Genomic DNA, 54,402 nt, shown 5'->3' with positions numbered 1-54,402 from the left:
CCAGCGGGTTTCGCTCAGGGCTCGGGTGTAGGCCCGATACTGCACGTTGTTCGGATCCGTGCACTGGACGTCCGGGTCCGCGTCCGGCGGGAGCGGATCGTTGGGGTTCCGGCAGTAGGGGTTCACCGCCGCGTAGAGGGCCCCCTCCGCGGCAGCGTCGTGGATGGCCAGCCAGGCCACGAAGGCCCGCCCCAGATCGATCAGCCCCATGGCCAGCAGCAGCAACACCGTCAGGCTGAGCGCCAGCTCCACCAGCCCCTGTCCCCGCCGCATCCCTTCCCTCCTACCGGATCAGTTTCATCCGCGGCCGCCCCAGCGGGCCCAGGCCCTGCTGAGCGATAATGGAAATATTGCTGCCCGAGAGATCGATCCGCCAGGCCAGGATGGCCCCCGCGTCGGTCACGATGTTGCCCGCGCTGGACATACGGACCAGCCCGACGGGCGCGTAGATCAAGCCGTTCCAGTAAATATTGGGGGAACTGACCTGGATCACCGGCGTGGAGGCATCCTTCACGGGACTGAAGAACAGAAGGCTCTTCGCCGTGTAAGCATACAACGGCGAACAGTCAGGGAGGCCATCCCCGTCGATATCCGGACAGTTTTTCATGTCTACGTTAATCCGCCCAGTCGCGGCCACGGTGATGGTGATCGGCGTGGTCCAACCGCTGGGGATCTTCACCGTCACATTTCCGTTCACAAAATAAAGCGCTTCGTTCACCAGGCGGTAAGTGCTGAGGGTGTTCGGGCCACAGAAGCCCTCCGTAGGCGTGTAGGGAGCCGTCGGGTCCAGGGTCACTCCCTGGGCGGAGGAGGGCTGCAGACAGAATTTCCGCCCGGCATCCTGCCAGTAGGTCCCTCCCGGCTGGAACTGGTTGATGGTATACAACGGCTCGAGGATGATCGGCGAGGCTCCTTCACATCCCAGCCCGGCGTCGTTCAGGCCATACGCCTCTCCCCCATATTCGCACACCCCGTTCTCCAGCACCACGTGAGGGGCTTTGCTGGGATCTGCGTTTGTGAGGTTCAGGCCGGCATTCGAGTGAATCCCCCCGTTGATGTAGATGTCGCTCCCGCTCAGGTTCAGGGCGTTTTGATAACAAGGCCCGTTCGTGTTTTCATTCTTGCACAGGGCGGTCAGGGCGTATTCGCCCGAGCTCCAGCCCGGGAAATAGATCGCAGTGGCCTGAGCGCGCACCTCCAGCCAGGCGTGGCCGATCACTGCCGCCAGGAAGGATCGGAAGGGATTCCGAACTACCACCACTACCCCCCGGGCGTTCGAAGGGACCGCGCCAGCCGGGATCGGGATCTGCACGGTATCAGAGATGTAGTAGGAAGCCTGAACGTTTGGGTTCTGCGCATCCCCCGGCTGTCCGCCGGCGTCCGGGATCCCCTGGGCCTCGACGATCTGATGGATCGCCTGCAAGATCGCCGATTCATCGCCAGCGCCGTGCTGGGCCAGCCACAACGCCCGCGTCCCGGCCAGCGCCCCTGCGTCCGCGGCGTTCTGGGCCCGCCGTCGCTGGGCATAAGCCTGGTTGCCATCGACGGCCAGGGCCGCCAGCCCGATCAGGGCCGTCAGCATCAACGCCACCAGCACCAGCGTTTGACCGGAGCGTCCTTGCCCCATGGATCCCCTCCCTCCCTAATTTATGGGCTCGGCAGCTGGCTCGGGCCGAAATACACCCCGTCCGGCGGGAACAGGGTCCGCCCGGCCCGATACCGGATCGTCACCTGAGGCAGCAGGGCCTGGATCATCGGCGTCACCGGCGAGACGGTCACCCGAGCATCGATCACCACCCGGTCCTCCCGCTTCAGCACGAACTTCTTGTCGACCGAAGCGCACTCCACCGCCGGCTGGAATTGTCCGGTGTCGTAGCGGAAGGATTCGAAATACACAAAGTAAGTGCTCTGCGGGACCAGCGCCTGCTTGGGGGTCAGCACCAGCGTGGCCTTCAGGCGATCCAGCAGGGCCTCATAACAAAAGCTGCTCCACTGGGCTTTGGTCATGCTGCTCGTAGGTGCCTGGACGATGGCATACCGCAGGGCCTCCCGCACGCCCCCACCCAGCTCCGCATAGATCAGCAGGATCCGCCCGAAATCCGCGATGGCCATCGCCAGAAACAGCAACAAGGGCAACGCCAGGGCGAACTCCACCAACCCCTGCCCCCTTCGCCGCATCATGCCCTCCGGGATCCTTCCGCGGTTCTTCTCTCATTCACTATACCGCACATCATCCTTATTCGGATACGGTCCTACCGTTTTCATACACTGGTTTATAATTTATAACCGCCTGATGCGGTGTGATTTATTTTTTGCACAACTTGATTAGGGGATCCGCGCGGGAGTCTCGGGCTACGGAGGCGAGACCTCCGGCGTTCCGCTTCTCCGATGTCCCCTGGGGCTTTCCGGTTTTCCGGGTGGGGTAGCCTCCGGCCCCGGGACGTGTGAGGCCACTGTGAGCAGCCGCCTAATACACGCACCGGAGCCGATCGAAGCGGAAGCCCCTGGATCGACCCGTGACGAAAAAACCGGAAAGCCTGATGTGGTCCGCCGTTTCCTCCTTAGGGGATAGAATGGGGAAGACAAGACGCGTCCTCGGAGGGGGATCCCAGATGGCTAAGAAGAAAACCCGGAAGCCGGGGCGCGCAGTGCCCCGCCCGTGGTTGTTCCGCGGGCTGGGGATCGCCTTTCTTCTTCTCCTTGCCGGCAGCCTGCTGTGGTGGATCGGGGCGCAGAGCCGCACATATGCGGCCTTTCAGGAGGCCGCGCGACGCGGCCAGCCCGCGCTGAGCCGGGTGGAGATCTTCCCGGAGGAAGGCCGAGTGCACCTTGCACCCGGCGAGCGGGCTCCCTACCGGACGGATCCTCCGACCTCCGGCCCCCACAGCCCGGAATCGGTCCCCCTGGTTTCTACACCACGGAACAGCCTCCCGAGCGCCTGGTCCACTCCTTAGAACATGGCCTCGTGGTGATCTACTACGACGATCCAGGGCCGGAGGCGCTCCAGACGCTCCGGGCGTGGGCGCGCATGTTCAACGGCCCTTGGGATGGGATCGTGGTCGTCCCCCGGCCCGGGCTCGGGCGGGCGGTGATCCTGACCGCCTGGACCCGCATGCTGCGTTTGGAGTCCTGGGATCCGGAGGCCACTGCGGCCTTCGTCGATGCCTTCCGCGGCCGCGGCCCGGAACGTCCGGTGCGATAAGCGGCTCAGCGAGGCCTCAGGGTGGGGAGGAAGGCGAGGGCCATGGCCGTGGTGGAAGCGAGCATGGCGATGGCCGCCCCCACCCCGCCCCAGCGGGGGATCAGGATCAGGTTCAGGCTCAAGTTCACGGCGGCTCCCAGGGCGAAGACGACCAGAAGCCTTCCCGAGCGCCCTGCGCTGATCCAGACCGTTGATCCCAGGCCGGAAAGGAAGGCCGGGATCCAGGACAGCCCTAGCCACCGCAACATCGGGACGGCCGGAAGATAGCGGGGGCCGAAGGGAAGCCGGATCAGCGGCTCTGCCAGAAGGGCCATCCCGATCGCCATGCTCAGCGGAAGCGCCAGGTAGGCGCCGAGGAGGCGACGGGCCCGATGGGCCGGGGTCTCCTCCCGGGCCAGCCGGGGGAGCAGCGCCACGGCGAGGGCGTTGCTGAGCAACAGACCAGCCTCATAAAAGCGATACGCCAAGCTGTAAAAGCCCGCCTCCACAGACCCCCGCAGGCTCAGGAGCAACAGGCTGTCCGCCCGCGCGTAGAGGGATCCCAGGATCCCGAAGGCCAGCATCTGGAGCCCCTCTTTGAGCGCCTCAGGCATCCACCGTCTCCCGGCGGCCGGCCAGAGCGGCGGCCCCACCCGCCGAGCGGCCATCCAGAGTCCCAAGCTGTCCAGGGCCATCGCCCCCGCGAAGCCGAGCCACAACGCCGTCCATCCCCATCGCGCCGCCAAGGTCATGCCGGTGAGCCCCACCGTGCGGGTGAGGAACACCACCGCGGCCGCGCGGTCCAGCCGACCAACCGCCGCCAAGCGGGCGCCCTGCAGCGGGATGATCAGCATCAGGAACAGCAGCGGGGTCAGTGCCGGCAGTTCCTGCTGGATCGCCGGGGGCGCCACCGCCCCCCACGCCGCCAGCCCGGCCAGCCCCCACAGGCCCGCGATCCAGAGCCCCCGCAGGATCACATACGTCCTCACCCGGGGGGCATCGCCGCGGCTCAGATCCCGAATGATGAGCATCGAGAGGCCGGACTCGCCGCTCTCATGGCCGAAGCGCAACCAGCTCTGAAGGGCGCTGAACCGCCCGAAATCGGCTGGGCCCAGCCAATGCGCCAGCAGGAGGGTCTGAAAGAACCCCAGGAACCGCGACCAGCCGAGGGCCATCCCCCAGAGGGCGGACTGAACAGCCAGCCGCTCCCGCCATCGGGCATATCCGCCTATCCGTCGCAATGTCATTAACTCGATGCGCGCTCGCAGACTCATTTGCCGGATGTCCTCAGAGATCGGCCCCAGGATACCACGAGCCTCGCAGTCGGTCGACCGGCAGTCCCCGATTGTTCCTCTTGAGCAGCTCCCGGTATACTGAGTAACAATCCACGCACATCCTGAGCCGGAGGCCTTCTTCCTCAATGCGAGCACACTTCCTTTCGCATCCCGCGGAAATCCCCTCCGAGCTGCCCTCTGAGGGCTGGCGGGAGATCTCCCTTCCCCATCAGTGGACCCTGGAGGGCATCGAGGCGGAGGTGGGCTGGTATCGACTGGAGCTGCTGGCGGCGACAGGTCCCCGTCGCTGGGCCCGCCTGTATGCGGATTACTTCGGCCGCGCGTGGGCGGATGAACAGTTCCTCGGCGCCCACGAGGGATACTTCGAGCCCTGGCTCCTGGAGCTCCCCCGGGAGCCTCACACCCTCTGGCTCCGCGTGGCGGCCCCGAAGGAGCCTTACGGCACCGTGTGGCCCCGCCTGAAGCGGCAAATCAAGGGGATCTTCGGCCAGCACGACTGCCGCCCCGGCGGGGCCACCGCCCGGGGGCAGGAGCGGGGAACCGGTGGGCTGTGGGGGGGAATCACGATCTTCGAGACCGGGCCGGTGGCGCTGCTCCATCTCACCCATCAAACCTTCCGCCGCCCCCAGGGCTGGCGCCTCCGGATCCAGCTTACCCTGGACGCCCTCGCCGCTGGCCGTGCGGAGCTCACCTTCACCCTCCAGCCGGAGAACTTCGAGGGCTCCTCCTTCACGACCACACGGATGCTGGACCTGGAGGCCGGACGGCAGACGATCTCCCTCATCTGGGATCTCCCGGAACTCCCACGCTGGGAAATCTGGGAGCGGGGCTTTCCCCATCTCTACCGGCTGGAGGCCGCTCTGGGGGATCAACGGGTGACAGCGCCCATCGGCTTCCGAACCCTCGGACAGGAGGGCGCGTGGCTGCTCCTGAACGACCGCCGGGTGTTCCTGCGGGGCACCAACATCATCCCCACCCAGTGGCTGGCCGCCTACACCTCTGAGGACGCTGCACGCGATGTCCACCTGCTGCGAGCCGCGAACCTCAACGCTGTGCGGGTACACGCCCATCTCACCCATCCCGCTTTCTACGAGGCCTGCGATCGGGAGGGGATCCTGGTCTGGCAGGACTTCGCCCTGCAGTGGGGCTATGCCGACGATGAGGCGTTCGCCCAGGAGGCCGTCCGCCAGGCCCAGGCGATGGTGACACACTTCGGGGCGCATCCCTCGATCTTTTTGTGGTGCGCCCACAACGAGCCCACCCACAACCGGTATACCCTGGCGCCCTTGGTGGCGGCGGCCATCCGGGCCGCGGATCCCACCCGACCGGTGAAAGAGGCCTCGGATTTCCGGGAGCACGCGTATCCCGGATGGTATTGGGGCCACATGCGGGACTTCCAGGCGTTGCCCGGCGCGCCGCTGCCCTCGGAGTTCGGGGCGCAGGCACTGCCCCGGGCGGAGCTCCTCCGACGGGTCCTCGGCCCCGACGCCTGGCCGCCGAAATGGGAGACGTGGGTGTATCACAACTTCCAGCCGGAGCAGACCTTCCGCGTGGCAGGGGTGGAGATGGGGGAGCGCCTGGAGGCCTTCGTGGAGAACAGCCAGCGCTATCAGGCCCGCCTCATCGAATTTGCGATCCACACGTATCGGCGGGCCAAAGGACAGATCACCGGCTACTTTCACTTTATGTTCGTCGAGCCGTGGGAAGGGATCACCTGGGCCGTGCTGGATGTGGAACGCGTCCCTAAGCAAGGCTATTTCGCCCTGCAGCAGGCCTCCAGCCCGGTCCTGGTCTCCATCGTCCCGTATGTGGAGCGAGCGGGGGTAGGCCAGCCGCCCCTGCGGGAGGTCTGGGTGATCTCGGACCTGGACCGGCCGCTTTCCCTGCGGGTCTCCCTCCGCCTGGAGGGACCGATGGCCTTCCCCCTGGGGGAGATGACCGTGACCCTGGCGCCCCACGAGGTCCGTCGGGTGTTCGAGGTGATGGAGCTCTTCGAAGCCCCGCTGGACCAGCGGGAGGCCCTGGACACAGCGAGCGCCCTCCTCCGGCAGCTGCCACCCGGACGCTATTCGGTCATCGCGGAGGCCTGGGAGGGGGAGCACCTCTGGTCCCGCCACGTCGTCGAGATGGAATACCTGGAACCCATCGGGCCGCAGGAAGAAGGGTTCTGGTGAACGGATCCTTGCCTCCGGATCCGGAGCGAGGGAAGCGATGGGGAAACGAGGGCGACCGGAGATCTCTTTACGCGGAAAAGGACGGGCGCTGTTCGCCGGCCTCGCTGAGTGGGTGGAGCCGGTGGAGTCATCCCCACCGCCGGAGATGCCGGTCCAGCAGTCTCCCGCCGAACCTTCCGCAGCCCCTCCGGTCTCGGAAGCGCCGCCGGCCTCGGACGTGGAAGCCGGGGCCTCCGGGTCCGGGGAGCGGGATCCCCAGGAAAGCCTTCCCTCCCCAACCCCCGCAGGGGATCGAGACGGAGACGGCTTCCGTTTCCTGGCGATGGAAGCAGCGCGGGCGGCGGCCGTGAGGGCCTCGCCGCTTCCCGAGGCCGCTCCCCCCTCCTGGCGCTGGGAGGCCCCTCCTCCGGCTTCGGAGGGGATTCAGATCGACCCGGAGGGGCCGATGCGGGCGCTGCGCATCCCGGGCCTGCTGGAGCCCGAGGCCGTAGGCCCCATCGCGCCTGCTTTCGAGACATCTATGGAGACCTCTGAAGAAGGAGAGGCATCGATGGGACCTGTGCCCACACCCTCCCCTGAGCGGCTCTCCGCTCCCCGCCCTCGTTCCGTGGACGAAGCCCAACTTCGCCAGCTCCATGGACGGATCGATGAGCTCTACCGGCGCATCGCCGGCGGGGCGATCCCGGACCCGGGCGCCGCGGAGCAAGCGCTCAGCTGGCTGAAACAGGCCCGCGAGGCGCTCCTGAAGCCCGACGGCTACGATGAGGCAGAATACTATTACAGCCTCGCCCTGACCCGATACGCCATCGCCCGCCGGCTCTGGCGCTGGTCATACACCTACGGGCTCTTCGTGTTCCTCTGGGGGCTGGCCTGGCTGGGGGCGTATCTCTATGCGCTCACGGCCGGGCGGGGCTACAGCGCCTGGGTGGTCCCTCCCGGCTATGAGGGGATCTGGGAGCCGATCATGTGGGGCGGCCTGGGCGGGGTCTGCGGGATCTTCTACAGCCTTTACTGGCACGTGGCCATCCGGCGGGACTTCGATCGCCAGTATGTGATGTGGTATCTCGTCCAGCCGATCCTGGGGAGTATGATCGGGATGATCATCTTCATGATCATCACCGTGGGGTTCTTCACCATCCAGGGGACCCCCGCGCCGGCCAATCCGCTTTTCATGTATCTGATCGCCTTCATCGCCGGCTTCCGACAACGCTTCTTCCTGGAGCTCATCGACCGCATCGTTCAGACCTTCACCCCCAACCCGAGGAGCGGGAACTCCTAAGCGAGGAGGGATGGAGGATGCCTCCGCGGCTCGCCTTCGTCTTCCCCGGCCAGGGCTCCCAGTATGTCGGGATGGGCCGGGCGCTGTATGAGCGCTATCCCGAAGCCCGGGCGATCTTCGAGGAAGCCGATCGCCGGCTGGGATACGCCCTCTCCCGGCTCTGCTTCGAGGGGCCGGAGGAGCAGCTAAACGACACGTTCTACACCCAGCCGGCGCTGCTCACCGTCTCCATCGCCGCTTACGAGACATGGCGAACCCGGGGCGGGCTCCCCCCCGATTGGGTGGCCGGCCACAGCCTGGGGGAGTTCTCGGCGCTGGTGGCCGCCGGGGCCCTCGCGTTCCCCGACGCCTTGCGGCTGGTGCAGGAGCGCGGACGATGGATGAAATGGGCCGGCGAGCAGCAACCGGGGGCGATGGCGGCGGTGCTGGGCCTGGAACGGGCGGCCCTGGAGGAGATCTGCGCGGAAGCCCACCGCGAGACCGGCGAGGCTGTGGTGGTCGCCAACGACAACTGCCCGGGGCAGCTGGTGATCTCCGGGGGCCAGCGGGCCATCGCCCGGGCCGGCGAGCTCGCCCGGGCCCGGGGCGCCCGTCGGGTGATCCCCCTGGCCGTCAGCATCGCGGCGCACTCCCCCCTGATGGCCCCCGCCGTGGAACCCTTCCGGTCGGTGCTGGAGACCATCCCCTTCTCGCCGCCCCGCGTCCCGGTGATCGGGAACGTGGAGGCCCGCCCCCTCGATGGCCATCCCGACGCCCTGCGGGCGGAGCTGGCCCGCCAGCTCATCGCCCCCGTCCGCTGGACGGAGAGCGTGCGCTATATGGTGGAGCAAGGGGCGGAGATCTTCATCGAGTTCGGCCCCCGGGATGTGCTGAGCGGCCTGATCCGCCGCATCGCCCCGCATGTGCGCACCCTCCGGGTGGAGGATCCGGAGACGCTGACGCAGGCCCTGCAGGCCCTCGGTTGAATCAGCGCTCCAGGACCCAGGGGTCGATGGCCCGCTCATAGGAGAGGATCTCGTCCTCGCGGAAGAACAGCCCGATCTCAAAGGCGGCGGTCTCCGGCCCGTCGGAGCCGTGGACCAGATTGCGCCCGATGGTGAGGCCGAAGTCCGCCCGGATGGTCCCCGGCTCCGCCTTCGCCGGGTCGGTGGCCCCCATCGTCTTGCGCACCACCTCGATGGCCTGGGGCCCCTCCACCACCATCGCCACCACCGGCCCCGAGGTGATGTAACGGATCAGCCCCTCATAGAACGGCTTGCCCTGATGGACCGCGTAATGCCGCGCGGCCAGCTCAGGGGTGATCCGCATCATCTTCAGCGCCACGATCTTCAATCCGCGGCGTTCCAGACGGGAGATGATCTCCCCGATCAACCCCCGCTGCACCCCATCCGGCTTGATGAGCACCAGCGTCCGCTCCATGAACCGCCTCCATTGCGCAGGGTTTCGAAAGTGGTCTGGCAAACCGTTGATCAGGGCGAAGTCCAACAGGCCTCCAGCACCCCGATTCCCTGAAAGGCCAGCTCGACCCGCCAGAGGCCCTCCCCGGCCCGCTCGGTTGGACACGGCCTCCCGTTCCATCGGATCTCCGGCACATCCCCCTCATCCGGGATCCCCAGCCAGACGAACCCTCGCGCGCGGGCTTCCCGGCGGAGCACCCAGCGCCCCCAGGAGGCTTCCTCCTCCCCCTCCACGACCTCCGCACCCGGCGGGATTCGAAGGGTGGAGCCCACCCACTGCGGACCGGGTCGGATCGGCCGCAGAAGCCAGAGGGCCGCTCCATGCGGCGGCAGGTCCACCGGGAGGTTCCCCCTCAGCCGCTGGGCCCGGCCGGACCAGCGCTCAAAGCCCCAGGCCGACTCCGGCAGGCCGAGGTCGCTCAAAGGCAGCGCCGCCCGCCAGGGCCGATCCTCCGGATTCAGGAGACCCACCCACACCGCCGGAGCGCCGCAAAGGGTTCCCGCCCGGCGCATCACCCGGGGGAACTCCCGTTCGAAAAGATCCCGCACCTCGGGCCGCTCCCCCGTGGGGGGAAGCAACGCCGCCCAGAGCGCTCGCCGCTCCTCCGGAAGCTCCGCCACCGGGTCGCTGACCAGGACCATCCCCCCGCTCAAGGCAACGGCGGTGAGCATCAGGCGGACCTCATCCTCCGTGAGGGAGGTGGCATGGACGCGCAGCAGCAGACAGTCGGGATCGTTCCACCACCATCGGCGATGCATCCAGGAGCGGGTGAGGGTGTTCCGGATGGCGTTCCGCGCCGCCGGAAGGCTGCGCTCGGCCCGAAAGGGACGGCGCAGGCCGAACATGCGGGGCTCCCAGTGGGGCGCCACATCCGGGCCGATTCGCATGCCGTCCACCAGGCCGATGGCGGGGCCTAAGGGACAGCCACATCCGAGCAAGAAAGCGGACTCCCCGGCCGCCTCGCGGATGGCCCGGAGCCCCCGGCGGAGGGCCTGCGCCCGGGTGGCCTTCGGATCATAACGGCGACCGGGGAGCGCTGCCGCATAAAGGAAATCGAGCTTCAGGTAAGGGAAGCCCCAGCGATGGACCACCGTGCGGATCAGATCCCGAAGCCATTCCTCCACGCCGGGATGAGTGGGATCCAGGGCCCGGAGCCAGCGATACCAGTTGAAGCCGGCGGAGACCGGACGGCCCCGCGCATCCCGCAACAGCCAGTCGGGATGCATCCGGACGACCCCCGCCTCTGGCCATGCCAGGAAGGGCGCGAGCCACAGGCCCGGCGTGAAGCCTGCCTCCCGGATCTCCTGGGCCAGCGGGGCCACCCCCTCGGGGAAACGAGGACTGAACCGGGTCCATTCCCCCACCGCCGTCTGGAAGCCATCGTCGATCTGGATCAGCTCCACAGGGAGGACTTCCCGCCATGCCGCCAGCGCCTGCAGGTTCGAACGGATATCGGCATCGCGCACGCGCGTGTAGTAGAAATACCAGGAGCACCAGCCGGAAGGAGCGTGCGGCGGGATCCGGGGCTGCATCGCTCGGGCGACCGCCTCCGCATAGTCCCCGAACGGATCGGGATCGGATACCTCACGGATCTCTACCCAGACCCACTCGGAGGGGATCTCCTCCTCCGGGGCGACAGAGATCCCATCCAGCTCCGCATACACGTGCAGCTGGGGCATCCCGCGCGTGTCCAGCTCGATCTTGACGAACTGATCCGCCGTGGTGATCTGGCCGACGATCAGCGCCCGCTCCCCCACGATCAGGGCGGCGACCAGATCGCTGCGTCGCACACCCGGGGGTCCGGGAGGGGTCGCCACATCGAAGGTCATAGGGGCGCCCAGGGGCCCGAAAAGGGTCCCGGCGTCCCGGCCTTCCACCGGGGTGGTTCCGGCGAAGCTCCATGAGTGAAACCCATTCCGGTAGAATCGCCAGCGGGAAAGCGGCAGAGGAGCCGCCACCGGCCCGGTCAGCACCGCCGCCCGGCGCAGGGCGATGGAGGAAGCCGCGCGCCGGCGCAGGAGCAGTCGGACAGCCGTCGCCGCCCTGTAGCGGCGCAAGAGACGGATCGCCTCCCAACCGGGCGCCTGGAAGACCTGTCGGAGCTCCTCGCCGGATCCGTGGAGATCGGAGAAGGGGAAGCGCTGTTCCTCCACCAGACGCCAGGCGGTCGACGGCCAGGTCTGACCGTCGACCGCCTCGAGGGCGATCCCCGCGGTCCACCGCAGGCCGGAGGGGTCCAGGAAGGTGAACATCAACGAATAGGCCTCCGGGGACGGGGATTCAGATTATGGGATCAGCAGGATCTTCCCCACCGTCTGGCGGGAGGCCAAGCGGCGGTGGGCCTCCGCCGCCTGCTCCAGCGGGAAGGTGGAGTCGATGAAGACCTTCAGTTGGCCGGTGGCCACCAGATGGAGCACCTCCCCGGCCCGCCAGAGCAGCTCCTCGCGGGTCAGCAGGTAGTGCCACATCGAGGGGCGGGTGAGGAACAGGGAGCCTTTCTGGTTCAGGATCTGAGGATCGATGGGAGGAACCGGCCCGCTGGATTGACCGAAGAGCACCATGTAGCCGCGGGGACGCAGGCAGTTCAGGCTCTTCTCGAAGGTGTCCTTCCCCACGGAGTCGTAGACCACATCGACGCCGCGGCCGTCGGTGAGGCGCTTGACCTCCGCTTCAAAGTCCTGCTCGGTGTAGAGGATCACCGCGTCCGCCCCCAGGTCGCGGACGACCTCGGCCTTGGCAGGGGAGGAGACCGTGGCGATCACCCGGGCGCCCCGGCGCTTCGCCATCTGCACCAGCAGCGTCCCGACGCCCCCAGCGGCCGCGTGGATGAGACAGGTCTCGCCGGGCTTCAGGGGATACGTGCTGACGCTGAGATACTGCGCAGTGATGCCCTGGAGGAGGACCGCCGCCGCTTGCGGGAAATCGATGGCGGGGGGTAGCTTCACCAGACGATCCGCGGGCACCACATTGTATTCCGCGTAGGAGCCGGAGACCCCGGCATATGCCACCCGATCTCCTTCCCGGAACTCCGTCACCCCAGGGCCGACGGCGACCACCTCGCCCGCCCCCTCCTGCCCGGGGATGAAGGGGAGCGAGATCCGGTAAAGGCCGGTCCGATGATAAGTGTCGATGAAGTTCACCCCGATGGCTCGGAGGCGGACCAGGACCTGGCCGGGGCCGGGGGTGGGGATAGGGATCTCATCCACCTGAAGGACTTCGGGGCCGCCGAACTGATGGATCCGAACCGCGCGCATCGTCTCCTGCCTCCGCGTGAGGATGAACCGCCTCGGTGGGCGCCTTTGCAGGCCCGCCGGGGAAAGCACGCTCCGAACGGCCTTTGAGCACACCGGCCACGGGAGCGGATGGGAATCGAACCCACCCCGGGCCGCGCCGCGGCCCGACACCGGTTTTGAAGACCGGGGGCCTCACCAGAGGCCAACCGCCCCCAGAGAGGGATTATAGCGATTTTCCGCTTCCATAGAGAGAGGGGCGAAACAAGATCGGGGCAGGGTTCTCCTGCCCCGATCGGTGCCCTGGGCCGGAATACCGATGAACGGCGACGGCTTATTGCGGCTTGGCCGGCGGCACGTTGGTCTTGATCGTGCCGTCCTGCAGCCCCTTCTCGATCTCCGCCAGCTTCTGGCGGACCTCCTGGGGGACCTGGCTCTCCAGGTCGTGGAAGGGCGCCAGGCGCACTGGGCCGATCACGTTGCCGCCCTGCCACTTCCCCTCATAGGCGGCCTTGATCAGGTTGAAGGTCCCCTCGGTGAGGTCCTTCATGGCGCTGGTGAGCAGGACGCTGCGGGCCTCCGGCACCGTGTAATACTGATCAACGTCCACGCCGATGGCCAGGCACTTCTTGGTCTCCGCGCAGGCGATGAGGGCCCCGTTGCCCGTCTTGCCGCCCGCCCCGAAGATCACATCCACGCCCTTGTCCACCAGGGAGAGGGCGGTGGACTTGCCCCACTCGGGGTCGGTGAAGGTCTTATCCAGCCCCACGTCGTTGTGGTAGACCACCAGGACCTCGACGTCGGGGCGGACGTATTTGGCGCCGGCGCGGTAGCCCTCGCCGAATCGCCACACCGGCGGGACGGCGTCGGTGCCCAGGACGGCGCCGATCTTGCCGGTCTTGCTCATCAGGGCAGCCAGGGCGCCGGCCATGAAGCCCGCCTTGTCCTCCTCAAAGATCAGCCCAGCGACGTTGGGGATGGTGCTCTCCTGGAACTGATCGACGCCGATGAACTTAACGTTGGGATACTTCTGAGCCGCCTCGCGGGTGGCCTCCCCGAGGGCGAAGCCCACGGTGACGATGACGTCATAGCCGGCGTCCGCGAACTGGGCGATGTTCTTCATGTAATCGTTGGGATCCTGGGTCTCGATGTATTTGGCCTCCACGCCCAGCTCCTTGACCGCCTTCTGCACACCCTCCCAGGTGCCCTGGTTGAAGGACTTGTCGTCGATCTTGCCCACATCGGTCACCAGGCCCACCCGGAAGGGCTTCTTCGCAGGCTCCGCGGCCTGGGTAGGCGCGGCAGGCTGGGTGGGGGCAGGCGTCGCGGGTTGAGCACACGCCGCCAGCAGCAGGGTGAAAACCAGGGCGGTCAGGGCCCAGATTCGGATCCGTTTCGGCATTGTGACCTCCTCTCCTCCGTGACTTTCGGGACGAACGGCCAGGGCACACCCCGGATTATAACGGGCCTCTCCCGGTCCGACAAGGCCCCGCTCCGCATCCCATACCTTGGCCTTTCGGCCTCAGGAATGGCCTCCGGCCCGAAAGGCGGGGCCGGGATCCACCGGGCGTGAGCGAGTCGCCGGACGCCGTCGCCCGACAGCGAAGCCATCTCTCCATCCCCTCTCCGAACGCTTCGCCCCTTTTCGATCGCCCATATGATCCCAAAGTCCCCAAGCTTGTGATTTTCCGCACTAAAGGTTGTGACAGAAGACACAACCCCGGAGCGGGATCTCCGGTTATCCTGTTAACCGGATAACCGGAGAGGAGTGGGGGATGCAGCGGCCGACCCGGCAGGAGATTTATCAGCTTCACGCGGAGATCTGCGCGGGCCTGGCGGATCCCACCCGGATCCTAATCCTTTACGAGCTGGCGGAAGGCCCGCAAACGGGCACGGCCTTAGCCCGGACCCTGGGGCTTCCCCAGTCCACTGTCGCCCGCCATCTCCGGGTCCTGGCCTCGAAGGGGCTGGTGATCGCCACCCGCCGGGGCGGCGTCGTGGAATACGCCCTGGCGGATCACCGGGTGATCCAAGCCCTGGATCTGATGCGGGCGGTCATGCTGGATCGCATCCACCTCTACCAGCACATCGCTCAGTCCTGAAAGGAGGCCCCGATGGCTCTGGAGCAGATCGCGGAAGTTCCGGCCGCGGAGGCAGAGCGCGCTGTCCAGAACCGCCTCTCGATGGTGGTTTTCAGTGGCGATATGGATCGCCTGATGGCAGCCTTCATCATCGCCACCGGCGCTGCGGCCTCCGGCATGAACGTGACGATGTTCTTCACCTTCTGGGGGCTGCAGGCCATCAAGAAGCCCAGCCCCACCGGGCGCAGCCTCTTCGGGCGCATGCTCGGCGTCTTCCTCCGGGACATCCAGGGGGTCGGCCCCAGCAAGATGAACTTCGGCGGCCTGGGCCGCTGGATGTTCAAGAAGATGATGAAGGCCCACAACGTGACCCCGCTGCCCGAGCTGCGTCGCCTCGCGGCGGAGCTGGGCGTCCGCATGCTGGCCTGCCAGATGAGCATGGAGGTCATGGAGATCCGACGCGAGGATCTCATCGATGAGGTCCAGGACGTGGTGGGCGTGGCCACCTTCCTGGAGGAAGCGTCCCGCTCGAAGATCACCCTGTTCATCTGATCCGATCTGCCAAGGAGGTGCCCGATGGAGCTCAAGCCGGATCTCACCCTGGATCTCAAAGGGCTGCTGTGCCCCATGCCGGTGGTCAAGATCAACCAGGCGATCAAGAACGTCCCCGTCGGCGGCCTCATCGAGGCCTACGCCACCGATCCGGGGGTCATGGCCGACATCCCGGCGTGGTGCCGGAGCACCGGTAACGAGCTGGTCACGATTGAGAAGCAGGACAAGGTGATCCGCTTTGTGGTGCGGAGGTTGAAATGAGCACGGCAGCGCTGTGGGGCGGGATCGTCCTCATCGCCCTGGCCCTGTGCGGGGTGGGCCTGGGATGGCGACTCCGGCGGCTGCTGGCCCATCCCTCCCGTCCGGATCGGGCGCCCCCGCGCGGCGCCGCGTGGCGGGGCGTTCTCTACGCGTTCACCTGGGGCATGATGCCGTGGGCGAAGGAGAGCACCCGCCGCCACTTCCTCCCCTATGTGCGGGGAGTGCTCTTCCACATCGGTATCTTCGCCACCTTCGCCTCCCTGATCGTCAGCCCATGGCGTCATGCCCTCCCCTCGACGCTGGCCCATGTGGGCCTGGGGCTCACCCTGATGGGCACCCTGGGAGGGTTGATCGGCGTCCTGATGCGGATCCTCGATGAACGGCTCCGGGCCCTGAGCCATCCCGACGACTATGCGGCGGTGGTCCTGGTGACGGCATGGCAGGCCGCGGGGACGGCCTTCTGGGCCGATCCGCGGGCGCTCCCCTTCTTCTACGGACTCTCCGCCCTGACCCTGGTCGCGATCCCGCTCACAAAGATCCGGCACTGCCTGTATTTCTTCTTCTCGCGCTTCTTCTTCGGGCGGTTCTACGGCCGACGGGCCGTGCTGGGTTAGGAGGCGGGGAGATCCGATGCGAAACCACCTCTTTCCCATCGATGGGAGGAACCAGATGAGCGAGCTCGTGCAGCAGGCAATGGCCGCTTTTGAGAAATCCCTGGACCGGCGGTTGCTGGCGGCCCTGGAGGTCTGCGCGCGGTGTGGGATCTGTGCGGAATCCTGTCACGTGTTCGCCGCCGAGCCGGACTTCCGCAATACCCCTGCCGCCAAGGCGGAGGCGGTCCGCCGGTTTTACCGGCGCCATCATGATCCCATCGGCCGTCTCTTCCCCTGGTGGGTGGGGGCGAAAGACCTCACCGAGGCAGACCTGGATGAGCTGGCGGAGCTCGCCTTCGGCTCCTGCACCCTCTGCCGTCGATGCACGATGAACTGCCCGATGGGGGTGGACACCGCCCTGATCATGCGGTCCGCCCGGGCGATGCTGACCGCCGCCGGGAAAGCCCCCGAGATGCTGGTGCAGCTGGCCGACGCCGCCATCGCCCGGGAGGAGAACCTGGAACTCTTCCGGGAATTCTACATCGACCAGATCCGGGAGCTGGAGCGGGAGCTTCAAGAGCAGACTGGGGACCCCGCCGCTCGCATCCCGGTGGAGAAGGAGGGAGCGGAGATCCTCTACGTGGCCCTCTCCGGCGCCCACACCATCCTGCCCGCGGCCATCCTCTTCCACGCGGTGGGGGCTGACTGGACCTTGAGCATGTTCGAGGCGGCCAATTACGGCTACTTCCTGGCCGACCTGCAGCGGGCGAAGGCCATCGCCCGGCGGATCGTGGAGGAGGCCCGACGCCTGAAGGTGAAGGAGATCGTCCTGGCAGAGTGCGGGCACGCTTACACAGTCCTGCGCTGGGAAGCCCCGAACTGGTTCGAGGACTTCCCCTTCCGCGTGCGCAGCATCATCGAGGTCGCCGCGGAGTGGATCGAGCAGGGCCGCCTGCCCCTGGACCCCTCGGCGAACCCGGAGCCGGTCACCTACCACGACTCCTGCAACCTGGGCCGCAACGGAGGGCTCCTGGAGGAGCCACGGCGGATCCTGCGGGCGGTGGTTCAGGACTTCCGGGAGATGAACCCGAACCGGGCGGAGAACTTCTGCTGCGGCGGCGGGGCGGGTCTGGTCGCCGTTCCGGAATGGTATGAGAAGCGCATGCGGGCCGGGCGCCGCAAGGTCGAGCAGATCCGGGAAACCGGGGCCCGCATCGTCGTCGCCTCGTGCGACAACTGCCGCCTGCAGCTCGGGGATCTGAACGATTACTATCAGCTGGGCGTCCGGGTCAGCGGGCTGATGGACCTCGTGGTCCACGCCTACCTGGCCGCCCGCCGGGGTTCCCCCACACGGCCCGCCCCGATCCCCACTCCGGCTCAAGTCTCCGTTTCATAATCGGCAGACACATGCCGGGCGGAGGCCCCAGATCCCTCCGCCCGGCTAATGCCCCGGCTATTCACGATGCAAACCCGTCCTGATCTTCTCAAAGAGCTCCCACCTATCTTTATATTCAACCAAATCTATCGGATATATTGCATAATGAGTTGATTGGGGAGTGCGTGGCCTGATTCCACCAAGCCTCCTGGCAACATCATCGCTGTATTTCATGTATATTATATCTCTCAGTTCTTCCCAAGTTAATATAAAAAACATATCTTCTCAGTAAACCTCGCCACGTCGAACCAGAACACAAATTAAATTAGGATATGGTGGATCTTTTGGCGATTTTAAGATCTGACGATTCCCATCAAATTGGACATCAACAAAATTCCGAACATCGAATTGCCAGGAAGAATTTTGTTTTATTGTTTTAACTTGAACAGGGATAAAAGATCCGTCTTCGTCCATCGCCATAATGTCTATATGCGGAAGATTTCCGGCAAACGGTGTAGCACTGAATCCACGACGACAAAGCTCGGCGGTAACCAGATACTCACCGAACCGATGAATCGCATACTGTCCCCATGATTTAGATTTAATTTTGGGCATTTTTGCCTCCAATTTGTTAAGTTATTACGAATCCACTTTGTGCAATCGCAGGATGACTCCTCCCATGATGATGCCCACCCAGAGGGCGATCAGGCCCTCAGCGGCCCCGATCCCCCAGTAGGACATGGCGGCGACCCCCGTCCCGTTCACCAGCGCGTGGAGGAGGACGGCTGCCGCCCAACCCGCCCGGCGCGCTCGACGGACGCCATCCCAGATCACGAAAGCGAGCCCGACGTGCAGCAGGATAGCCATCCCGCGCTCCAGGACCCCCACCCATACCCAGCCGGGCGGCGTGGCCCAGTAGGCGGCGACGGTCGCCTCCATCCCCAGAGGGATGGGGATCAAGCCCTCTCGCATCAGGAGCATCCCCATCAGGGTCGCCCACCCGACCAGACCGAGAGCCAACGCTTCCGTCCCGCCATGGGCCAATCCCAACACCACCGCATCGGCCGGCCCCAGGATCTGTCCATGTCGGGCCTGACGGCGTTGGGCCCAGCGCATCCCCCACCAGCGGGCGGTCTCCTCGAACAGGCCTGCGGACAGGCTGAGGACGACCACGTTGAACACGAAAGGATCCCGGGGTGGCGGAAGCACGCTCTGCCGGAAAAGGGCGGTCAGCCCGGCCAAAAGTGGCAGTCGCACCGCCTGGGCCCCCAAGAAGGTCAACGCCCCCACCCCCAGCCAGGCCGCCGGTCGGCCCCAGCGCCCTTTTGCCCAGAGGGCCAGGGCCGGTCCTCCGAAGGCCATGACCAGCCATCCCAGCATCCGCAGGACATCTCCCATGATCCCTCGCATCCCGGTTTGTCAAATCTACGGTTTTACTTTAAAAATATTTTGAACCCGATGAGGGCAAACTCCCCGGAAGCGGGCGATCCGCTTCGTCAACCCGGAGGGGGAGACGCCGCGGAGCCGCTGGAAAGGAGGCGCGGCGATGTCGTATCGGGTCCTGATTGTGGACGATCATCCCCTGTTCCGCAAAGGCGTCCGGGACACCCTGGCCCTGGAACCGGGCTTTCAGGTGGTCGGGGAAGCGGCGGACGGCCAGGCCGCTCTGGAGATGATCTTGCGTCTGGCCCCTCACCTGGTGCTGATGGACGTGCATCTCCCGATCCGGAACGGCCTGGACGTGATCCGGCAGGCCCGTGCCCATCGATTCGAAGGCGCCATCCTGGTCCTCACCGCCTATGACAGCGAGGAGCAAATGCGATATGCCGTTCGCATCGGCGCCAACGGGTATTGCTCCAAAGACACCCCTCCTGAGCAACTCCTTCAGAACATCCGTCACGTGCTCTCCGGCCGCTACGTCCTGGGATCCCGGGTGCTGACCGCCCCCGAGGTTCGACAGATCATCGGCGAAGCGGAGGCGGAAGAGGACCTCAGCCTCTCCCCTCGGGAGCGGGAGATCCTGCAATATGTCGCCCTGGGCTACAGCAACAAGGCCATCGCCGAGCGGCTGGGGATCAGCCAGCAGACGGTGAAGAACCACATGACGTCCATTTTGCGTAAACTGGATCTGAGCGATCGCACCCAGGCCGCCATCCTGGCCGTGCGCCGCGGATGGGTCCGCCTGCCTGAAGAGCCCATCTCTCCGGAGGAGAAATCGTGAGCGAGCCGACATCCCCGCTCCAGGATCTGCTGGCCTACTGCCGCGAGGAGCAGGAAGCCGCGCGACGGCAGCTCGCAGAGGTGCAGGCGCTCATCCGACAGACTTCCGCGGACGTGGAGCGGCTGGCCCAGCGCAGCCTCCAGCTGACGAATCAGATCAAGCAGATGGAAAGCCGCGCGGGGAGCACCCCGCCTGAGGAGATCATTGAAAGCTACCAGTCCGCCATGGACATTCAAAAGCGTCTGTGGCTGATGCGGGGCCAGCTGGAGAAGTTCCAGAGCCTGGAAGCCCACCTCCGTCGGTATGTGGAGGCTCTCGACCGCATCCTCTCAACCCTCGCCGCGCTGGAAGCGGAGAGCGCCTCCGCCCGCCCGAGCGTGGAGCCGACCCTGATCGTGCGGCTCTTCGAGGCCCAGGAGCAGGAGCGCCAGCGTCTGGTCCGCCAGCTGCACGATGGCCCTGCCCAGGCCCTGACCAACCTGGTGTTGCAGGCCGAGATCTGCGAGCGGCTCTTCCAGCGGGATCCGGAGCGCGCCCGGGCCGAGCTGGCCGCTTTGAAGAACACCGTCGCCGAGACCTTCCAGCGGATGCGGGAGTTCCTCTTCGATATCCGCCCCATGAGCCTTGACGATCTGGGGGTGGTCCCCACCGTGCGACGCTATGTGGAGACCCTGAAAGAGAAAGTGAAGTTCTCCCTCCAGCTCCAGATCAGCGGCGAGGAGCGTCGGCTGGCAGCCCATCAGGAGGCCGCGCTCTTCCGGATCGTCCAGGAGCTGCTCACCAACGTTCGCCTGCATGCCCAGGCCTCCCAGGCCACGGTGCGGCTGGCCTTCACCCCGCAGGGGGTGCGCCTGGAGGTGGAGGACAACGGGGTGGGGTTCGACGTGGAGGAGGCCATGGCCCAGGCGCCTCAGCGCAAGACCATCGGCTTGACCTCCATCCGCCAGTGGGTGGAAATGCTGGGCGGGCAGCTCTCCATCACCAGCACCCCCGGCCGGGGGACGCGGGTGGCCGTGTTCCTCCCGAACCCGTGAGGGGCGCACCTTACGAGTCGAATGGATTCGACCCGCTGAGGCCTCCGGCCGACGGTCAGCCTGCATGCCGAATGAATTCGGCCTCCAGAGGCTCCGCCCAACGGTCGGCCTGCGCCGACCGAAAAGGGGGGGGCGCAAAGAGGCCCGAGGCGCTACAAGCGAAAGCGCCCTCCGATCCGGCGGGCGAGCCGGAGGCTTGCGGTGCGGAACATCCGGGAGCGGAAGAGGGCTCCGCTGAGCCCGGCCCCCAGCAGCGCCCCCGCGACCACATCCAGAGGATAATGCACCCCGCCATAAACCCGGGCCAGGCTGATCCCGGCCGCCAGCCCCATCGCCACCCACCCGACCCGACGATTCCCCGTCTTCAAGGAGACTGCGATGGCCCAGGCCACCATCGCCGCATTGCTGGGGAACGAGGAATCCGAGGGATGATAGAAAAGCAGATGCACCTCATGGTCCGTGAAGGGGCGAGGACGGAAATACACCGCGTTCATCGCCTCTAAGAGGGCGCCGCTGAGGGGAACGGCGAGGACGGCCCGCAGAACGGCCGCCTGCTGCACCGGATCGCCACTCCACCACATCCACCAGGCCAGCATGGCCAGAGCCGTGGGCACCGCATAGTCGTTGATCAGCAAGCGGGCCAGCCCGTCCAACCAGGGAACCCGGCCGGCATAGGCGTTCAACGCGAAGAAGAGCGGCACATCCCAGCGCCAGAGGATCAGCAACAGCGCAAGGAGCCCGCCCCACCGAAGCGGCCGAAGCCCAGCACTCCTCCCCTCAGCCCCCGGCTCCGGCCCCTCGCCCCGTGAAGGATCCGGATCAGAGATCCCCCCACCGGAGGCGCGTCGGGAGCCGGTCAGGGCCTGCAGCGCCCGGAAGGTTCCCCATGCCCCCAGCATGGCCAGCCCGCTCATCGCCGCCAACTCCGTGCCCGCCGGCCCTGGCGTCCAGATCTCCGGAACGCCGGCGAAGAAGCCGATCCCGCTGGTTAGCAGGAGGAGAACCCCTACGCCCTGGAGTTCCCACGAGGCGCGGCCTCGGCCCCGGCGGAGAAGGAGGACCCCCAGGGCGGCCGCCCATGACGCCCCCAGGTAACCCGCCACCAGATACCAAGCCAGATACGACCGCACGCTCCTCCCCCTCAGGGAACCGGTTGAGCCGGATTATAATGGTATTCTGCGAACGATTCGTGTGGTATCTCTCAATGGCAGACAGACGATCCCACCGAGAGGCGATCCCATGCATTTGGACGCCGCGCTCCACTACGACCGGCTGACGGAGGTCCCGGACCTGGCTCGCGCTGCGGAGGCCATGGGCTTCGACGGGATCTGGACCCATGAGACCCGCCACGATCCGTTCCTGCCGCTGGCCTTGGCCGCGGAACACACCCGGCGCATCCATCTGGGGACTGGCGTGGCCATCGCCTTCGCCCGCAGCCCGACGGTCATTGCCTATACAGCCTGGGATCTGGCGGCCATGGCGCCCGGCCGGATCTTCCTCGGGCTGGGCACCCAAGTGAAAGCACACATCGAGCGCCGCTTCGGGATGACCTGGGATCCCCCTGTCCCCAAGCTTCGGGAGACCGTGGAGGCGATCCGGGCAGTGTGGGCGTGCTGGCAGAACGGGGAACGGTTGAACTACCGGGGCCGCTTCTTCAAGCTCACCCTGATGTCCCCTTTCTTCAACCCCGGCCCCATCCCGGATCCGCGGATCCCCATCCTCCTGGCGGGGGTGAACCCGCCGCTGGCCCGCCTGGCCGGCGAGGTGGGCGACGGCTTCTTCGTCCATCCCTTCCATACCCCTCGCTACCTCCGGGAGGTCCTGATCCCGGCCATTGAGGCCGGCGCACGCAAAGCCGGCCGGCGGCCCGAAGAGATCCTCCGGGTGGGCAGCGTCTTCGTCATCACCGGCCGGGATGAGGCGGAGATGCAGCAAGCCCGGGAGCTCGTCCGCGCCCAGGTCGCCTTCTACGGCTCCACGCCCTCCTACCGCCGGGTCTGGGCCCTCCACGGCTGGGAAGCCATCGGGGAGCAACTCTCCGCCCTGGCCGCTCGAGGGCGCTGGGAGGAGATGCCGGCGCAGGTCCCCGATGAGGTCCTGGAGGCGTTCGCCCTGACCGCCCCGCCCGAAGGGGTCTGGGAACGCCTGAAAGCCACTTACGAAGGCCTGCTGGATCGGGTGATCCTGTATCAACCCTTCCGGCTGCAGGATCGGGCGCTATGGGAGAGGATCCTGAGCGGGCGACGGTAAGCCCGGAGATCTCTGCGGACGTCTCTCCTCGCACCTCCCTGCTGCTTCGGCTGCTGGAGGAGCGAAGCCCGGCGGCCCGGGTGCTGCGGGCGCGCCCGCCTGTCGACCGGCCGGTGGAAGAGACCGTCCGCTTTCCCTTCCTGGCTATCGTCGGCCAGACCGAGATGAAGCTGGCGCTGGTCCTGGCCCTGATCAACCCGGCCATCGGAGGGGTGCTGCTGATGGGCGCCCGGGGCACCGGGAAGACCACGGCGGTGCGGGGCTTGCTGGATCTCCTCCCGCCGGTGGAGCGCTCCCTCTGCCCTTACGGCTGCGAGCCGGAGGCCGCCTATACCCTGGGCTTTCATATGATCTGCAAGGATTGCGCCCGCAAGCTGGGCTTAGGAGAGCCCATCACCGCGCCGGATCGCATGCGGCTGGTCGAGCTCCCTCTGAATGCCCGCCTGGAGGACGTGATCGGGGGGCTGGATGAACAGGCGGCGATGGAGGGGAAGGTGCGGATCCGGCGCGGCCTCCTGGCCCAGGCGGATCAGAACGTGCTCTACGTGGACGAGGTGAACCTTCTGGATCCGGAGATCGCCAACGCCATCCTGGATGCCGCCGCCCTGGGCCGATACACGGTCCGACGGGGACCCCTGGCGGCCACCTACCGCGCCCGCCTGATCCTCATCGCCTCGATGAACCCGGAGGAGGGGCCGTTGCGCCCTCAGATCCACGATCGCTTCGGACTGCGAGTGGTGGTCCGTGGCTTGACGGACCCGCGGGAGCGGCTGGAGGTGTATCGCCGGGTGCGCCTGTTCCGGACGAATCCCTACGCCCTGGTGGCCCAGTGGGCTCAGGAGACCGCGGCGGCCGCGGCGGAGATCGCGGAAGCCCGCCAGCGACTGCCCCGGGTGGCCATCCCGCCAGAGCTGGAGCAGGAAGCCATGGGCTGGATCCACCGGCTGGGCATCGAATCCAGTCGCGCGGAGGTCGCCTTGTTGGAGGCCGCCCGGGCCTACGCCGCCGCCGACGGCCGGGAAACGGTCACCCGGGAGGACCTGCAGGCGGTGGCGCCGATGGCCCTCCGCCAACGTCGCAGCGCTTTCATCGCCGCCTTCATCGCCCAGCAGGAAAAGGAAGACGAAGAGATCCGGGCGGTGATCCAGGATCGCGCGCGCCCGCCCCGACGGCGCCGTCGAGCATGAGCGTGGACGCCATGCGGATCGAGACGTTCGTCGTCGAAACCGCCGATCGCCTCGATCGGGTCATCGCCGCGCGCTGTCCGGAGCTCTCCCGCTCGGCGGCCCAGCGCCTGATCGAGGCCGGCCATGTGCAGGTGAACGGGACGCCCATCCAGCGGCCCGCCCACCGCGTCCGCCCTGGCGATCGGATCATCGTGCACATCCCGCCCCCGGAGCCGATGGATCTCACCCCGGAGCCCATCCCGCTGGACATCCTCTATGAGGATGCCGACGTCCTAGTGATCCACAAACCGGCCGGGATGGTCGTGCATCCCGGGGCAGGGCATGCCTCCGGCACCCTGATCCACGCCGTCCTGGCTCATTGTCCGGATCTGAAGGGGGTCGGAGGGGTGCTGCGGCCGGGCCTGGTGCACCGCCTGGACAAGGAGACCTCCGGGGTGCTGCTCATCGCCAAGCATGAGCCGGCCTATCGCTTCCTGCAGGCGCAGTTCAAAGCCCGCACCGTGCGGAAAGTTTACGACGCCCTGGTGATCGGGCATCCGCCCCCGGAGGGGCTCATCGAGGCGCCCATCGCCCGCGATCCCCGCCACCGCCAGCGCATGGCCGTGGTCCCCACCGGGCGGCCGGCCCGCACCCGCTATCGAGTGGTCCGAACCTACGAGGGGCGCTGGGGGCGCTACGCCCTCCTGGAGGTCTATCCGGAGACCGGGCGGACCCATCAGATCCGCGTGCACCTGGCCTATGTAGGCTACCCGGTGGTAGGGGATCCGGTCTACGGGCGGCGGACCGCCCTCCCCTGCCCGCGCCTGTTCCTGCACGCCCGCTCCATCACGGTGCGCCTCCCCTCCCGGCCGGAGCCGGTGACCTTCGAAGCTCCCCTGCCTGCGGATCTGACCGGGGTCCTGGAGCTCCTGGAGAACGCTCAGGCTTCCGCAGAGGAGTCGGGAGGGAGGAGTGCCCTTCCCGCTCACTCATCGAAAACCACCACGCTCTCCTCGTAAACCCGGATCTCCCGCGCGGCCAGCTTGCGCCGGAACCAGTCGGCCAGCCACGCGTTCTTCTCCTCCAGCGAGAGGGGGGCGGCCATGATCTCGAGGGGGATGAACACGCGCAGGGCCCGGTAGGGGATGATGTGGCGGGTGATGCCGGCGGGGAGCCGGGCCCCGTTGCGGGCCAGCTCGATGATCTCGGCCGGCTCGTAACGAGGGAAGACCACCACGGCGATCACCTGATCATAGTAAGGCAGGATCTGCTCCAGCTGATCCGTGGCAGTCCGATAGAACCGAAAGCGGGATTTATAGGCGTCCACCAGGAGGTTAAGCAGCGCTGTCCGGCGGTAGAGATCCCCCTCCGCCCGCACCAGATAGATCTCCCCGCGCGGGCAGCTGAGATAGGCCAGGGCCTGGCGGCGGGCCAGCTCCGCGCGGGCGTGCAGACGCTCCGAGGGCTCCAGCGTGATCCCTCCGATCCCCCGGACCGCATCGAAGAACGCCTTAGGATCCTCTCCGCTTACCACATGGGTCCACGCCTCCACCACGAGGCGGGGATCCTCGTAATCCACGACCTGGACCACCAGATGGGGGAGCCCCAGGCGACGGGCGGCCTCTACCCGGTTGGCGCCGTCCAGCACCACGTAGCGGGGCTCGCCCGGGATGGGGGCCACCACCGGAGGGTTCTTCAGAACGCCCTCCGTGCGGAGGCGCTGGACCAGCGGCTCGGTCCGCACCTGATCCGCCTGTTCGTGGGGGATCAGATCGGCCACCGACACGAACCGCAACACCGGCATCCGCTCGGCCCCATGCAGGGCTCCCATCTTCCTTTTTTTCAACTATGGAACGCTCTCGAACGAAAAGGAGGTTGGGGCAGGACGGTTCCGCCCATCCCCCAACCCCCTGAGGTCTCCCCGACGCCCGGTTAATTTGTGGACATCGACTCCAGCGGCGGGACGGGGCGTCCGCGAGCCCGGGCCTCCTCCAGCGCCCGCTTCAGGGCGTAAGCCATCACGGTGAGCTCCTCCTCTCCCTCTACGGGTTCGGGCGGCGGAGCCGGGCGGGAGGGCACCGTCTTGCGCACCGGCACCCCCGGCTCCACCTCCTTCACCGGGAGCAGCCCGCGCAAGCTCAGCCGGATCTGCTTCTTCTCCGGATCCACCAGGATGATGCGGGCCTCGATCTCCTGGCCCTCCTGAAGGACCTCCGCGGGGTCTTTCAGGTTGCGGACCCCGAACTCGCTGATGTGGATCAGGGCATCCCGCTCCGCGCCGATGTCCACGAAGGCCCCGAACTTCTCCACCCGGGTCACCTTCCCCCGGATCAGCTCCCCCACTTTCAGGTCCTCCCACCTCACCGAGGGCGGCGGGATCATCGTCAGGCGCAGGCGGCGCTCGCGACGGCTGGCGCTCACCACCCACACCCGGACCTCATCGCCGGGATGGAACAGCCCGGTCGGATCCACCCGCCCCTCCTTTCGGATCTGGGAGGCGGGGACGAAGCCCTCCACCGGCGCGTCGATGTCCACGAACAACCCATCGGGTTCCACCCGGGTGACCCGCCCGGTGAACTCCCGCCCGGGCCGGAGTTGCCCCCAGCCGTAAGACGCCGGGCGGATCAACGTCAAGCTGAGCAGGCCTTTCTTCCGGTTCACCTGCTTCACCCAGGCGATCACCCGATCTCCGGGCTTCAACACATCGGAAACCCGTAAAATCGGTTGAGGGGCCAGCTGGGAGATATGGATAAAGCCAGGGATCTCGGAGCCGATATCGACGAAAGCGCCGGCGGGGGTTACAGCGGTGACGAGGCCTTCCACTTGCATTTTCGGACGCAGAGATCGAAGGGGAACTCGGACGGAGCCTTCGGTCTCCTCCTGCTGCTCCACGATCACAGGGCTCGTCTCCATGGCCGCTCGCTCCCTCCTTACCAGGATGAGCCGGAATCAGTTCTTGCTTTCACAATTCTACGTCGAAGCCCCCTCCTGTGCAAACTCGCGCTCCGGAAGGATGGGTCCATGCGGCCGAGCCGGACAAAATTGGGACCCACCCCTCCGGAACCTCGGGGGAAGATGCTTTCGTCCTGTTCACCCCCTGTTCCCAGGCCCATGCAATCCATTGCAGGGACCATCGCCCCGGGGGGCGCTCTGCCTCGGCCCGGCCGGCGGGCTGATGATACAATGGTGAGGAGAGATCCGGTCGATCGAGCGGCCCGATGATCGGGATCAGCTGCGGCAGGCTGACGGATCTTCCGGCCCTGCGGGAGTTTGCGGAAGCGCATGGCCTGGGCCTGGAGCTCCAGGAGTTCGCCCTCCCGGAGGTCCTGGATGGCGAGTGGAGGGACCTGCTCCGGCGTTACCGCCAGGCCCTGAGCGGGTTCACCGGACCGATCTCCCTCCACGGCCCCTTCGTGGATCTCTTCAGCGGCAGCGTGGACCCCCGCATCGCCGCCGTCACGATGGAGCGCTACCGCCACTCCCTGGCCATCGCCGCGGAGCTGGGGGCCTGGCTGGTGAACTTCCACCTCAACTACAACCCGTTGGTGGACGAGCCTTCTTACCGTCCGCGCTGGCTGGAGCGGCAGGTTGCCTTCTGGACCGAGCTGGCCTTCGAGGCCCAGGAGGCCGGCATCCGCATCGCGCTGGAGAACATGTGGGAGCCCGATCCCTTCCTGCAAGTCGAAGTCATCCAGCAGGTGAACCATTTCGGCGTCGGAGCCTGCCTGGACATCGGCCACGCTTATCTCTATTCGCGGGTGCCGATCCAGGCCTGGATCAACGTGCTGGAGCCGGTGCTGATCTACGCTCACCTTCACAACACCAGCGGATCCCAGGACCGGCACCTTCCGCTGACCCAGGGGGTCATCCCGGTGGAGCCGGTGCTCAGCCGGCTGGCCCGCTGTCTGAACCGCCCGATGCTGATCCTGGAGATGCCCGGCCTAGCGGAGATCCGGGAGAGCCTGCCGCTCCTTCAACGGATCCTGCAGCGGGTGACGTCGCTGGGATGATCGCGCGCGGGACTCTTCTGGCGGCTTTCGCCCATCCCGACGATGAGTCCTTCGGGCCGGCAGGGACGCTGGCCCTTTACGCGTCCCGGGGGTATGCGGTGCATTTGATCTGCGCTACCCGAGGGGAGGCAGGCACCCCGGACCCCCGCATCGGCCCGGTGGAGGACCTGGGCGCGCTGCGGGAGGAGGAGCTGCGCTGCGCCGCCCGGATCCTGGGCCTCCAGGGCCTGCACCTGCTCGGCTACCGGGATTCCGGCATGCCCGGATCTCCTGATGCGGAGCACCCGCAGGCCTTCATCCGCGCCCCCCTGGAGGAGGTCGTCGGCCGACTGGTTGCCCTCATCCGGGAGCTCCGCCCGGATGTGGTGGTGACCTTCGATCCTTACGGCGGCTATGGGCACCCGGACCATATCCACATGCATCGGGCGATGGTGGAGGCATTCCATCGGGCGGGCGATCCGACGGCTTTCCCGGAGCACTTCGCGCGTGGACTTCGACCGCATCGCCCGGCCCGCCTGTATTACACCACCTTCCACCTGGGCCCGCTTCGGTTGCTGCTTACCCTCCTGCGGCTCCTGGGTTATGATCCGCAACGCTTCGGGCGCAACCGGGACATCGATTTAGAGGCCGCCCTCCGGGCGGCCCTCCCGGTGACCACGCGGATCGACATCCGCGCGGTGCTGGATCGCAAGGAGCAGGCCATGGCCTGCCACCGCAGCCAGGGCGGGGGATGGATGCGGTCCTTCCGCCTTCCCCGGTTCCTCCGGCGTCGCCTGTGGGGGTTTGAAACCTTCCATCGGGCCATCCCCCCTTTCCGACCGGGGGAGCCGATTGAGCGAGAGCTGTTCCCGGAGCAGGCGTCATCTTCCCCAGCCTTGTTCACGCGATCGCGCCCCCGATGAACACGGGGGGCGGCGAACGCCTGTGGAGCTTGTCCCGGCTTCCCACGCCTTCAAGATCGACGCGGAACAGGAGCATCCTGGGATGCAACCATCCGGCGGAGAGACGAAGGTTCTCTGGGTGGTGTTTGAAGGGGCCGGCCCGGACGCCCACCTGCTTCGGGTCCTCCAGCGTCACGGGTTTAGAGCCGAGACGCTGGCGGTTGAAGATCTGCTCGCCGCCCTCCGGGCGCGGCGCTCGGCGGATTCATGGCCGTGGGCCCCGCCGGATCTCATCCTCCTGGACCGACCGAGCCCCTCCTATGGAATGGAACTCTATCAGCGTCTGCGACGGCGGATGAAGGCGCCGGTTCTGCTGATCGTGGAGCGCGAGACCGCCCCGCTGTGGGGCCGTCAGGACGATGGGATCCTGATCGCGCCGTTCTCCTCCCGGCGCCTGCTTCACCGGGTTCGGGCGATGCTGATGGAACACCCCATGGAGAATGAGGGGATCATCGAGGTCGGGCCCTTCCGGCTGAACACCGTGCGCCGGGTGTTGCAGCGCGGGGACGCGATTTACTGTCTGACCCCCAAGCAGTGCCGCTTGCTCGCCATCCTCATGCGACGGGTCGGCCAGGTGGTTCCGCGCCGGGATCTGATGCGCTGGGTCTGGGGGACCGAAAGCCCATCCAGCAGCCGGACCCTGGATGTGCACATCCGATGGCTCCGCCGCATCCTCGAAGAAGACCCGGCCCACCCTCGCTATCTGGAGACCGTCCGCCAGCTAGGTTACCGGTTCCGGGTGCCCTAAGGGGCATCCGAAGGAAGGGCCTGGGGGATCGCGAGATAGAACGTGCTCCCATGGCCCAGCCGGCTCTCCACCCAGACCCGTCCGCCGTGCCATTCGGCGATCGATTTCACCAGGGCCAGCCCCAGGCCGCTTCCTTTCACGTGGGCCGTCTCCTGCCGACGCGCCCGGTAGAACTTCTCGAAGATGCGCGCCTGATCCCCCGGGGCGATGCCGATCCCCGTGTCCCGCACCCAGATCACCGCCTCCCCGCCGGCTTCGGCGAGCCCGATGGTGATCGTCCCCCCCTCCGGCGTATACTTGATGGCGTTGTCCACCAGGTTCGCGATCGCCCGTCGCAGCCACGCCGGATCTCCATGGACGACCCCGGGGGCCTTCACCTCCATAGTCATGCGGAGCCCCCGCGCCATCGCCTGGGGTTGGAATTCATGGAACACGTCCCGGATCAGATCTCCCAGGCGGCAGATCCCGCGCTGGCCGATCCCCTCCTCGATCCGCCGCAGGTCCATCAGGTCCTCGATCATGCGGGTCATCTGATCGATGCCGCCCATGATCTTCTCCACATACTCCTGCTGGCGGGAGGTCAGCGGGCCGGCCATGCCGAGCATGGTGACGAAGCCCCGCATATACGTGAGGGGCGAACGCAGATCATGGGAGATAGCGGCGATCAGGTCGGACTTCAGGCGATCCAGCGCCTTGAACGGCGTGATGTCCCGGAGGAACAGAAGCCGCCCGATCTCCCGTCCGTCCCGCAGCCGCAGGTCATAGCGGCCCGCCCACAGCACGCGGCCGTCCGCCCGGTGAAGCTCCCGGCTCCGCACCTGGCCGGGCGGGACCCCCTCCTGGAGCAGGGCGAGCAGCTCGGCGTCCCGGAGCAACGCCGCGAGCGGCTGGCCCAGGGCCCTGGAGGCATGCGTCCCCAGGAAGCGCTCGGCGGCCGGGTTGAGATCGAGCAGGTTCCCCCGCGCGTCCACCAGCATTAAGGGATCCGGGCTGCACTCCAGGACGGCCCGGAGTCGCTCCCGCTCGGCCGTGATGGCCTCATACAGACGGGCCCGGGCGATGAACACCGCCGCCTGGCTCAGGATCAGACGGATCAGCTGTCGCTCCGAGGAACCGGCCCGATGGGAGGAAGGAAACGCCAACCACGCTGCCCCCACTCGCTCCTCGCCGAGATGGATGGGGAAAACTCCCAGGACGCGAGGGGCGCGCTCCGACCGGAGAGCAGGAGCGAGATCGTCCGGGCGGACCCCAGGGCCGATCCACACGGGCTCGGTGTGTGCATCCACCTGCTCCCAGCATGCATGATCCAGAGGCTCCGGCGGCACCTCCCCGGCGGCGGTGAACACCCGCAGGGAGCCACCCGGGCCGGGGAGCAGGAGCCGGACGAGGTTCGCCGCAGTGGCGCGCTCCAGGGCGCGGGCCACCTCCGGAAGGCCCCGGGCCAGGTCCTCCACCTCCATCAGCCGCCTGTTGAGCTCCAGAAGCAAAGAGAGATCGGCCATGCGAGCCCGCAGGCCGTGCCGGGCGCGCTCCATCGCTTCCGCCAGCTGCCCGATCTCATCCGGCCCGTCGCTCAGGATGGGAGCCTCCAGATCTCCGCCGGCCATGCGCCCGGCCGCCCTCGCCAGCCGCTCCAGCCGCCGGGCGAGAAGGCGGCTCACGATGCCGAAAAGGAGCGCGCCGATGAGGGAGAACCCCAGCAGGATCCCCCCGGCGGGAAGCGCCCGCTCCGCCGCCCGCCGGATGAGGGCGGCCCGGGGATACCGGATCACCGCCCACCAATCGGTGCCCGGAAGCCGCCGGAGGAGCACCTCCTCCACAGTCCCGGAGGGAGAAATGATGGGCTGCACCAGCGTCCCAGCAGGGAGCGCCGCGGGGAGCGGGAACAGATCCAGAAGGGCCTCCGCCTCGGGATGCATGAGAATCCGCCCCTCCCGATCCACCACGAACCCCTGGCCGGCCGGCGCGATTTCCGAGAGCGAGGCCAAGACCTCCCGGAGGGCCGGATGCTGGGCCACCCGCACGCGGCCGATCAGGAAGCCGCGCGCAGGCTCCCCCGCCAGCGGGGCCACGAACGAGAGGCCGGCCTGCCCGTCCGGCAGGCGATGCACTTCCGTGTGCACCACCGATCGGGCAAGACGGGCCTGGGCCATGGCCGCCCGCTCCGGCACCAAAAGCCCTCGCAACCGCTCCTCGGCCGGATACGCCGCCTGCACCTCTCCTGTCTCATCCACCCACAACACCGCCTGATAGATCGGCCCCGTCTGGACGAAGCGCTGGAGGGTCAATGCTACCGTGACAGGCATCGCATCCGGAGGAATGCCCAGGGCCGCCAGATCCATCAGCAGGGTGTCGCCCGTGTGGAGGAAATACATCAACTGTTCCGTGGCCCGCCGGACCCCGCGGTCCAGCGCCCGGGTTCGCTCTTCATAGGCCTGCCGAATCGCCAGGGCGACCACCCCTCCGAAGAGGGCGAGGATCAGGACGCTCATCCAGAGGCCGAAGAAGACGAGAAAGCGAGTCTGGATGCGATGGGTGTAAACCGGCCAGTGCGGAGGCTGGCGGGTTCGGAAGCGCTCCGGCCACCGTGCATGCAACACCTGAGCGATACCTCCGCAGATCAGCGCGCTGACCCCGGAGGGAAGAGCCACCGTGGCCGTAAGGGTCCAGATTCCATCCAGGGCCTCGGGCCAGGAGGGATAGAACGCTCCCCATGAGATCGCCTGGAAGAGCCCCCATCCCGCCCAGCCGATCCCGGCCGCGACCAGCGGCTGCCGGAGGATGCGGAAGGGGCGCCCCACATCGTTCTGGAACAGCAACGCGCTGATGAGGGCGGCATCCAGAGCCACGATCCACGGGAGGTGCAGGAAACGTCCGTCCTGTAGGAACCCTGCCGCGGCCCCGGCCAGCAAACCGATTAGCCCCACCGCGCCGGGGCCCAGCTGTCCTCCCCAGATGAGGTAAGGAAGCCAGAGGAAAAGGGGGAACCCCACCCGGAAGGGGAGGCCGGAGAAGCGCTCCCATGAGAGCACCGGCGTCAGCGCGGTGAGAAAGGCCAACAGCGCGAACCCCGCCAGTGAGGAGGGGTCCACCCGGCGCAGCCCGCGCAGATCCTGCGCTCTCCGCCCCCACAGCGCGAAGAGGACCAGGAAGCCGATGGCCGTCCATCCCCATCCCCATGCGGATCCTGGCCCCACGAGGTTCCCAGGGAGGACCCCGAAGCTCATCCGCATCGCGCTGTCTCCTACCTGCGGCCTGGCAGCTTCACCTTCGCTATGTTACTCCATAAATCAGATCCCCGGCGAATCCCTCCGCATCCCGAAGCGCGTCCTTCGACAGCCATCCCTTCGCTCCGTATAATCAAACCAGAGGAGGCGACCATGGATCCCCGGATCGTGTTCCAGGCCCTCCAACCCTACCGCCATCGGGGGCCCCTCGTGGTGGCCATCGAGCCGGACCCCATCCCGGAGCGCCTGGGCTGGTGGGAGGAAGCCGCCGGGCCCCTCGCCCAGGTCGGGGCGGCCCTCTTCGTGTGGACTCCCGCCGGGGGCCCGACCGGGCTGGCGGCGCTGGCCCCGGAGGGCCCCGCCATATGGATCCTGGACGCCTATCTGGAACCCCGGGCGCGTCTGAGCGCATGGACTCTGGAGGCCCCGCTGCTTCAGCGGGTGATCACATGGATCGAGGGGATCCAGCACGAATGCCCGGAGTGAGGGGCCCCAGAGTGGCCCGGGGGGCCGGAGATCGCAACGGAATGATCCGGAGGCAAGGAGGGGATCTCATGCGGATCGTTGTGGGAAGCGATGAGCGCACCCATCTGACGGATGTGGTCCTGGAGGAGCTGCGCCGCCGTGGGTTTGAGGTGGAGCCGGTGGGCCCGCTGGCCGGCGAGAAGCGCTCCTGGTCGGAGGTGGCCCGCATCGTGGCGGAGAAGGTGGCCCGGGGCGAGGCCGACGAGGGCATCCTGTTCTGCTGGACCGGCACCGGCGTGAGCATCGCCGCCAACAAGGTGCCCGGGATCCGCGCGGCGCTGTGCGACGACGCCGAGACCGCGCGGGGGGCACGCCTCTGGAACAACGCCAACATCCTGTGCATGAGCCTCCGGCGGGCCTCCGAAGCCGTCGCCAAAGAGATCCTGGAGGCCTGGTTCAGCACCCGCTATATCCCCAACCCGGAGGACGACGCCTGTCTGGCCCAGGTCGCGGAGATCGAGCGGACCTATCTCCGGGAGCCGGCCCCGGCCTCCGGCCGCCCTTGAGCGCCCCGCGCACGAAGGAGCCCCAATGGACATCGAGACCCGATGGCGATGGCTGACCCAGGCCGCGCGCTGGGAGCCCGCCGAGGAGACCGGCCCGAGCGGGCGGACGCCGGAACCTGTGATGGATTGCATCTACGAGGCCCGGGCCTCCGGGCGCCCGGTCCGCCTGCTGAAGATCCTGCTGACCTCCGCGTGCGAGCGGGATTGCTTCTATTGCCCCTTCCGCGCCGGCCGCTCCTTCCGCCGCGCCACCTTCCGGCCCGACGAGCTCGCCCGCCTCTTCGCGGAGATGCACCGGCGCGGGTTGGTGGACGGCCTGTTCCTGAGCTCGGGGATCATCGGCGGAGGTGTTCGCACACAGGATCGTCTGCTGGCCACGGTGGAGCTGCTCCGCCGGCGCTATGGCTACCGGGGTTACATTCACCTGAAGCTGATGCCGGGGGCCGAGCCGGATCAGATCCGGGAGGCCATGCGATGGGCGGACCGGGTCTCCATCAACCTGGAGGCGCCCAACCCCGAGCGACTGGCCCGCCTGGCCCCTCACAAGGCCTTCGCCGCCGAGCTGGAGGCGGCGCTGACGACCGCCGGGCGGATCCGCCGGGAGGAGATACCGGCCGGAACCTGGTCCGGACGCTGGCCTTCGCTGACTACTCAGTTCGTGGTGGGCGCCGCTGGGGAGAGCGATCGGGAGCTGCTGGAGACCGTGGCCCGGCTGCATCGGGAGATCGGCCTGGCCCGGGCCTACTTCTCCCCCTTCCATCCTGTGCCAGACACCCCGCTCGAGGGTCTTCCGCCCGCTCCACCGCAACGGGCCCAGCGCCTCTATCAGGCGGAATGGCTCCTGCGGATGTATGGGTTCCGGCTGGAGGAACTGCCCTTCGATGAGCAGGGGAACCTGCCTCTGGACGAAGACCCTAAGCTGGCGTGGGCCCGGCGGGCCCTCCGGGAACGTCCGGTGGAGATCCTGCGGGCCTCATATGAGGAGCTGATCCGCGTGCCGGGGATCGGGCCGAAGGCCGCACGGGCCATCCTCCGCGCCCGACGGGAAGGCCACCTGAGCCAGCCGGAGCACTTGAGCGCCCTGGGCGTCTCCCTCCGTCGGGCCGCGCCGTTCCTCCTCCTCCACGGACGCCGGCTGCCGCATCCCCTTCCACTCCCTCTCCCCTGAAAGCCGCCCCGTCCCTCACGGGTCCGAACAATCCCGCATCCGGCCGCAGTTGGGACAACGCAGCTTGCAGTGGATCTCCACCATCGGGGAGCCGCAGATCTCACACCGATCGTCCTTCAGGGACAAAGGGATCCCCTCTGGATCTTCGCAGGCGGCCGCGAAAACTTCATCGGAAGCCACAGGCCCCTCCCTCGCGCTGAACAAAAAAGGCCGCCACGACGGCGGCCCTGCTCCCCGGGGAGGACTCGAACCTCCAACCCGCCGGTTAACAGCCGGCTGCTCTGCCTGTTGAGCTACCGGGGAAGGTCACTAAAATTATAAAAAGCCTCCGCCGGACCGTCAAGGATGAGTGGGCCGGCGGATATCCAGCAACGGGAATGAGAGGTGGAAGGCCGCTTCCGCAGTCCCTGTTGCATCCTCACGGCGGAGCACCCGGGATGCCCCTTTTGCTGCGCGAGGAAGAGGTGCAGGCCCTGCTGTCCGTCGGTGACGCCATCGAGGCCCTGGAGCGGACGTTCCGGGCCCAGGCGGAAGGCCGCGCCGTCAACCTGCCCCGCCAGCGAGTCCGCTGGCCCGGCGGAACGCTCCACGTGATGGCGGCGGGCGATCTCGAGTCCGGCTACGTGGGCCTTAAGGCCTACACGGCGGTGGGTGGGCAGACGCGCTTCGTGGTGCTGCTCTTCCACGCGGAGAGCGGCGAGCTGCTCGCGATCATCGAGGCCGACCGCCTGGGCCGTCTGCGCACTGGGGCGGCCACCGGCCTGGCCACCCGCTCCCTCGCCCGCCCCGACGCCCGCGTGGTGGGGATGATCGGGGCCGGCCGCCAGGCCGCCACGCAGCTGATGGCCGTCTGCGCCGTCCGATCGATCGCCGAGGCCCGGGTCTACAGTCCCACGCCCGAGCGCCGCGCCGCCTTCGCCCATCGCATGCGCGAAACCCTGGGGATCCCGGTGCAGGCCGTGGAGCGCCCGGAGGCGGCCGTCGAGGGCGCGGACATCCTCATCACCATCACCTCCGCTCGGGAGCCGGTGCTCCGGGGAGCCTGGCTGCGCCCCGGGGTCCACCTCAACGCCGCCGGATCCAACGCCCTCCTCCGCCGCGAGCTGGATGAGGAGGCCATCGCCCGGGCGGATCTCATCGTCATCGACTCCAGAGCGCAGGGGCAGATCGAGGCGGGGGACTTCCTGGAACCCCTGGAGCGGGGGCGTCTGCAGTGGGAGCGGGTTTACGAGTTGAGGGACGTGGTCGCCGGTCGGGTGAGTCGTGCGCATCCGGAGCAGATCACCCTGTTCAAATCCCTGGGCGTCGCCCTGGAGGACATCGCCGTCGCCGCCGTGGCCTATGAGCGCGCCCGCGCCCAGGGAGCCGGGGAGCGCATCCGGTTCCTGGAGGACCTCCTGCCCGATTGAGAAGGAGCGCGGAACGCCATGCCCGAGCTTCCCGAAGTTGAGACGCTGGTGCGCGAGCTGGAGCCTCGCGTGACCGGCCGCCGCATCGAGAGGGTGATCCTGCGCTGGCCGCGCAGCGTGGCCACCCCCTCCCCACATGCTTTCGCGCAGCGGATCCGTGGACAAACCATTCGGTCCCTGCGCCGGCGGGGCAAATTCCTCTGGTTCGCCCTGGATCAGGGGGCGTTGCTGATCCACCTCAAGATGACCGGCCGTCTCTTCCTGCTCTCCCGCCCGGAGCCGGACGCCCACGCGCGGGCCGATTTCATCCTAGATGACGGGCGGATCCTCCGGTTCAGCGACGTCCGCAAGTTCGGGCGTCTTTACTGGGTTCAAGACCCGGAGGTCATCCTTAGCGCTCTGGGGCCGGAGCCCCTGGATCCCGACTTCGGGCCCGAGGATCTCGCCCGGCGGCTATCCGGGCGGCGCGGCCGTCTCAAGGCCCTGCTCCTGGATCAGCGGGTGATCGCCGGGGTCGGCAACATCTATGCCGACGAAGCCCTCTGGCGGGCCCGCCTGCACCCCATGCGGCCGGCCTCCTCCCTAAGCCCCGCGGAGATCCGACGCCTGTGGGCGAGCCTCCGGGCCGCCCTCCGCGCCGGGCTGCGCCACCACGGGACCACCATCCAGTGGTATCGCCGGCCGGACGGGAAGGCCGGGGCCCATCAGCGCTATCTGCGGGTTTACGGCCGGGCCGGACAACCCTGCCCGCGCTGCCAGACTCCCATCGCCCGGCTCCTCCTGCAGGGCCGGAGCACCTATTGCTGTCCCGTCTGCCAGCCTCCTCCTGCTTAACCGGCCATCCGGCCTCCTGCGCGCTGCGTATCTCTATCACGGAGAGCGAGGGCGTTGCGGCATGCCTCGGCTCTCCGCATCCCATGCGCAGGAGGTGCGAGATGTCTCGGGATCGAAGGATCCTCATCCTGACGATCGGCCTGGCGCTGGCCGCCTGCGCCGCGCCTGCGGCTTCCCCCACGCCCACGGCCCCAGCCCCTCCGACCCCCACGACGGCGCCCCCACCCTCGCCGAGCCCGGCCGCTCAGGGGACCCAGGTCACCATTCGGAACTTCGCCTTCCAGCCGGCGGAGCTGGAGGTCGAGGTAGGCACGACCGTCGAGTGGGTCAACGGGGAGGATAGCATTCCGCACACCGTCACCAGCGGGACGCCGGGATATCCGGCGGGGGCCTTCGACTCCGGCTGCCTCCGCCCGGGGGACTCCTTCCGCTTCACCTTCCAGCAGCCGGGGACCTATGAATACTTCTGCAGCATCCACACCCGCATGCGCAGCCGCATCATCGTGAAGCCGAAGCTGGGCTCGGAGGCGGCGCCTTCTGATCCGTCCGCCTATCCCTCCCCGACCCCCGCTCCATCGAATTACGGCTATGACTACTGAAGGCTGAAGGTGAAGGATGAAAAGGGGAGGCCCCTCCGGCGGCCTCCCCTCATCGCGTCGCTGAAGAAGCGGAGACGCCGGCCGGCCCCGGCCGTGCAGCCCCTCCGGTGAGCCGCAGGGCCTCCCAGACCTCCAGCTTGCGGCTCACCCGGCGGATCACCTCGTCGGTGAACTCGGTGGTGGTGGCCGAGCCGCCCAGATCCGCCGTGGCGATCCCATCGTAGACGCTTTCGAAGACGGCCTCGTAGATCGCCCGGCTGGCCTGCTGGGCGGCCTCCGCCTCGATGAACGAAAGCAGCGCCGCCCCCGCCAGGATCATGGCCATGGGGTTGGCGATGTTCTTGCGGTAGAGGGCGGGGGCCGTGCCGTGGGGCGCCTCGGCCATCACCACCTTCACCCGCAGGTCCTCGTCGAACGAAAGCAACAGGGACTCGCTGCCGGCGATGGAGCCGAACATCTGGAGGATCAGGTCGCTCAGCAGATCCCCATCCCGGTTCAGGCATGGGATGACCAGAGGCTCCGCGGCCCGGGTGAACAGGAGGGCCAGGGTGGCGTCGATCAGCTGGGGCTCATAGCGCACATCCGGATAGCGGCGGGCCGCGGCGTCCAGCTCCTCCTTGAACATCCCCTCGTAGACCCGGCTCACCGTCCACTTCGGCCCGCCGAAGACTTTGGCGCCGATGCGGCGCGCATACCAGAAGGCGAACTCCGCCACCGCCCGGCAGGTCCGGCGGGTGATCCGATCCAGCCGATACGCGGCCTCCTCCGCGCCTTCTCCCTCCCGCCATTCCCGGGCGTTGTAGGCATCCTCGACCGCCATGCGCACGATCGCCACGGGCCCCACCACCCCGCCGATGGGGCGGACCCCCGGGATGCGGCGGCCGACCCGTAGGATCACCTTGCCGTCGATCCGCTCCCGGAGGATGGCGTTGGGGCTGCCCACATCCGTCGGGTCCTCCGGGGTGATGGTCGCGGCCTTCAAGCCTAAGCCGGCCTCCTTCATCGCCTCCGCCGCCTCGATCACCACGCCGTTGCGGGTGCGCCGCCGGTTCTCCAGGCTCAGGTCGAAACGCAGGAACCGTAAAGGGACGCGGATCACCCCCGGATCCAGGACCCGCAGGGCCTCCTCCAGCAGCTCCTGCCCGGTCTGATCCCCTTCCATCACCACGATCGTCCACGGTGCCTCCGCGCGCAATCCCATGCCGGATCCCCTCCCGGAACGCTTAAAACAGGCTGAGCTGTCGAGGTTCCTCCGGGGGCTCTTCCTCCTCCGCTTTCAAGGCCCCGGCCAGGAAGGCCCCCAGCTTGCGGAAATCCTCCTCCACCGTCCGCTTGAGGGCGGGCTGATGCAACGCCGCCGCCGGATGATACATGGGGAAGATCACTCGACTTCCCACACGGATCGGCTTGCCGTGCACCTGGGAGATCTTGGCGTTCGGCAGCCAGTGGGCCAGGGAATACCGGCCCAGGGTGACGATGACCTTCGGGTTGATCAGCTCGACCTGACGGTCCAGGTAGGGGCTGCACGCCTCGATCTCGTCCATATAGGGATCCCGGTTGCCCGGCGGCCGACACTTGATGATGTTGGTGATGTAAACCTCCTCCCGCCTCAGGCCGATGGAGGCCAGCAGCTCGGTCAGGAAGTTCCCCGCGGCTCCCACGAAGGGCCGGCCCTGCCGGTCCTCGTGGAAGCCCGGGGCCTCCCCGACGAACATCACCCGGGCGCTCCGCGGCCCCTCCCCGGGCACCGCCAAGGTGCGTCCGCGGGCCAGGGGGCATTTGGTGCACCCCCGCACCTCCTGATGCAACGCCTCCAGCTCATCCATAGAGGGCTGCCTCCGTCCATAAGTGCCTCGGCGACCCACGCCGGGCGCCGGCGCTGTGGAGCCCATTGAAACACGCCGGGCGGGCGTTGACAAGGTGCGCCGGATCTTTCGGGCGAAGGGCGGGGCTTCCCTTCACCTTCCATCGATTGCGGGGAATCACGGCCCGCATACAATGGGGGCGAAGCCATCTTCCTTCCGGAGCGCTCTCGGATGAACTGGCTGGATCAGCTGCCGCCGCGGACCCGCGCGCTGTATGTGGTGTTCATCAGCATCATCCTGGCCACCCTGCCCTGCTATCTCCTGGGTGGGGTGCTGTTGGCTATGGCCCGGCCGGCCGCTCCCTTCCCGCCCTCTCCCACGCCGTTCCCGACCCTGACGCCGCTGGCGCTCACCCCGGTGGTGCTGCCGACCTTCACCGTGCCCTTCGGCCCCACCGAGACCCGCCTGCCCACGCCCACCCAGTGGCTCCCGCCCACCTTCACCCCTACGCCATCCCGGACGCCCACACCCACGGCCACCTACACAGCGACGCCGACGGACACGCCGACCCCCACCCCTACCGGGACCGCCACCGCCACGCCCACACCGACACTCACCCCCACGGTCACACCGACAGCTACGGCGACCGGGACGCCTACAGACACCCCCACCCCTACGGCGACACCTACGGACACGCCCACGCCCACCCACACCCCTAATCCCAGCCCAAGTCCAATACCCACTCCATAGCCTGCTGAAGCCCATGCGCATCCTGGTGCTCTCGGACGTCCACGCGAACTTAGAGGCGCTGGAGGCGGTGCTGGCGGACGCGGGGTCGTGGGACGCCTTGTGGTTCCTGGGGGATCTGGTGGGCTACGGGCCGGACCCCGTGGCGTGCATCGATCGCCTCCAGGTCCTGGCGGCCGTCGCCCTCGCCGGCAACCACGACTGGGGCGTCCTCGGGCGGATCCCCTTGCGCACATTCAACCCGGCGGCCCGCTGGGTGCTGGAGTGGACCCGGGAGGAGTTGCCGCCGCGCCAGGTCGAATACCTGATGGGTCTCCCGCCCCAGACCGAACGCGAGGGCCTCACCCTGACCCACGGCAGCCCCCGCGCCCCGATCTGGGAATACATCCTGGATCCTTACACCGCCTGGGAGAACCTCCAGGCGCTCCCCACGCGCATCGGGCTGTTCGGCCACACCCACGTGGCCGTCGCCTACCATGTTCCTGATCGCGAGAAGCCCCACCTGCATATCGTGAAGCCCCGCTACGACGAGCCCATCGACCTCACCTCGGGCTGGTGGCTCCTCAACCCAGGCAGCGTCGGCCAGCCCCGGGACGGCGACCCCCGGGCCGCCTACGCCATCCTGGACCTGGAGGCGATGACCTGGACGTTCCGGCGGGTCCCCTACCCCATCGCTGAGACCCAGGCCAAGATGCGCCGCCTGGGGTTCCCTCCCTTCCTAATCGAACGCCTGGCCTATGGCGAATAGGGCTTCCCGAATGCCGGCCGTGCCCATCCTCGCTCCACGGGTCCTCCTGATGGTGTTCGATCCGCCCGGCCCCGGCGGCCTCCCCCTCTCCCAGGCCATGGGCTGGAACCGGGCGGAGGATCTGGTGGAAGGTTACATCGCGGACCTGGAGGCATGCAGCCGGGGAACGGTCCGATATCAGGTGGTGGCGCGCATGGACCTCCCGATCTTCCCACCCAAGATCGATGGCTTCCGCTACACTTTAGAGACCTACCGGGCGGTCTTGGAGGGCCGGCAACCGCCTCACGAGCCGGACACCGCCGATTATCGGGCGATCCTCGCCGCCGGCGATGGGATCGGCCGCGTGGCCCGCGGGGAGATCGACGAGATCTGGCTGTTCGGCGGCCCCTACTTCGGGTTCTACGAGTCCCGCATGGCCGGGCCGGGAGCCTTCTGGTGCAACGCGCCGCCGCTCCCGGGGGCCGAGGCCGCCGGGCGGCGGTTCGTGATCATGGGCTTCTCGTATGAGCGCGGGGTCGGCGAGATGCTGGAGAACTTCGGGCATCGGGCCGAGGCGATCATGGAGCGGGTGTTCGCCGGGATCCCCGAGGAGCGGAACATGTGGCGGCGCTTCACCCGCTACGATCGCATCGCCCCCGGGCAGGCCGAGGTCGGCACCATCCACTTCGCCCCGAACAGCGAGCGGGATTACGATTGGGGGAACCCCCGCCCGGTCTGGAGCTACTGCGACGACTGGCTCCACTTCCCGGACCTGCGGGGTCGGGGGCGATGGGTGGACTGCGCCGAGTGGGGCGGCGGGGACATCCGGGAACATCACCGGTGGTGGCTCCAGCATCTCCCCTGCGCGCCCGGGGAGACGGATGGCATCTCCCATCACTGGTGGCGTTACATCGTGGACCCGAACGCCGTCCCATAGGGGCAGGCTCCGGGTTCGCCCGGGCCGGGGATCCTCGGTAAGATTCTCTACAGAAGGCGGCGGGGGCCCCCTATGTGCGGACGGTACACGATCTTCACGGCGCCGCAGCGGCTGATGGAGCGGTTCCGAGCGGAGTGGCCGGAGGGGCCGTGGCAACCCCGTTACAACGCCGCCCCCACCCAGTCCCTGCCTGTGCTCCTCAACGACGGGACCCGGCGGATCCGTCTGCTGCGCTGGGGGTTGATCCCCCACTGGGCGGAGGACCCGGCCATCGGGAACCGGCTGATCAACGCCCGGGCGGAGACTCTGACCCAGCGCCCCAGCTTCCGGGAGGCCTTCTACCGGCGGCGATGCCTGGTGCTGGCCGACGGCTTCTATGAATGGCAACGCACCCCCCACGGGCGTATCCCCTACTGGATCGGCTTGAAAGACCGGGAGCCCTTCGCCTTCGCCGGGCTGTGGGACCGCTGGGAAGGGCCGGACGGACAGGTCATCGAGAGCTTCACCATCATCACCACAGCCGCTAACGAGCGGGTCGCTCCGATCCACGACCGCATGCCCGTCATCCTCCTCCCGGAGCACGAGGAGGTCTGGCTGGACGAATCCGCCGGGCCCGCCGCCTGGCGGGCGGCCCTGCGCCCCTACCCCGCCGACCGGATGATCGCCTACCCCGTCTCCCCCCGGGTCAACACCCCCCACGTGGATGACCCCATGCTCATCCAGCCCCATCCGACCCCCTGAGAACCATATCGTGATTCATATCACAACAAAGGGATTTTATTCACAAGTTGTGGATTGTTGTGGGCGGATGCTTGACAAACGCTCGGCCTGATCAGTATAATCAGAAGCGCCATTGCCTCTTTGATGGCAACCCCTGATGAGGGATTCGGATGCGGCTTCAGGGATCCTATCGGTTCCCGACGGCGATCGATCGGGTGTGGGGAGCACTGATGAACCCTCAGGTCATCGCCCGTCTGCTGCCGGGCGTGGAGCGGCTGGAGCCGGTGGGAGACAACGTCTATGAGGCGGAGATGCGCCTCGGGATCGGACCCATCAGTGGCCGCTACAAAGCCCGCATCACCCTCTCCGAGATCGATCCTCCGAATCATTATCGCATCCGCATCCAGGCCCAGGGTCCCCAGGGCACGGTGGATGCGAACGGGACCATCGACCTCACCGCCGATGAAGCGGGCACCGTCATGCACTATGAGGGCGAGGCCAAGGTGACCGGGCTGCTGATGAGCCTGGGCGCCCGGCTCCTGGAGCCCACGGCCCAGATGTTGGTGAACCAGGGGCTGAAGAATCTGGAAGCCTTGCTGACCACTGCCTAACCCACCGCTTCAAGCTGGATCCGGCAACCGCGCCGATGGGCTCCGGCCCATCGGAATGTGGGGAAAGGCAGGAACCTTCATCCTGCGGACAGGAGGGGCCCATGAAAGTTCCGGTGACGGTCACGGTGAACGGTCAGGTTTACCAGCGGGAGGTGGAGCCCCGGATGCTCCTGGTTCATTTCCTCCGGGACGTCCTGGGGCTGACCGGGACCCACGTGGGGTGCGACACCAGCCAGTGCGGCGCCTGCGTGGTCCTGATGGACGGCAAGGCGGTGAAGTCATGCACAGTCTTCGCCGTCCAGGCCGATGGATCCCAGATCACCACCATCGAGGGCCTGGCGCGGGATGGCCAGCTCCACCCGCTCCAGGAGGGCTTCTGGGAGATGCACGGCCTCCAGTGCGGCTTCTGCACCCCCGGCATGATCCTCTCCGCCTACGATCTGCTCCAGCGCAACCCCAACCCCACCGATGAGGAGATCCGCCACGCCCTGGAGGGCAACTACTGCCGGTGCACCGGCTATCACAACATCGTCCGGGCCGTGCGCTACGCGGCGGAGAAGCTCCGCGTGCAGGCCTGAGTCCGGTCTTCCTCCCATCCTGGAGATTGCGAAGGAGGGCGGCGATGGCGACGCGCTATTTCGGTGTGGCGATGAAACGGCGAGAGGACCCGCGCTTCATCACCGGGCGCGGCACCTATGTGGACGATCTCACCCTGCCCGGCCTGGTCTATGCGGCGATGGTGCGCAGCCCCCACGCCCACGCCCGGATCCGGGCCATCCACAAGGAAAAGGCCTTACAGCATCCCGGGGTGATCGCCGTGTTCACCGGCAAGGACATGGTGGACAGTGGGGTGAAGTCCCTCCCCTGCGGCTGGCTGCTCCCCGGGATGAAGCTGCCGCCTCACTACCCCATGGCCGTGGACAAAGTCCGCCACGTGGGGGAGATCGTGGCGGTGGTGATCGCCGAGGACCGCTATACGGCGGAGGATGCGGTGCGGCTGGTGGAGGTGGAGTATGAGGTCCTGCCGGCGGTGGCCGACGGCGCCAAGGCCCTCCAGCCCGGCGCCCCCGCCGTCCATGACGAGGCCCCCGACAACATCTGCTTCCGCTGGTCCATCGGCGACAAAGAGAAGACCGAAGAGGCCTTCCGCCGGGCCCATAAGACCGTGAAGCTGGAGCTGGTGAACCAGCGCCTGATCCCCAACGCCATCGAGCCCCGGGCGGCCATGGCCCAGTATAACCCGGCCACTGACGAATACACCCTCTGGGTCACCAGCCAGAACCCCCACGTCCACCGGCTGCTTATGGCCGCCTTCGTCCTGGGCATCCCCGAGCACAAGCTCCGGGTGATCTCCCCGGATGTCGGCGGCGGCTTCGGCAGCAAGATCTTCGTTTACCCGGAGGAGACCATCGTCACCTGGGCGGCCAAGCAAGTGGGCCGGCCGGTGAAGTGGACGGCGCGGCGGATGGAGAGCTTCGTGAGCGACGCCCACGGCCGCGATCACATCACCGAAGCCGAGCTGGCGGTGGATGAGAAGGGGAAGGTCCTGGGGCTGCGGGTGAAGACCATCGCCAACCTGGGGGCGTATCTCTCCACCTTCGCTCCGGCCATCCCCACCTACCTCTACGGCACCCTGCTCTCCGGCCAGTATGAGATCCCCGCCATCTACTGCGAGGTGACAGGGGTCTTCACCCACACCACTCCCGTGGACGCCTACCGGGGGGCCGGGCGGCCCGAGGCCACCTACGTGATAGAGCGGCTGATGGACGTGGCGGCCCGAGAGCTGGGGGAGGACCCCGCGGAGTTCCGGCGCAAGAACTTCATCCCGCCGGACAAGTTCCCTTACCAGACCCCGGTGGCCCTCCAGTATGACAGCGGCAATTACGAAGGCGCCTTGAACAAAGCCCTGGAGATTGTCAATTACAAAGCGCTGCGCCGGCAGCAGGAGGAGCTCCGCCAGCAGGGCCGTTACATCGGCATCGGCTTCTCCTGTTACATTGAGGCCTGCGGCATCGCCCCCTCCCAGGTGGTGGGCTCCCTGGGCGCCCAGGCCGGCCTCTGGGAGAGCGCCCTGGTCCGGGTGCACCCCACGGGCAAAGTAACCGTCTACACCGGCTCCCACACCCACGGCCAGGGCCACGAGACGGCCTTCGCCCAGATCGTGGCCGACGAGCTGGGCATCCCCATCGAGGATGTGGAGATCGTCCACGGAGACACGGGGAGCGTCCCCTTCGGGATGGGCACCTACGGCAGCCGCAGCGCCCCGGTGGGCGGCAGCGCCATCGTCCTGAGCCTCCAGAAGATCAAGGAGAAGGCCCGCAAGATCGCCGCCCACCTGCTGGAGGCCGCCGAGGAGGACGTGGTCTTCGAGGACGGCAAGTTCTACGTGAAGGGCGTGCCCGACCGCTTCAAGACCTTCCAGGAGGTCGCCCTCCAGGCCTATCTCGCCCACAACTACCCGCCGGGCCTGGAGCCCGGGCTGGAGGCCTCCTCGTTCTATGACCCCAAGAACTTCACCTTCCCCTTCGGCACCCACATCTGCGTGGTGGAGGTGGACCCGGAGACCGGGAAGGTGAAGATCCTGCGCTACGTGGCGGTGGACGACGCCGGACGCATCATCAACCCGCTGATCGCCGAAGGACAGGTCCACGGGGGCATCGCCCAGGGCGTCGGCCAGGCCCTGCTGGAGGGCGCCGTTTACGACGAGAACGCCCAGCTGCTCTCCGCCTCTATGTTGGACTACGCCCTCCCGCGGGCCGACGATCTGCCGTCCTTCGAGATCGACCACACCGTGACCCCGTGCCCGCACAACCCGCTGGGGGTGAAGGGCATCGGGGAGACCGGGACCATCGCCGCCACCGCCGCCGTGGTCAACGCGGTGATGGATGCCCTGGCGCCCTTCGGGATCCGCCACATCGACATGCCGCTCACGCCGGAGAAGATCTGGCGGGCCATCCGGGAGGCCCGCCCCGCATAGGCGAAAGGGGGGAGGGGCTTCCACGCCCTTCCCCCTCCCATCCACGGATCCGAACCGGAGAGGAGGGGGCAATGTATCCGGCATCCTTTGAATACTACCGGGCGAGCACCCTGCAGGAGGCCCTGAACCTCCTGAAGCAGCATCCGGAGGCGAAGCTCCTGGCGGGCGGGCACTCTCTGATCCCCCTGATGAAGCTGCGCCTGGCCAGCCCGCCCGCGCTGGTGGACATCCGCCGGGTGGCAGAGCTAAAGGGGATCCGCCGGACCGATGGGACGGTGGTCATCGGGGCGCTGACCACCCACCGGGAGGTGGAGTTCTCCGAGGAGCTGAAGCAGTGGTGCCCGTTGCTGCCGGAGGTGGCCGCCCACATCGGGGATCCGCCGGTGCGCAACATGGGCACCATCGGCGGGAGCCTGGCCCACGCCGACCCGGCCGCGGATTACCCGGCGGCCATGCTGGCCCTGGGGGCGACGATCAAAGCCGTGGGCCCGAACGGGGAGCGAACGATCGCGGCCGATGATTTCTTCGTGGGGATGCTGACCACGGCCCTCCAGCCCGGCGAGATCCTCACCGAGGTCCACGTGCCGGTTCTGGGCAAAGGCACCGGTTGGGCTTACGAAAAGTTCCCTCACCCGGCCTCCCGATACGCGGTGGTCGGGGTCGCCGCAGTGGTCCGGGTGGAAAACGGGGTCTGCCGGGAGGCCCGGATCGGCGTCACCGGCGCCGCCCCCAAGGCCTTCCGGGCCACGAACGTGGAGCAGGCCCTGGCCGGCAAACGGCTGGATGAGGGGACGGTGCGGGCGGCCACGGAGAACATGGTGAGCCCGGAGGGCTTGCTGAGCGATCCCTTCGCCTCGGCCGCCTACCGCGCCCACCTCTGCGCCGTGCTGACCCGCCGCGCCCTGCTCCGGGCGGCGGAACGGGCAGCTGGATGACCGCCGAAGGAGAAGGAGCGCTTCGGGGCGGGCTCTCTGGAGGCCCGCCCCGTGCTTTTTCCCACCCAGAATTCTAAGCAAGCGTGTTAGAATAATCCGTGATCCGTGTTCCCGGATAACTCGTTCCGGAGGCAGAGACCGGTGTTCCTCCGTTCCATCGATGAGGTGATCCGGGCCCTGGAGGCCCATCGCTACATCGCCGAGCGCGGGCTGGCTACGGCCATCTTCCTGGCCCTGCGGCTCAACCGCCCTCTCTTCCTGGAAGGCGAGCCCGGCGTCGGCAAGACGGAAGTGGCCAAGGTCCTGGCCGATCTCCTCGAAACCGAGCTCATCCGCCTCCAGTGCTACGAGGGGCTCGACGTCCACAGCGCGGTCTACGAATGGGACTACGCCCGCCAGATCCTCCAGATCCGCATGCTGGAGGCCTCCGGGGAGCGGGATGAGGCGCGCATCCGCCAGCAGATCTTCAGCCCGGACTTCCTCATCAAACGCCCCCTCCTCCAGGCTCTGGAGGCGAAGAACGGCCGCCCGCCCGTGCTGCTCATCGACGAGCTGGACCGGGCCGACGAGGAATTCGAAGCGTTCCTCCTCGAGCTGCTCTCCGACTGGCAGATCACTATCCCGGAGATCGGGACGGTGCGGGCGGAGCAGCCGCCGGTGGTGGTGATCACCTCCAACCGCACCCGCGAGATCCACGACGCCCTCAAGCGCCGCTGCCTCTATTTCTGGATCGACTACCCCTCCTTCGAGAAGGAGATCCAGATCGTGCGGGCTCGCATCCCGGAGGCCCCGGAGCGCTTGACCCGGCAGATCGTGGCCTTCGTCCAGGAGCTCCGACGGCTGGATCTTTACAAGCTGCCCGGGGTGGCGGAGACCCTGGATTGGACCGCCGCCCTGCTGGCCCTGGATCGGACGGAGCTGGACCCGACGGTGGTCGATGAGACCCTCGGGGTGTTGCTGAAGTATCAGGACGACGTGCTCAAGGTGCGCGGGGAGATCGCCCAAGACCTGCTGGCGAAAGCCCTCCTGCGGGCCGAGATGGCCCCTGGAAGCGCGTGATGGGAATGGGACCCGCCAGCGGAGGCGGAGGGATGGCGGGCTACCTGCTGCATCATATCATCCGGTTCGGGCGCACGCTGCGGGCGGCGGGGGTGCCCATCACCCCCGGTCAGATTGTAGCCTTCATCCGCGCCCTGGAGTGGATCCCCCTGGAGGACCGGGAGCTTTTCTACCATGCCGCCCGCTGCACCCTGGTCTGCCGCCGGGAGGACCTGGAGACCTTCGACCGGGTGTTCGAATGGTTCTGGCGCAACCCCCTGATGGGGGGGCAGCTGCCGCCCGGCCTCCTCTCCACGGCCCCCGGACCGATCCGTCGGCAGGAGAACCGGCCCCGCCCCGCGGAGGTGGGTCATCCCCCGGCCCCGGAGCCGCGATCGGAGAACCCCGAGGCCCCGCCGGTGATCCTCGCGGATCGGGCGATGACCTACAGCCCCATCGAGATCCTGCGCCGCAAACCGTTCGAACGCTTCTCCGAGGAGGAGATCCAGCGGGTCCGCCGCCTCATGGCCCGCCTGCGCTGGCAGATCTCCGAACGGGAGACACGCCGGCTGCGCCCGGGGCCCCGCGGAGAGCACCTGGATCTGCGGCGAACGTTGCGCCGGAGCATGCGGCATTATGGGGAGTGGGTGCGCCTGCTCTGGCGCACCCACAAGCGCAAGCCCCGGCCGCTGGTGGTGTTGTGCGACATCAGCGGCTCCATGGAGCGCTACGCCCGCATGCTCCTCCACTTCCTGCACGCCCTCAGCCACACCCGGCGCCACGTGGAGACCTTCGTCTTCGGCACCCGCCTCACCCGCATCACCCGCTGCCTGCACCACCGGGATCTGGACGAAGCCCTCCGCGAGGTCAGCCGCACGGTGGTGGATTGGTCCGGCGGGACCCGCATCGGCGAGTGCCTGCACGTTTTCAACCGCGACTGGGGCCGGCGGGTGCTGGGCCGCGGAGCGGTGGTGATGATCATCAGCGACGGATGGGACCGTGGGGACGTGGAGCTCCTGGGGCGGGAGATGGAAAGGCTTCAGAAATCGTGCTATCGTTTGATCTGGCTGAACCCCCTGCTCGGGATCCCGGGGTATCAGCCCCTGACCCGGGGGATGCAGGCCGCCCTGCCCTACATCGACGATTTCCTGCCGGTGCACAACCTGGCCAGCCTGGAGCAGCTGGCCGCTCATCTGGAACGGCTCCCCTCCCGTCGCTCCGCCCGCCGCTCCGGGCTCGCCCGGCCTGTCCCCTCCGGAGAACCGGAGTGACCGGCAATAGGAACCGGGGAGGTGACGATGGCCATCCCACGCGAAGCCGAGCGCCTGTGGACCGCGGAGGACCTCCTGGCCCTGGGAGAGGAAGCGCGCTACGAACTCATCGAGGGGAGGCTCGTCCCCATGAGCCCCACCGGGCTCAGCCACGGATACATGGAGGCCCGAATCGTCGCGCTGCTGTGGACATATTTACGAGAGCACCCTATAGGGATTCTGGTCACCGGCAAGGTAGGGTTTGTGCTGCGGCGGGATCCCGACACGGTGCGGGCAGCGGACATCGCCTTCATCCGCGCCGACCGCCTGCCTCCGGAAGGCCTCCCCTCCGGCTTCTTCGAAGGCGCCCCCGACCTGGCGGTGGAGATCCTCTCCCCCTTCGACCGCTACCCCGACCTCCTCCACAAGGTCAGCCAGTGGCTGGAGGCCGGCACCCGCCTGGTCTGGGTCGTCGATCCTGTCCGCCGCACCGTCACCGCCTTCCAGCCCGACGGCACCCTCCGCCTCCTCGACGAATCCGCCGAGCTGGACGGCGGCGACGTCCTCCCCGGCTTCCGGTATCCCGTCCAGGACCTGTTCGAGGGCGCGCTTTGAGCAACCTCCTGCTGGAGGCACCCATGCGAGAGGTGATGGAAGCGATCGAGCGGTGGAAAGGGCGGGGGGAACGGGTCGCCCTGGCGACGGTGGTGAAGGTCATCGGCTCCGCCCCGCGGGACGTGGGGGCCAAGATGGCCGTCTCCTCCGGCGGGGAGATGGCCGGTTCCGTGAGCGGCGGCTGTGTGGAAGGCGCCGTCTTCGAGATCGCCCAGGAGGTGCTCCGCACCGGCCGCCCTCGCCTAGTCCGCTTCGGGATCAGCGACGAAATGGCCTGGGACGTGGGCCTGGCCTGTGGGGGCACCATCGAGGTCTTCATCGAGCCCCTCCCGTGAACGCAAAGGGAGCGAGGCCATGAACTGGTTCGAACGGGTGCGGGAGGCGATCCGCCGGGAGGAGCCCATCGCGGTGGCCACAGTGATCCGGGGTCCGGAGGCCTGGCTGGGCGCCAAATGGATCATAGAGGCCACCGGGGACGGCCTGACGGCCGGGCATCCGGAGCTGGACGCCCGGGTTCAGGAGATCGCACGGCGCTATCTGGCCCTCGGCCACTCCGGAACCGTGCATCTCCCCACGCCGGAGGGCGAAGTGGAGATCTACATCGAGTCCCACGTGCCACCACCGCTCCTCCTCATCGTGGGGGGCACCCACATCGGCATCGCCCTGACCGCCATCGCCAAGATCCTGGGCTGGCGGGTCTACCTGATCGATCCCCGTCGAACCTTCGCCACCCCGGAGCGCTTCCCCCATGTGGATCGGATGATCCACGCCTGGCCGGACGAGGCGCTCCCCGACCTGATCACCCCGCACACCGCCGTGGCGGTCCTCACCCACGACCCCAAACTGGATGATCCGGCGGTGATGGCCGCCCTGCGGAGCCCCGCCTTCTATGTGGGGGCCCTGGGCAGCCGGAAGACCAGCGCCCGCCGGCTGGAGCGCCTCCGCCGCAAAGGGCTGGACGAGGCCACGCTGGCCCGGCTCCACGCCCCCATCGGGCTGGACATCGGCGCGCGAACCCCGGAGGAGATCGCCCTGAGCATCATGGCGGAGATCATCGCCGAGCGGAACCGGCAGATCCCCCGTGTCCGCGCCCCGGAAGCCCAGGAGGAAGCCCAGGAGGCCCCCGCATGAAGTTCGGCCCGGTCCCAGTGGAGCAGGCCGTCGGACGCATCCTGGCCCACAACATCGCGGATGCGCAGGGGAACCGCATCTTCCGCAAAGGTCGGCGCCTGACGCCGGAGGACGTCGCCCGTCTCCGGACAGAGGGATATCGGGAGGTCGTGGTCGCCGAGCTGGAGCCCGGCGACATCGGGGAGGAGGAGGCAGCCCGCCGCATCGCCCGGGCCTGCGAGGGGCCCGGCCTACGCCCGATGCCGGCTGCAGGGGGACGGGTGAACTTCCTTGCAGATGGAGCCGGAGTGTTCCTCGTCGAGCCCGACCGGCTGGCCCAGCTGAACCGTCTCCCCGGGGTCACGCTGGCGACCCTGACGCGAGGGAGCGTGGTGCGGGCCCGCCAGATCGTCGCCAGCCTCAAGATCATCCCCTTCGCCCTGCCGGAGGCGATCGTGATCCAGGCGGAGGCGCTGCTTCAGGACAACCGCCCGCTCCTGGGCGTCTACCCCTTCCAGCCCCGCCGCGTCGCCCTGATCCTCTCCGGCCACCCCGCCGTCTGGCCCCGGCTGATCGCCGATTTTGAAGCGCCCCTCCGGGAACGGGTGGACGCATGCGGCGGGATATGGCTCGGGACCCAGACCGTGCGACACGAGGAAGCCGAGCTGGCCCGGGCGATGGAGGCCGCTCTCCAACAAGGGGCGGATTTCCTGATCCTGGCCGGGGAGACGGCGATCATGGACGAGGAAGACATCGCCCCTCGGGCGATCCGGCGGATCGGCGGGACTGTGGAGGCTTTCGGGGCCCCCGTCGATCCGGGGAACCTCCTCCTCATCGCCTATCGGGGGGAGGTCCCGATCCTGGGAGCGCCGGGCTGCGCCCGAAGCCGGCACCGGAATGTAGTGGACTGGGTGATCCCGCGCCTGATGGCCGGCCTGCGGCTCACCCGTGAGGAGATCGCCACGATGGGACACGGCGGGCTCCTCGAAGATGTAGAGGAGCGCCCGGCCCCTCGCCTCCTCGGAACCTCTTCCTGAGGCGAAGTCCTTCCCCTTGGAAGGCTCCGCTGAAGCCCAGGAAAGCCGGTAAAATCCATCCAGAACCCGCTTCAGGGGCACTGACGCGTGCGCATCCCGCGCCTCGTGCTGATCCTGATCAGCCTGGCGGCGCTGATCTACATCACCGAGCGGCTCTGGCAGCTGTTCCGCCTGTTCGCCGACTTGGCCCGCATGCTGGCCCTGGCGGGGCTGCTGGCCTACATCCTGCACCCGGTGGTCGCCTGGATGGATCGCGGGCTGTTCCCGGAAGCGTGGCTGGAGCGCCTGATTCAGCGGGGAGCGCCTCCCGCGCTGCGCCGCCTCGCCCGCCTTCGAATCCCCTACGCGCTGGGCGCCACGCTGATCCACACCGGCCTGCTGGGCCTGCTCCTGCTGGCCCTTATGTTAGGCATCCCCCTCCTGATCCGCCAGGCCCTGGATCTGGCGGCCCTCCTCCCCCAACGGCTTCAGCACCTGCCCGAGGAGATGGTCCGGATGCAACGGGAGCTGGCCATGCGATTGAACATCCCGCCCGAAGCCCTAGCCCTCCTCCCCTCCCGGGAGGCCTGGCAGGATCTGGCGCGCCAAGGAGCCGGGTGGCTCTTCCCGATCCTGGTGGAGACGGCCCGACAGGTCGGCGGGGGCGTCGTGGAGTTCCTGCTGATCCTGGCCCTGAGCTACTATATAATGCTGGACTGGCGCAATATCTCCCGGCAGATCCTCTCCCTGATCCCACCCCACTATCACGATGAGATGTATGCGACGGCCCGAATCCTGGACCGCACCTTCGGGGGATTCCTGCGAGGGCAGCTCCTGATCGCGCTCCTCAACGGGCTGGTCACCCTCCTGGTGATGCTGGCTTTCCAGGCGCCCTTTTCCGGGCTCATCGCGCTGCTCTCCGCCCCCATCATCCTGATCCCCATCATCGGGGCGCCTATCGCCCTGTGGGGCCCGCCCCTCACCCTCTGGCTTCAGGGCGCGTGGACGGCGGGGCTCTGGATGTGGCTGATCCTGTTCATCTACCAGCAGATCCTTTTCCAATTCCTGATCCCCCGCATGCTAGGAGAGGCCACCGGCCTGCCGCCCCTGCTCACCCTGATCGCCGTCCTGATCGGAGTGCGCCTGTTCGGGTTCTGGGGGTTCGTCTTCGCCATCCCCATCGCCGGGGCCGGCTACAGCTTGGTCTTCCTGTTGCTGCGACCCCGTGAGGACGCCATCAGGGCGAGGGAGCGATCAGCGGGATCACCGTCCACTGATCCCATCGAAGATCGTAAATGAGATCGAAGATCATGCCATCCTCGGTGCGCACGCGAAAGCCGATGGCCTCAGGGGTCCGCCACCGCTGCAGGATCCGGTCGACCTGTTTTTCCGCCCCCTCCCATTCAAACGCCTCCGGGCGCTCCGGATAGGTTGAGCCGGCATAGCATCGCACGCGAGCCATCTTGTCCTCTTTAGGACTTACGTTGTTTCCTGGGTATTCCGGTTGTGGCCTTGGGTTTTAGCCCGAGGCCAGAGGACCGGCCACCGGGGTTGCCCACCGACCCCTGCCTCGAAGGCCCAAGCCCCCGAGGAATTCCACCCCCCTGCGGGCGATGTTCACCGCCGCCGCCGCGTGACGGCTCATCCTCACCCCGCAAGGGCACGTCAGGACGTGTCCCCTTAGCCTTTCACCCACCTTGCCGCATACCGGACACGCCCGGGACGTGTTCTGCGGACCCACAAAAATCACCGGAACCCCGTAAAACCTCGCCTTCTGAACCAGAAGGCGCTGGAAAG

General features: G+C 67.7%; 57 protein-coding genes and 2 tRNA genes (1 of these 59 only partly in view). 39 read left to right on the top strand and 20 right to left on the bottom strand.

Translation table 11 applies throughout. The features are described from left to right. The 3 genes in view from CFB18_RS00810 to CFB18_RS00800 are tightly spaced (at most 20 nt apart) and all read right to left on the bottom strand, a layout consistent with a single transcriptional unit that may run on beyond the window. A protein-coding gene (locus CFB18_RS00810; RefSeq protein ID WP_088569914.1) for a TadE/TadG family type IV pilus assembly protein crosses the window boundary here: on the bottom strand, positions 1-273 show its 5' portion. The gene continues 225 nt to the left of window position 1, outside the view; 273 of the gene's 498 nt are visible here — the first part of the coding sequence; it begins with the start codon at positions 271-273; its stop codon lies beyond the left edge, outside the window. A 10-nt stretch (positions 274-283) separates the two neighbouring features. Next, a complete protein-coding gene (locus tag CFB18_RS00805; protein ID WP_088569913.1) occupies positions 284-1,627 on the bottom strand; it encodes a pilus assembly protein TadG-related protein in 1,344 nt (447 codons plus the stop codon). Positions 1,628-1,647: 20 nt separating this feature from the next. Beyond that, positions 1,648-2,178, bottom strand: a complete 531-nt coding sequence (locus tag CFB18_RS00800) for a TadE/TadG family type IV pilus assembly protein (RefSeq protein ID WP_200808006.1) — start codon at positions 2,176-2,178, stop codon at positions 1,648-1,650. A gap of 434 nt (positions 2,179-2,612) precedes the next feature. Here CFB18_RS00800 and CFB18_RS15735 point away from each other — a divergent pair, with 434 nt between their 5' ends. Next, positions 2,613-2,954, top strand: coding sequence for a hypothetical protein (locus tag CFB18_RS15735; RefSeq protein ID WP_234976986.1), 342 nt, complete (start codon positions 2,613-2,615; stop codon positions 2,952-2,954). An 11-nt stretch (positions 2,955-2,965) separates the two neighbouring features. Beyond that, the gene (locus CFB18_RS15730) at positions 2,966-3,202 is read left to right on the top strand and encodes a DUF3105 domain-containing protein (RefSeq protein ID WP_234976985.1); all 237 of its coding nucleotides are present in this window, start codon (positions 2,966-2,968) and stop codon (positions 3,200-3,202) included. A 5-nt stretch (positions 3,203-3,207) separates the two neighbouring features. On the opposite strand, the gene CFB18_RS00790 is transcribed toward CFB18_RS15730, so the two are convergent. After that, positions 3,208-4,455, bottom strand: a complete 1,248-nt coding sequence (locus CFB18_RS00790) for an oligosaccharide flippase family protein (protein WP_088569911.1) — start codon at positions 4,453-4,455, stop codon at positions 3,208-3,210. A gap of 146 nt (positions 4,456-4,601) precedes the next feature. Here CFB18_RS00790 and CFB18_RS00785 point away from each other — a divergent pair, with 146 nt between their 5' ends. Genes CFB18_RS00785 through fabD form a run of 3 tightly spaced genes read left to right on the top strand, consistent with a single transcriptional unit; the run spans position 4,602 to position 8,894 of the window. After that, entirely contained in the window at positions 4,602-6,650 is a 2,049-nt protein-coding gene (locus CFB18_RS00785; protein WP_088569910.1) for a glycoside hydrolase family 2 TIM barrel-domain containing protein, read from the top strand. 37 nt (positions 6,651-6,687) lie between these two features. Then, the gene (locus tag CFB18_RS00780) at positions 6,688-7,929 is read left to right on the top strand and encodes a hypothetical protein (RefSeq protein WP_088569909.1); all 1,242 of its coding nucleotides are present in this window, start codon (positions 6,688-6,690) and stop codon (positions 7,927-7,929) included. Positions 7,930-7,946: 17 nt separating this feature from the next. Continuing rightward, a complete protein-coding gene (gene fabD / locus CFB18_RS00775) occupies positions 7,947-8,894 on the top strand; it encodes an ACP S-malonyltransferase (protein WP_088569908.1) in 948 nt (315 codons plus the stop codon). A 1-nt stretch (position 8,895) separates the two neighbouring features. Here the strand turns inward: fabD and ndk are convergent, their stop codons facing one another. From ndk to CFB18_RS00750, 5 genes are all read right to left on the bottom strand, one after another. Beyond that, a complete protein-coding gene (gene ndk / locus CFB18_RS00770; RefSeq protein ID WP_088569907.1) occupies positions 8,896-9,348 on the bottom strand; it encodes a nucleoside-diphosphate kinase in 453 nt (150 codons plus the stop codon). A gap of 50 nt (positions 9,349-9,398) precedes the next feature. Continuing rightward, a complete protein-coding gene (locus CFB18_RS00765) occupies positions 9,399-11,639 on the bottom strand; it encodes a glycoside hydrolase family 36 protein (protein ID WP_088569906.1) in 2,241 nt (746 codons plus the stop codon). 33 nt (positions 11,640-11,672) lie between these two features. Beyond that, positions 11,673-12,641: a quinone oxidoreductase family protein gene (locus CFB18_RS00760; protein WP_088569905.1), complete on the bottom strand. Its 969-nt coding sequence runs from the start codon at positions 12,639-12,641 to the stop codon at positions 11,673-11,675. 99 nt (positions 12,642-12,740) lie between these two features. Next, positions 12,741-12,834: transfer RNA gene (locus CFB18_RS00755), tRNA-Sec, on the bottom strand. A gap of 117 nt (positions 12,835-12,951) precedes the next feature. Further along, the gene (locus tag CFB18_RS00750; RefSeq protein WP_088569904.1) at positions 12,952-14,019 is read right to left on the bottom strand and encodes a BMP family lipoprotein; all 1,068 of its coding nucleotides are present in this window, start codon (positions 14,017-14,019) and stop codon (positions 12,952-12,954) included. A 373-nt stretch (positions 14,020-14,392) separates the two neighbouring features. Between CFB18_RS00750 and CFB18_RS00745 the strand changes: the two genes are divergently transcribed. From CFB18_RS00745 to CFB18_RS00725, 5 genes are read left to right on the top strand one after another with little or no spacing between them, the layout of a single operon-like run. Next, on the top strand, positions 14,393-14,719 hold the full coding sequence (locus CFB18_RS00745; RefSeq protein ID WP_088569903.1) for an ArsR/SmtB family transcription factor: 327 nt from the start codon (positions 14,393-14,395) through the stop codon (positions 14,717-14,719). A gap of 12 nt (positions 14,720-14,731) precedes the next feature. Then, entirely contained in the window at positions 14,732-15,250 is a 519-nt protein-coding gene (locus tag CFB18_RS00740; protein WP_088569902.1) for a DsrE/DsrF/DrsH-like family protein, read from the top strand. Between the two features lie 24 nt (positions 15,251-15,274). Next, positions 15,275-15,511, top strand: coding sequence for a sulfurtransferase TusA family protein (locus CFB18_RS00735; protein ID WP_088569901.1), 237 nt, complete (start codon positions 15,275-15,277; stop codon positions 15,509-15,511). Then, positions 15,508-16,125, top strand: a complete 618-nt coding sequence (locus tag CFB18_RS00730; RefSeq protein WP_088569900.1) for a hypothetical protein — start codon at positions 15,508-15,510, stop codon at positions 16,123-16,125. The genes CFB18_RS00735 and CFB18_RS00730 overlap by 4 nt, the downstream gene beginning before the upstream one ends. A gap of 55 nt (positions 16,126-16,180) precedes the next feature. Next, complete coding sequence (locus tag CFB18_RS00725; protein WP_159461500.1) at positions 16,181-17,500, top strand: (Fe-S)-binding protein; 1,320 nt, start codon at positions 16,181-16,183, stop codon at positions 17,498-17,500. Positions 17,501-17,764: 264 nt separating this feature from the next. On the opposite strand, the gene CFB18_RS14815 is transcribed toward CFB18_RS00725, so the two are convergent. Further along, the gene (locus CFB18_RS14815) at positions 17,765-18,094 is read right to left on the bottom strand and encodes a PDDEXK-like family protein (protein ID WP_143597454.1); all 330 of its coding nucleotides are present in this window, start codon (positions 18,092-18,094) and stop codon (positions 17,765-17,767) included. A 24-nt stretch (positions 18,095-18,118) separates the two neighbouring features. Then, positions 18,119-18,877 (bottom strand): YhfC family glutamic-type intramembrane protease, encoded by a 759-nt coding sequence (locus CFB18_RS00720; protein ID WP_159461499.1) that lies wholly within the window; start codon positions 18,875-18,877, stop codon positions 18,119-18,121. A gap of 148 nt (positions 18,878-19,025) precedes the next feature. Here CFB18_RS00720 and CFB18_RS00715 point away from each other — a divergent pair, with 148 nt between their 5' ends. Both CFB18_RS00715 and CFB18_RS00710 read left to right on the top strand, forming a co-directional pair. Further along, entirely contained in the window at positions 19,026-19,700 is a 675-nt protein-coding gene (locus tag CFB18_RS00715) for a response regulator (RefSeq protein WP_088569897.1), read from the top strand. Next, the gene (locus CFB18_RS00710) at positions 19,697-20,734 is read left to right on the top strand and encodes a sensor histidine kinase (protein ID WP_088569896.1); all 1,038 of its coding nucleotides are present in this window, start codon (positions 19,697-19,699) and stop codon (positions 20,732-20,734) included. Before CFB18_RS00715 ends, CFB18_RS00710 begins: the two co-directional genes overlap by 4 nt. 152 nt (positions 20,735-20,886) lie before the next feature. On the opposite strand, the gene CFB18_RS00705 is transcribed toward CFB18_RS00710, so the two are convergent. Further along, on the bottom strand, positions 20,887-21,864 hold the full coding sequence (locus CFB18_RS00705) for a phosphatase PAP2 family protein (protein WP_088569895.1): 978 nt from the start codon (positions 21,862-21,864) through the stop codon (positions 20,887-20,889). A gap of 109 nt (positions 21,865-21,973) precedes the next feature. On the opposite strand from CFB18_RS00705, the gene CFB18_RS00700 reads away from it, so the two are divergent. The 3 genes from CFB18_RS00700 to CFB18_RS00690 are packed head-to-tail and all read left to right on the top strand — an operon-like array spanning position 21,974 to position 25,169. Next, positions 21,974-22,984 (top strand): TIGR03617 family F420-dependent LLM class oxidoreductase, encoded by a 1,011-nt coding sequence (locus CFB18_RS00700; protein ID WP_088569894.1) that lies wholly within the window; start codon positions 21,974-21,976, stop codon positions 22,982-22,984. Continuing rightward, complete coding sequence (locus CFB18_RS00695; protein ID WP_200808004.1) at positions 22,954-24,171, top strand: magnesium chelatase ATPase subunit I; 1,218 nt, start codon at positions 22,954-22,956, stop codon at positions 24,169-24,171. Before CFB18_RS00700 ends, CFB18_RS00695 begins: the two co-directional genes overlap by 31 nt. Positions 24,172-24,182: 11 nt before the next feature. Continuing rightward, complete coding sequence (locus tag CFB18_RS00690) at positions 24,183-25,169, top strand: RluA family pseudouridine synthase (RefSeq protein ID WP_088570183.1); 987 nt, start codon at positions 24,183-24,185, stop codon at positions 25,167-25,169. Here the strand turns inward: CFB18_RS00690 and CFB18_RS00685 are convergent. Together CFB18_RS00685 and CFB18_RS00680 are read right to left on the bottom strand one after the other, a co-directional pair. Next, entirely contained in the window at positions 25,136-25,981 is an 846-nt protein-coding gene (locus tag CFB18_RS00685; protein WP_088569893.1) for a ParB N-terminal domain-containing protein, read from the bottom strand. The genes CFB18_RS00690 and CFB18_RS00685 overlap by 34 nt on opposite strands. Before the next feature lie 101 nt (positions 25,982-26,082). Beyond that, positions 26,083-27,063 (bottom strand): S1 RNA-binding domain-containing protein, encoded by a 981-nt coding sequence (locus CFB18_RS00680; RefSeq protein WP_088569892.1) that lies wholly within the window; start codon positions 27,061-27,063, stop codon positions 26,083-26,085. Positions 27,064-27,368: 305 nt separating this feature from the next. Here CFB18_RS00680 and CFB18_RS00675 point away from each other — a divergent pair, with 305 nt between their 5' ends. The 3 genes from CFB18_RS00675 to CFB18_RS00665 all read left to right on the top strand — a co-directional run bounded on the left by CFB18_RS00675 (position 27,369) and on the right by CFB18_RS00665 (position 29,849). Continuing rightward, positions 27,369-28,160, top strand: a complete 792-nt coding sequence (locus tag CFB18_RS00675; protein WP_088569891.1) for a sugar phosphate isomerase/epimerase family protein — start codon at positions 27,369-27,371, stop codon at positions 28,158-28,160. Beyond that, entirely contained in the window at positions 28,157-29,062 is a 906-nt protein-coding gene (locus CFB18_RS00670) for a PIG-L deacetylase family protein (protein ID WP_088569890.1), read from the top strand. Before CFB18_RS00675 ends, CFB18_RS00670 begins: the two co-directional genes overlap by 4 nt. Positions 29,063-29,144: 82 nt before the next feature. Continuing rightward, entirely contained in the window at positions 29,145-29,849 is a 705-nt protein-coding gene (locus CFB18_RS00665; protein ID WP_088569889.1) for a winged helix-turn-helix transcriptional regulator, read from the top strand. On the opposite strand, the gene CFB18_RS00660 is transcribed toward CFB18_RS00665, so the two are convergent. Next, positions 29,846-33,082: an ATP-binding protein gene (locus CFB18_RS00660; protein WP_088569888.1), complete on the bottom strand. Its 3,237-nt coding sequence runs from the start codon at positions 33,080-33,082 to the stop codon at positions 29,846-29,848. The two genes, CFB18_RS00665 and CFB18_RS00660, sit on opposite strands and share 4 nt — an antisense overlap. Positions 33,083-33,229: 147 nt before the next feature. Here CFB18_RS00660 and CFB18_RS00655 point away from each other — a divergent pair, with 147 nt between their 5' ends. The 3 genes from CFB18_RS00655 to CFB18_RS00645 all read left to right on the top strand — a co-directional run bounded on the left by CFB18_RS00655 (position 33,230) and on the right by CFB18_RS00645 (position 35,275). Then, positions 33,230-33,562: a hypothetical protein gene (locus CFB18_RS00655; RefSeq protein WP_088569887.1), complete on the top strand. Its 333-nt coding sequence runs from the start codon at positions 33,230-33,232 to the stop codon at positions 33,560-33,562. Positions 33,563-33,630: 68 nt separating this feature from the next. Further along, the gene (locus tag CFB18_RS00650; protein WP_088569886.1) at positions 33,631-34,107 is read left to right on the top strand and encodes an RpiB/LacA/LacB family sugar-phosphate isomerase; all 477 of its coding nucleotides are present in this window, start codon (positions 33,631-33,633) and stop codon (positions 34,105-34,107) included. Between the two features lie 25 nt (positions 34,108-34,132). Then, on the top strand, positions 34,133-35,275 hold the full coding sequence (locus CFB18_RS00645; protein WP_088569885.1) for a radical SAM protein: 1,143 nt from the start codon (positions 34,133-34,135) through the stop codon (positions 35,273-35,275). Positions 35,276-35,505: 230 nt separating this feature from the next. Here the strand turns inward: CFB18_RS00645 and CFB18_RS00640 are convergent. Further along, a tRNA-Asn gene (locus CFB18_RS00640) sits at positions 35,506-35,578 on the bottom strand. Positions 35,579-35,712: 134 nt separating this feature from the next. Here CFB18_RS00640 and CFB18_RS00635 point away from each other — a divergent pair. From CFB18_RS00635 to CFB18_RS00625, 3 genes are all read left to right on the top strand, one after another. Next, on the top strand, positions 35,713-36,684 hold the full coding sequence (locus tag CFB18_RS00635; protein WP_159461498.1) for an ornithine cyclodeaminase family protein: 972 nt from the start codon (positions 35,713-35,715) through the stop codon (positions 36,682-36,684). Positions 36,685-36,702: 18 nt separating this feature from the next. Continuing rightward, positions 36,703-37,518, top strand: a complete 816-nt coding sequence (mutM, locus tag CFB18_RS00630; protein WP_088569883.1) for a bifunctional DNA-formamidopyrimidine glycosylase/DNA-(apurinic or apyrimidinic site) lyase — start codon at positions 36,703-36,705, stop codon at positions 37,516-37,518. 101 nt (positions 37,519-37,619) lie between these two features. Then, complete coding sequence (locus CFB18_RS00625; protein WP_088569882.1) at positions 37,620-38,117, top strand: cupredoxin domain-containing protein; 498 nt, start codon at positions 37,620-37,622, stop codon at positions 38,115-38,117. A gap of 49 nt (positions 38,118-38,166) precedes the next feature. Here the strand turns inward: CFB18_RS00625 and CFB18_RS00620 are convergent, their stop codons facing one another. Continuing rightward, a complete protein-coding gene (locus CFB18_RS00620) occupies positions 38,167-39,318 on the bottom strand; it encodes an isocitrate/isopropylmalate family dehydrogenase (RefSeq protein WP_088569881.1) in 1,152 nt (383 codons plus the stop codon). Positions 39,319-39,340: 22 nt separating this feature from the next. Then, positions 39,341-39,943, bottom strand: a complete 603-nt coding sequence (locus CFB18_RS00615; RefSeq protein ID WP_088569880.1) for a uracil-DNA glycosylase — start codon at positions 39,941-39,943, stop codon at positions 39,341-39,343. A gap of 210 nt (positions 39,944-40,153) precedes the next feature. Here CFB18_RS00615 and CFB18_RS15170 point away from each other — a divergent pair, with 210 nt between their 5' ends. The 15 genes from CFB18_RS15170 (at position 40,154) to CFB18_RS00540 (ending at position 53,904) form a co-directional block, all read left to right on the top strand. Next, positions 40,154-40,672 carry a hypothetical protein gene (locus tag CFB18_RS15170; protein WP_159461497.1) on the top strand — a complete coding sequence of 173 codons (519 nt, stop codon included), beginning with the start codon at positions 40,154-40,156 and terminating at the stop codon, positions 40,670-40,672. Between the two features lie 13 nt (positions 40,673-40,685). Beyond that, the gene (locus tag CFB18_RS00605; protein WP_088569878.1) at positions 40,686-41,417 is read left to right on the top strand and encodes a metallophosphoesterase family protein; all 732 of its coding nucleotides are present in this window, start codon (positions 40,686-40,688) and stop codon (positions 41,415-41,417) included. Between the two features lie 10 nt (positions 41,418-41,427). Continuing rightward, positions 41,428-42,333 carry a hypothetical protein gene (locus CFB18_RS00600; protein WP_088569877.1) on the top strand — a complete coding sequence of 302 codons (906 nt, stop codon included), beginning with the start codon at positions 41,428-41,430 and terminating at the stop codon, positions 42,331-42,333. Positions 42,334-42,405: 72 nt separating this feature from the next. Further along, positions 42,406-43,074 (top strand): SOS response-associated peptidase, encoded by a 669-nt coding sequence (locus CFB18_RS00595; protein WP_088569876.1) that lies wholly within the window; start codon positions 42,406-42,408, stop codon positions 43,072-43,074. Positions 43,075-43,223: 149 nt separating this feature from the next. Continuing rightward, positions 43,224-43,664 (top strand): SRPBCC family protein, encoded by a 441-nt coding sequence (locus CFB18_RS00590; protein ID WP_088569875.1) that lies wholly within the window; start codon positions 43,224-43,226, stop codon positions 43,662-43,664. Positions 43,665-43,765: 101 nt separating this feature from the next. Then, positions 43,766-44,242 (top strand): (2Fe-2S)-binding protein, encoded by a 477-nt coding sequence (locus CFB18_RS00585; RefSeq protein ID WP_088569874.1) that lies wholly within the window; start codon positions 43,766-43,768, stop codon positions 44,240-44,242. 44 nt (positions 44,243-44,286) lie between these two features. Continuing rightward, positions 44,287-46,641: a xanthine dehydrogenase family protein molybdopterin-binding subunit gene (locus CFB18_RS00580; protein ID WP_088569873.1), complete on the top strand. Its 2,355-nt coding sequence runs from the start codon at positions 44,287-44,289 to the stop codon at positions 46,639-46,641. Positions 46,642-46,712: 71 nt separating this feature from the next. Further along, positions 46,713-47,576: an FAD binding domain-containing protein gene (locus CFB18_RS00575; protein ID WP_088569872.1), complete on the top strand. Its 864-nt coding sequence runs from the start codon at positions 46,713-46,715 to the stop codon at positions 47,574-47,576. A 141-nt stretch (positions 47,577-47,717) separates the two neighbouring features. Then, positions 47,718-48,635 carry an AAA family ATPase gene (locus CFB18_RS00570; RefSeq protein ID WP_088569871.1) on the top strand — a complete coding sequence of 306 codons (918 nt, stop codon included), beginning with the start codon at positions 47,718-47,720 and terminating at the stop codon, positions 48,633-48,635. Between the two features lie 32 nt (positions 48,636-48,667). After that, complete coding sequence (locus tag CFB18_RS00565) at positions 48,668-49,885, top strand: vWA domain-containing protein (RefSeq protein ID WP_088569870.1); 1,218 nt, start codon at positions 48,668-48,670, stop codon at positions 49,883-49,885. Positions 49,886-49,912: 27 nt separating this feature from the next. After that, entirely contained in the window at positions 49,913-50,479 is a 567-nt protein-coding gene (locus CFB18_RS00560; RefSeq protein WP_088569869.1) for a Uma2 family endonuclease, read from the top strand. A 23-nt stretch (positions 50,480-50,502) separates the two neighbouring features. Further along, on the top strand, positions 50,503-50,814 hold the full coding sequence (locus tag CFB18_RS00555) for an XdhC family protein (protein WP_088569868.1): 312 nt from the start codon (positions 50,503-50,505) through the stop codon (positions 50,812-50,814). 19 nt (positions 50,815-50,833) lie between these two features. Then, a complete protein-coding gene (locus tag CFB18_RS00550; protein ID WP_088569867.1) occupies positions 50,834-51,610 on the top strand; it encodes an XdhC family protein in 777 nt (258 codons plus the stop codon). Further along, complete coding sequence (locus tag CFB18_RS00545; protein ID WP_088569866.1) at positions 51,607-52,626, top strand: molybdopterin-binding protein; 1,020 nt, start codon at positions 51,607-51,609, stop codon at positions 52,624-52,626. The genes CFB18_RS00550 and CFB18_RS00545 overlap by 4 nt, the downstream gene beginning before the upstream one ends. Positions 52,627-52,713: 87 nt before the next feature. Continuing rightward, positions 52,714-53,904 carry an AI-2E family transporter gene (locus CFB18_RS00540; protein WP_088569865.1) on the top strand — a complete coding sequence of 397 codons (1,191 nt, stop codon included), beginning with the start codon at positions 52,714-52,716 and terminating at the stop codon, positions 53,902-53,904. Here CFB18_RS00540 and CFB18_RS00535 read toward each other — a convergent pair. Both CFB18_RS00535 and CFB18_RS16420 read right to left on the bottom strand, forming a co-directional pair. Then, positions 53,843-54,067: a hypothetical protein gene (locus CFB18_RS00535; protein WP_088569864.1), complete on the bottom strand. Its 225-nt coding sequence runs from the start codon at positions 54,065-54,067 to the stop codon at positions 53,843-53,845. The two genes, CFB18_RS00540 and CFB18_RS00535, sit on opposite strands and share 62 nt — an antisense overlap. A 57-nt stretch (positions 54,068-54,124) precedes the next feature. After that, positions 54,125-54,346, bottom strand: a complete 222-nt coding sequence (locus CFB18_RS16420; protein WP_407083995.1) for a zinc ribbon domain-containing protein — start codon at positions 54,344-54,346, stop codon at positions 54,125-54,127. Positions 54,347-54,402 lie beyond the last annotated feature (56 nt).

The organism is Thermoflexus hugenholtzii JAD2 (genome assembly GCF_900187885.1).
Classification (GTDB): Bacteria; Chloroflexota; Anaerolineae; order Thermoflexales; family Thermoflexaceae; genus Thermoflexus; species Thermoflexus hugenholtzii.
This window is presented reverse-complemented; position numbering and strand designations above follow the sequence as displayed.

Excerpts from the sequence above, each read along its gene's own strand:
- CFB18_RS00675 (WP_088569891.1), top strand. The coding sequence starts at position 27,369 with ATGATCGGGATCAGCTGCGGCAGGCTGACGGATCTTCCGGCCCTGCGG.
- CFB18_RS00545 (WP_088569866.1), top strand. The coding sequence starts at position 51,607 with ATGAAGTTCGGCCCGGTCCCAGTGGAGCAGGCCGTCGGACGCATCCTG.
- CFB18_RS00805 (WP_088569913.1), bottom strand. The coding sequence starts at position 1,627 with ATGGGGCAAGGACGCTCCGGTCAAACGCTGGTGCTGGTGGCGTTGATG.
- CFB18_RS00605 (WP_088569878.1), top strand. The coding sequence starts at position 40,686 with ATGCGCATCCTGGTGCTCTCGGACGTCCACGCGAACTTAGAGGCGCTG.
- CFB18_RS00765 (WP_088569906.1), bottom strand. The coding sequence starts at position 11,639 with ATGTTCACCTTCCTGGACCCCTCCGGCCTGCGGTGGACCGCGGGGATC.
- CFB18_RS14815 (WP_143597454.1), bottom strand. The coding sequence starts at position 18,094 with ATGCCCAAAATTAAATCTAAATCATGGGGACAGTATGCGATTCATCGG.
- CFB18_RS15170 (WP_159461497.1), top strand. The coding sequence starts at position 40,154 with ATGAACTGGCTGGATCAGCTGCCGCCGCGGACCCGCGCGCTGTATGTG.
- CFB18_RS00785 (WP_088569910.1), top strand. The coding sequence starts at position 4,602 with ATGCGAGCACACTTCCTTTCGCATCCCGCGGAAATCCCCTCCGAGCTG.
- CFB18_RS00645 (WP_088569885.1), top strand. The coding sequence starts at position 34,133 with ATGGACATCGAGACCCGATGGCGATGGCTGACCCAGGCCGCGCGCTGG.
- CFB18_RS00720 (WP_159461499.1), bottom strand. The coding sequence starts at position 18,877 with ATGGGAGATGTCCTGCGGATGCTGGGATGGCTGGTCATGGCCTTCGGA.
- CFB18_RS00585 (WP_088569874.1), top strand. The coding sequence starts at position 43,766 with ATGAAAGTTCCGGTGACGGTCACGGTGAACGGTCAGGTTTACCAGCGG.
- CFB18_RS00600 (WP_088569877.1), top strand. The coding sequence starts at position 41,428 with ATGCCGGCCGTGCCCATCCTCGCTCCACGGGTCCTCCTGATGGTGTTC.
- CFB18_RS00740 (WP_088569902.1), top strand. The coding sequence starts at position 14,732 with ATGGCTCTGGAGCAGATCGCGGAAGTTCCGGCCGCGGAGGCAGAGCGC.
- CFB18_RS00735 (WP_088569901.1), top strand. The coding sequence starts at position 15,275 with ATGGAGCTCAAGCCGGATCTCACCCTGGATCTCAAAGGGCTGCTGTGC.
- CFB18_RS00690 (WP_088570183.1), top strand. The coding sequence starts at position 24,183 with ATGCGGATCGAGACGTTCGTCGTCGAAACCGCCGATCGCCTCGATCGG.
- CFB18_RS00685 (WP_088569893.1), bottom strand. The coding sequence starts at position 25,981 with ATGGGAGCCCTGCATGGGGCCGAGCGGATGCCGGTGTTGCGGTTCGTG.
- CFB18_RS00595 (WP_088569876.1), top strand. The coding sequence starts at position 42,406 with ATGTGCGGACGGTACACGATCTTCACGGCGCCGCAGCGGCTGATGGAG.
- CFB18_RS00700 (WP_088569894.1), top strand. The coding sequence starts at position 21,974 with ATGCATTTGGACGCCGCGCTCCACTACGACCGGCTGACGGAGGTCCCG.
- CFB18_RS00655 (WP_088569887.1), top strand. The coding sequence starts at position 33,230 with ATGGATCCCCGGATCGTGTTCCAGGCCCTCCAACCCTACCGCCATCGG.
- CFB18_RS00725 (WP_159461500.1), top strand. The coding sequence starts at position 16,181 with ATGAGCGAGCTCGTGCAGCAGGCAATGGCCGCTTTTGAGAAATCCCTG.
- CFB18_RS00695 (WP_200808004.1), top strand. The coding sequence starts at position 22,954 with ATGGGAGAGGATCCTGAGCGGGCGACGGTAAGCCCGGAGATCTCTGCG.
- fabD (WP_088569908.1), top strand. The coding sequence starts at position 7,947 with ATGCCTCCGCGGCTCGCCTTCGTCTTCCCCGGCCAGGGCTCCCAGTAT.
- CFB18_RS00750 (WP_088569904.1), bottom strand. The coding sequence starts at position 14,019 with ATGCCGAAACGGATCCGAATCTGGGCCCTGACCGCCCTGGTTTTCACC.
- mutM (WP_088569883.1), top strand. The coding sequence starts at position 36,703 with ATGCCCGAGCTTCCCGAAGTTGAGACGCTGGTGCGCGAGCTGGAGCCT.
- CFB18_RS00730 (WP_088569900.1), top strand. The coding sequence starts at position 15,508 with ATGAGCACGGCAGCGCTGTGGGGCGGGATCGTCCTCATCGCCCTGGCC.
- CFB18_RS00665 (WP_088569889.1), top strand. The coding sequence starts at position 29,145 with ATGCAACCATCCGGCGGAGAGACGAAGGTTCTCTGGGTGGTGTTTGAA.
- CFB18_RS00715 (WP_088569897.1), top strand. The coding sequence starts at position 19,026 with ATGTCGTATCGGGTCCTGATTGTGGACGATCATCCCCTGTTCCGCAAA.
- CFB18_RS00615 (WP_088569880.1), bottom strand. The coding sequence starts at position 39,943 with ATGGATGAGCTGGAGGCGTTGCATCAGGAGGTGCGGGGGTGCACCAAA.
- CFB18_RS00590 (WP_088569875.1), top strand. The coding sequence starts at position 43,224 with ATGCGGCTTCAGGGATCCTATCGGTTCCCGACGGCGATCGATCGGGTG.
- CFB18_RS00620 (WP_088569881.1), bottom strand. The coding sequence starts at position 39,318 with ATGGGATTGCGCGCGGAGGCACCGTGGACGATCGTGGTGATGGAAGGG.
- CFB18_RS00660 (WP_088569888.1), bottom strand. The coding sequence starts at position 33,082 with ATGCGGATGAGCTTCGGGGTCCTCCCTGGGAACCTCGTGGGGCCAGGA.
- CFB18_RS00625 (WP_088569882.1), top strand. The coding sequence starts at position 37,620 with ATGTCTCGGGATCGAAGGATCCTCATCCTGACGATCGGCCTGGCGCTG.
- CFB18_RS00800 (WP_200808006.1), bottom strand. The coding sequence starts at position 2,178 with ATGCGGCGAAGGGGGCAGGGGTTGGTGGAGTTCGCCCTGGCGTTGCCC.
- CFB18_RS00635 (WP_159461498.1), top strand. The coding sequence starts at position 35,713 with ATGCCCCTTTTGCTGCGCGAGGAAGAGGTGCAGGCCCTGCTGTCCGTC.
- CFB18_RS00560 (WP_088569869.1), top strand. The coding sequence starts at position 49,913 with ATGGCCATCCCACGCGAAGCCGAGCGCCTGTGGACCGCGGAGGACCTC.
- CFB18_RS00745 (WP_088569903.1), top strand. The coding sequence starts at position 14,393 with ATGCAGCGGCCGACCCGGCAGGAGATTTATCAGCTTCACGCGGAGATC.
- CFB18_RS00575 (WP_088569872.1), top strand. The coding sequence starts at position 46,713 with ATGTATCCGGCATCCTTTGAATACTACCGGGCGAGCACCCTGCAGGAG.
- CFB18_RS15735 (WP_234976986.1), top strand. The coding sequence starts at position 2,613 with ATGGCTAAGAAGAAAACCCGGAAGCCGGGGCGCGCAGTGCCCCGCCCG.
- CFB18_RS00535 (WP_088569864.1), bottom strand. The coding sequence starts at position 54,067 with ATGGCTCGCGTGCGATGCTATGCCGGCTCAACCTATCCGGAGCGCCCG.
- CFB18_RS00565 (WP_088569870.1), top strand. The coding sequence starts at position 48,668 with ATGGCGGGCTACCTGCTGCATCATATCATCCGGTTCGGGCGCACGCTG.
- CFB18_RS00650 (WP_088569886.1), top strand. The coding sequence starts at position 33,631 with ATGCGGATCGTTGTGGGAAGCGATGAGCGCACCCATCTGACGGATGTG.
- CFB18_RS00780 (WP_088569909.1), top strand. The coding sequence starts at position 6,688 with ATGGGGAAACGAGGGCGACCGGAGATCTCTTTACGCGGAAAAGGACGG.
- CFB18_RS00550 (WP_088569867.1), top strand. The coding sequence starts at position 50,834 with ATGAACTGGTTCGAACGGGTGCGGGAGGCGATCCGCCGGGAGGAGCCC.
- CFB18_RS00790 (WP_088569911.1), bottom strand. The coding sequence starts at position 4,455 with ATGAGTCTGCGAGCGCGCATCGAGTTAATGACATTGCGACGGATAGGC.
- CFB18_RS00555 (WP_088569868.1), top strand. The coding sequence starts at position 50,503 with ATGCGAGAGGTGATGGAAGCGATCGAGCGGTGGAAAGGGCGGGGGGAA.
- CFB18_RS00580 (WP_088569873.1), top strand. The coding sequence starts at position 44,287 with ATGGCGACGCGCTATTTCGGTGTGGCGATGAAACGGCGAGAGGACCCG.
- CFB18_RS00760 (WP_088569905.1), bottom strand. The coding sequence starts at position 12,641 with ATGCGCGCGGTTCGGATCCATCAGTTCGGCGGCCCCGAAGTCCTTCAG.
- ndk (WP_088569907.1), bottom strand. The coding sequence starts at position 9,348 with ATGGAGCGGACGCTGGTGCTCATCAAGCCGGATGGGGTGCAGCGGGGG.
- CFB18_RS00680 (WP_088569892.1), bottom strand. The coding sequence starts at position 27,063 with ATGGAGACGAGCCCTGTGATCGTGGAGCAGCAGGAGGAGACCGAAGGC.
- CFB18_RS00670 (WP_088569890.1), top strand. The coding sequence starts at position 28,157 with ATGATCGCGCGCGGGACTCTTCTGGCGGCTTTCGCCCATCCCGACGAT.